This window comes from Micromonospora sp. NPDC004540, assembly GCF_040610095.1.
GTDB lineage: Bacteria > Actinomycetota > Actinomycetes > Mycobacteriales > Micromonosporaceae > Micromonospora.
This window is the reverse complement of record NZ_JBEXLR010000022.1, coordinates 1-56,481: the sequence shown is the minus strand read 5'-3', so window position 1 is coordinate 56,481 and position 56,481 is coordinate 1. Positions and strand designations below refer to the sequence as shown.

Here is a 56,481-nt window from a genome sequence, read left to right as displayed (position 1 = left end):
ACGCGCTGAACAAGTCGAAGAAGCCGCGGACCGACCTGGTCGCGATCCTGCTCACCGGCGTACCGGCCGGGCTGATCGACGGCTTCGCCAACACCACCGGCGACGTGCAGGCCGACATGCTGCGGCTGAACACGGCGATCCGGCCCAGCCCCAAGCCGGACCGGTTCGGGGTGCTCGGCGGCGACCTGGCGGGCTTCCCGAACGGCCGGCGGGTCGGCGACGACGTGGTGAGCATCGCGCTGCGGGCGATCGCCGGGGTGACCGTGCCGCTGGTCGACAAGACGTTCAAGCCGGACGCGGCGGCGGCCGCGGTCACCCCGGGGCTGAGCGCCGCCGACGTGACGGCGCCCTTCCTCGGGGACTTCCCGTTCCTCGGCACACCGTACGACGGGTTCAACAACCCGCCGGCGGCGAAGTCCTGAGGGCGGCATGGACCACCACACGCTCGGGCCCTCGCAGAGCGGCAGCGTCGTGCTCGATCTGGGCGGCGACTCCGGCGCGCTGATCATCCACACCGGACGTGACCTGCACGGCCGGGAGATCGAGATCAGTCGCGCCGACCGGGACGACACCCGCACCCACTCCGCCGTACGCGAGCGGCACGTCCGCGACGGGGTTTTCCACAGCGCCGTCTACCCGGATCTGCCGGCCGGTCTCTATACCGTCTGGTGGGATGAACGGACGCCGGCCGGAGCGATTTCCGTCACCGGCGGAGCGATCGCCGAATTCGTCTGGCCGGCCAGCTCACCGCCGGGAGCGGGCTGACCGCCCGGCCCGCCGTGCCGTCGCGCCTCGTCCACATGTTGGGCGGGGCGCGGTCGGCGTCTGCGGCCTCGAGGGGCGGTACTGCTGCGGCCGGGTTAACCTTTGCCCCACCAAAATGCTGATCTTGGACGGTGTCACGACGGCCGCCCGGATACGGCCCGCCGGAAGCCTCCACCGGGGGCCGCCGGCAGTGTCCACACCGGTGCGCCACGGCAGAAAAACTTGGGGCAACTCGCCGGGGAGGGCGTTACTCGTCCGGGGTCTGAATCGATAGGGCAGGTTGCGAGGGTCGGGCGGCCGCGACGGTCCGCCCGGAACGTGTCGGGAGGGCGACTCCATTATCAAGTTTGGCTTGACGGCGCACGCATTACACGCGTGTAATTTGAATGGGGTTGTTCGCGCGGAACGCAACAAATTGTGACCGGACGAACAAGCACGCCTTTCGCGTGGGGGGTTGCAGCGGCGATGACGCCGGTGCGCGACAAGGAGGCAACGGATGGACGGCCAGCTCGAGGTGGCCGACCTGCTCGGAAACGCGCCGGAGTGGCAGGAGCGGGCGCTGTGCTCGCAGACCGACCCGGAGGCGTTCTTTCCCGAGAAGGGCGGCTCGACCCGCGAGGCGAAGCGCATCTGCTCGCGGTGTGAAGTGAAGACGGAGTGTCTCGAATACGCGCTCGGCCACGACGAGCGGTTCGGGATCTGGGGCGGGCTCTCCGAGCGGGAGCGGCGCAAGCTCAAGCGGCGGGTCGCCGCCTGACGCGCGTACCGGACCGGGGCGGTGGGGGCCGCCCGGGTCCGGGGCCGACGACCCGGCCGGCGGGGGCCGGCCGGGACGCGGCGGCGGCGCGCGGCGGTGAGCCCGGCGGCGGCTCAGGCCAGTTCGTCGGGGTCGACCCCGAGCAGGTTCGCCACCTGCTCGATGATCACGTCGTGCACGAGGTCCGCGAGGTCCTCGCGGTCCATGGCCCGGAACTCCAGCGGCCGCCGGTAGAGCACGATCCGCGGCGGCACCTCCTGGCGGCCCGGGCGCCCCGGCAGCAGCCGGGCGAGCGGGACCTCGCCGTCCTCCAGCACGTCCGAGTCGTAGACGTTCAGGTCCGGCGGGACGTCCTCGACGGCGAACTCGACCCCGGCCAGTTCCTTGGCGAAGCGGCGCTCGAGCGTCTCCACCGTGTCCAGCACCAGGTCGTCGAAGACCTCGGCCTTGGTACGGGCCAGCGGCACGGTGGCCGGCACCAGCCGCCCCCGCAGCCCCCGCCCGTGGCGGTCGCGGTGGGTGCGCCGGCCGGAGCCGGGGCGGCGGTTTTCCGGGCTCGTCATGACGCACAGGGTAGCCCCCGGACCCGGGCCGCCCGCCGTCGCGCCGCCGGCCCGGCGCGCCGACGCGCCGATCGGACGAATTGTGATCACCATGACGGGCGTGTCGCAACGCGAAGCGGTGCGCCGCACCCGGTAATGGGGATACCCTGCCGCCGTGAGGTCACCACGGCGCTGCTCCCGTAACGGCTGCCCCCGGCAAGCGGTCGCCACATTGACCTATGTCTACAACGAGTCCACCGCCGTGGTGGGCCCCCTCGCCGCGTTCGCCGAACCGCACACGTACGACCTGTGCGAGCCGCACGCCCGCAACCTGACCGCGCCGCGCGGCTGGGACGTGGTGCGCCACGAGGGCGAGTTCGAGCCGCCGCCGCCCACCACCGACGACCTGGTCGCCCTGGCCGAAGCCGTCCGCGAGGCCGCCCGCCCCGCGCCCCCGCGCCCCCCGGCGGACGACGACCACCCGGCCCCCCAGACCCACCAACAGGGCCGCCGCGGCCACCTCCGCGTCATCCCCCCGAACCACTGACCCACCGCGCCCACCGGCGTGATCAAGAGTTTTGCGCGCCCAAGGCCCGGTTGATCATGAGGTTGGCGGCGTTCTTGACCTCTCTGAGTGCCGCTAACTTCATGATCAACGGGGCGGGGGTGGCCGGGCCGGGTGGTCAGTGGCCCAGGAGGTGGGAGAAGGCGGCGGCTCGGCGGGAGGGGCGGTTGGTCCGCAGTTCCGCCTCGTCGGCGGAGAACATGACCTTGAGGCCGGCGTTGACGGCGAGCCAGCGTAGGGGCTCGGGCTCCCATCTGGGGGAGCGGTGGTTGACCCAGGGCAGAGCGGTCAGGTCGGTCCCCTCGCCCCGGATCAGGTCGGCCAGGGTACGGCCGGCCAGGTTGCTGGTGCCGACGCCGTCGCCCACGTAGCCGCCCGCCCAGGCGAGACCGGTCGACCGGTCCAGCCCCACCGAGGCGGCCCAGTCCCGGGCCACGCCGAGCGGCCCGCCCCAGGTGTGCGTCACCGGCACCTCGGGCCCGAGCACCGGGAAGAGTTCGCCGAGCACCCGGCGCAGCGCCGCGAAGACGCGGGGCTCCCGGTCGAAGTCCGGGCGGACCCGGGAGCCGTAGTGGTAGGGGGCGCCCCGCCCGCCGAAGGCGAGCCGGCCGTCGGCGGTGCGCTGGCCGTAGATGATGACGTGCCGGTAGTCGGAGAAGGTCTCCCGCTCGGCCAGCCCGATCTCCGCCCAGGTCGCCTCGGGCAGCGGCGCGGTGGCCACCATCAGCGAGTAGACCGGTGCCACGGCCCGCCGCTGGCCGGGCAGCGCGGGGGTGAAGCCCTCGGTCGCCCGGACCACCACCGGCGCGCGGACCACCCCGGCCGGGGTCACCGCCGCCCCGGGCCGCAGCGCGGTGACCGGGGTCCGCTCGAAGACGCGTACGCCCCGGCGCTCCACCGCCGCGGCCAGGCCGCGGACCAACTTCGCCGGGTGCACGGCGGCGCAGTGCGGGGTGTACGTGCCGCCGCGTACCCCGTCGGCGTGGCAGCGCGCGGCGGCCTCGGCCGCGTCGAGCAGCACCAGGTCGGCGTCGGCGAGCCCATGCTCGCGGGCCTCGGCGACGGCGGCCCGGGCCCGGCCGAGCTGCACCTCGGTGCGGGCCAGCACCACCGTGCCGCCGGCCCGCCAGTCGCAGTCGATGCCCTCGGCGGCGACCACCCGGCCGACCTCGCGGACGGTCTCGTGCATGGCCCGCTGCATGGCGAGCGCCCGGTCCCGGCCGTGCCGGCGGGCCAGCGCCGGCAACGAGGTGGGGAAGAGCGCCGAGCACCAGCCGCCGTTGCGCCCGGAGGCGCCGTAGCCGGCGATCTCCTTCTCCAGCACGACGATCCGCAGCGACGGGTCGGCCGCGGCGAGGTAGTAGGCCGTCCACAGCCCGGTGTAGCCGGCGCCCACGATCACCACGTCGGCGTCGGTGTCGCCGGGCAGGCCGGGGCGCGGGGTCAGCGGCTGGTCCAGGCTGGACAGCCAGTACGACAGGTCCTGGTAGCGCATCACCACTCCGGTGGGGGCAGGTCGTGGCGCAGCCGTGGGTCGGGCTGCGGGATCCCGTACGCCTCGACGACCGGCACCACCCCGGCCCAGACCGGCCGGTCGAGGTCGTCCTCGGGATCGTCGGGCGGGCCGGCGCCGACCTTCACCGAGCACTCGTCCAGCGGCAGGGCGAGCACCAGCGTGGCGGCCAGTTCCTTCGCCGAGGGCGGCCGGATCTCCGCCCAGCGGCCGGGGAGCAGGTGCTCGGAGAGGCGGTGCAGGGCGGCCAGCTTCGCCTCGCCGGTGAGCGCGGCGAGGGTGCCGAGCACCATGGCGCAGCGGTAGTTCATCGAGGACTCGAAGGCGCTGCGGGCCAGCACCAGGCCGTCGAGCAGGGTGACGGTGAGGCAGGCCGGCGCGCCGGCGGCCAGGTGCCGGAACAGCCGGCTGCCGGTGGAGCCGTGCACCAGCACCCGCTCCCCGTCCCGGGCGTACGCCACCGGCAGCGCGTACGGCTGGTCGCCGTCGACGACGGCCAGATGGGCGACCCGGCCGGCGTCGAGCACGGCGTGCAGCGTCGCCCGGTCGTGGACGGCCAGGTCGGGCAGCCGGCGTACCCGGGTCCGGTCGGTGCTCCCGACGGCGCGGGGCCGGTCCCCGGTGTCCCGAGAACCGGCCCCGTCCGGGCCGCCGGTCAGAGGCGCGACCATGCCTCGGTCAGCACGGCGCGCAGGATCTGCTCGATCTCGTCGAACTGCTGCTGCTGGGCGATCAGCGGCGGCGCGAGCTGGATCACGGGGTCGCCCCGGTCGTCGGCGCGGCAGTAGAGCCCGGCCTGGAAGAGCGCGGTGGAGAGGAAGCCGCGCAGCAGCCGCTCCGACTCGGCCTCGTCGAAGGTCTCCCGGGTGGTCTTGTCCTTGACCAGTTCGATGCCGTAGAAGTAGCCGTCGCCCCGGACCTCGCCGACGATCGGCAGGTCGTTGAGCTTCTCCAGGGTGGACCGGAAGGCGCCCTCGTTGGCCCGGACGTGCCCGACGAGGTCCTCACGGGCGAAGACCTCCAGGTTGGCCAGGGCGACCGCGCAGGAGACCGGGTGGCCGCCGAAGGTCACGCCGTGGGCGAACATGCCGGTCTCGGTGAGGAACGGCTCCATGAGCCGCTCGCTGGCGATCATCGCGCCGAGCGGGGCGTAGCCGGAGGTGATGCCCTTGGCGGTGGTGATGATGTCGGGCTGGTAGCCGTAGCGGACGGCGCCGAAGTACTCGCCGAGCCGGCCCCACGAGCAGATCACCTCGTCGCTGACGAGCAGCACGTCGTACGCGTCGCAGATCTCCCGGACCCGCTCGAAGTAGCCGGGCGGCGGCGGGAAGCAGCCGCCGGAGTTCTGCACCGGCTCCAGGAAGACCGCGGCGACGGTGTCCGGCCCTTCCCGCTCGATGGCGCGGCCGATCTCCTCGGCAGCCCAGCGGCCGAACGCCTCGGGGTCGTCGCCGTGTTCGGGGGCCCGGTAGAAGTTGGTGTTCGGCACCTTGATGCCGCCGGGCACCAGCGGCTCGAAGTCGCTCTTGATGCCGGGCAGGCCGGTGATCGACAGCGCGCCCATCGAGGTGCCGTGGTACGCGATGTACCGGCTGACCACCTTGTACTTGTTGGGCTGGCCGGTGCGCTTGAAGTAGGCCCGGGCCAACTTCCACGCCGCCTCGACGGCCTCGGAGCCGCCGGTGGTGAAGAAGACCCGGTTCAGGTCGCCGGGGGCCAGCGCCGCGACCTTCTCGGCCAGCTCGACGGCCTTCGGATGGGCGTACGACCAGAGGGGGAAGTAGGCCAGTTCGCCGGCCTGCTTGGCGGCCGCCTCGGCGAGTTCGGTCCGGCCGTGGCCGGCGTTGACGACGAAGAGCCCGGCGAGCCCGTCCAGGTAGCGGCGGCCCTGCGAGTCCCAGACGTACGCGCCCTCGCCGCGCACGATCGTGGGTACCTCGCCGGCGGAGTAGCTGGCCATCCGGGTGAAGTGCATCCAGAGGTGGTCGGTGGCGTTGGCCATGTCAGCCCCATCGGGTCTCGGGCCGGTCAGGGGTGACACCGGCCGCTCTGCCCACGGTTATCGCACAGCCGGTGTTGATAACGCAAGTGTCTGGGGCGAATGACAACGGATTCAGCGAGCGGCGTTTGTCGCCGCAACGGAATCCGTATCAGGCCGTGCCCCAGCTGTAGGTCTGCTTGCGCAGCTTGAGGTAGACGAACGCCTCGGTGGAGACCACGCCCGGCACCCCGCGCAGCCTCTGGAGGATCTCCAGCAGGTGCTCGTCGTTGCGGCAGACCACCTCGGCCAGCAGGTCGAACGACCCGGCGGTGATCACCACGTAGTCGATCTCCTCGAACTCGGCGAGCCGGTCGGCCACGCTCTCCAGGTCGCCGTCGGTCCGCAGGCCGATCATGGCCTGGCGGGGGAAGCCGAGCTGGAGCGGGTCGGTCACCGCCACGATCTGCATGACCCCGGCGTCGAGCAGGCGCTGCACCCGCTGGCGCACCGCCGCTTCGGAGAGGCCGACCGCCTTGCCGATCGTCGCGTACGGGCGACGCCCGTCCTCCTGGAGCTGCTCGATGATCTGCTTGGCAACGTCGTCGAGCAGAGCGTGACTGGCACCTTCGCGTACGGTCACCCGACGGCTGCCGTTGCCGTTCTCCAGTTGCCGGTTGGCCATCGTCCGCTCCCCATGTCCGGATCCTTGTGCTGAGCGTAGTGCCCCGGCGCAGTCTGGCGTATTTCGTGGTCCTTGGCTATTCCCGCAACGGAATCCCTTGTAAGGAAGGTCACCTCATGTCAGGATCAGTCGTCCATCGCCACTGACCCTCCCGCCGGCGCGCCACCCCCGTCCCGCCGCCGACGATGACCCCCCTAGGAGTCGTCACATGCGTAGTCCCCTCCGGCACCTCACCCGGCGTGGTCTGCTCACCGGGACCCTCGGCTCGGCCGCCCTGCTCGCCACGGCGGGCACGCTGGCCGGCTGCGGCACCAAGGGCGCGCAGCAGACCGAGGCCGGTTGCAAGAGCGAAGACCTCTCCGCCACCGAGAAGAAGCTGGCCTTCTCGAACTGGCCGCAATACATGGACGTGGACGAGAAGGACGAGTCCAAGCGCCCCACCCTGGACGCGTTCGTGAAGAAGTCCGGGATCCAGGTGACGTACACCGAGGACGTCAACGACAACAACGAGTTCTTCGGCAAGGTGCAGAACCAGCTCGCCGGCTGCCAGACCACCGGGCGCGACATCATGGTCCTCACCGACTGGATGGCGGCCCGGATGATCCGGCTCGGCTGGATCCAGAAGCTGGACAAGGCGAAGCTGCCCAACGTCGAGGCGAACCTGCTGCCCTCCCTGCGCAACCGCTCCTTCGACGGCGACAACCAGCTCGCCATCCCGTGGCAGTCCGGCCTGGCCGGGCTCGCGTACAACGCCAAGGTGGCCAACGAGATCCGCACCGTCGACGAGCTGCTCACCCGGCCCGACCTGAAGGGCAAGGTGACGGCGCTGTCGGAGATGCGGGACACCATGGGCCTGCTGCTCCAGTCCAACGGGCACGACCCGGCGAACTTCACCACGGCGCAGTTCGACGACGCGCTGAACAAGCTGAAGAAGGCCGTGGACTCCAAGCAGATCCGCAAGTTCACCGGCAACGACTACGCCCCCGACCTGGCCAAGGGTGACATCGCCGCGTGCATCGGCTGGTCCGGCGACGTGATCCAGCTCGGCTTCGAGGACGAGAAGATCAAGTTCGTCGTGCCCGAGTCGGGCGTGATGCTCTGGTCGGACAACATGCTCGTGCCGAACAAGGCCACCCACAAGGCGAACGCCGAAGAGCTGATCAACTACTACTACGACCCGGCGGTCGCCGCGCAGCTCGCCGCGTACGTCAACTACATCTGCCCGGTCAAGGGCGCGCAGGCCGAGATGGAGAAGATCGACCCGGACCTGGCCGCCAACACTCTCATCTTCCCGGACGACGCGATGCTGTCGAAGTCCAAGGTCTTCATGGCCCTGGACGAGAAGCGGGAGAAGGAGTACGAGACCAAGTTCCAGCAGGTCATCGGGGCGTGAGAAACATGGCACACGAGACACCGGCCGGCGATCTTCGCCTGGCCAACCTGACCAAGCGGTTCGGCGTCTTCACCGCGGTGGACGACCTCAGCCTCACCATCCCGCAGGGCTCGTTCTTCGCCCTGCTCGGGGCGTCCGGCTGCGGCAAGACCACCACCCTGCGGATGATCGCCGGGCTGGAGGAACCGACCAGTGGGCAGGTGCTGCTCGGCGACCGGGACATCGCCGGGCTGCGGCCGTACAAGCGGCCGGTGAACACCGTGTTCCAGAGTTACGCGCTCTTCCCGCACCTCGACATCCACGAGAACGTGGCCTTCGGGCTGCGCCGGCGCGGCATCCGCAACGTGACCGACCAGGTCGAGCGGATGCTCGCGCTGGTGCAGCTCGAAGGGTACGGCCGGCGCAAGCCGGCCCAGCTCTCCGGCGGCCAGCAGCAGCGCGTGGCGCTGGCCCGGGCGCTCATCAACCACCCGCAGGTGCTGCTGCTCGACGAGCCGCTCGGCGCGCTCGACCTGAAGCTGCGCCGGCAGATGCAGATCGAGCTGAAGCGGATCCAGACCGAGGTCGGCATCACCTTCGTGCACGTCACCCACGACCAGGAGGAGGCCATGACCATGGCCGACACGGTCGCGGTGATGAACGCCGGCCGGATCGAACAGCTCGGCGCCCCCGCCGACCTCTACGAGTACCCGGCCACCGCGTTCGTGGCGAACTTCCTCGGCCAGTCCAACCTGCTGGCCGGCGAGGCCGCCGGCCGCAGCGGCGGCGAGGTGCTGGTCACGGCGCACGGCGCGCGCTTCTCGGTGCCCGCCGGCCGGGCCCGGGCCGACCACGGGCCGGTCTTCCTCGGGGTACGCCCCGAGAAGCTGCGCCTGGTCGGCGGCCCCGACCAGGTGCCCGCCGGCCACCAGCACCTCGGCGGTGTGGTCAGCGACGCCTCGTACGTCGGGGTGAGCACCCAGTACCTGGTGCGCACGGCGTGGGGCAGCGAGCTGTCCGCGTTCGCCGCGAACAGCGGGGTCGGCGGCCGGCTGCCCGTCGGCACCCCGGTGACCGCGTGCTGGGACCCGCGGCACGCCTTCCTGCTGCCCCGGGCGGCCGGCGAGGACGACCAGACCAGCCCGCTGCTCGACGAGCCGCCGGTGGGTGCGCTGTCATGAGCGCGCTGGCCCACGTACCGACCTCGTCGGGGCAGCCGGCCGCGCCGCCGGGGCCCCGGCGGGGGCGGAGCAGGCTGCTGCCCTACCTGCTGCTGCTGCCCGGCGCCGCCTGGCTGCTGGTCTTCTTCGTCCTGCCGCTGGTCCAGCTCGCCGCGGCCAGCCTCTACGACCCGAGCGGATCCCTCGCCACCGGCTACGTGCTGACCGGCGAGATCGGCAACTACTGGACCGCGTTGCAGGTCTACTGGCCGCAGTTCGCCCGGTCCTTCGTCTACTCGGCGATCGCGCTGGTGCTGGCCCTGCTGATGGGCTACCCCCTGGCGTACGCGATCGCTCAGAAGGCCGGCCGGTGGAAGAACCTGCTGCTGGTGGCCGTGGTGGCGCCGATGTTCACGAGCTTCCTGGTCCGCACCCTGGCCTGGAAGACCATCCTGTCCGACAACGGAGCTCTGGTCGGCCTGCTGCGGGACGTGCACCTGCTCGGGGCGGACGGCCGGCTGCTGGCCACCCCGTTCGCGGTGGTGCTCGGCCTGACGTACAACTTCCTGCCCTTCCTGGTGCTGCCGCTGTACGCGAGCCTGGAGCGGCTGGACCCGCGGCTGCTGGAGGCGGCGAGCGACCTGTACGCGAGCCCGCTGCGCGCCTTCCGGAAGGTCACGCTGCCGCTGTCCATGCCCGGCCTGATCGCCGGCACCCTGCTCTTCTTCATCCCGGCCACCGGCGACTACATCAACGCCGAACTGCTCGGCACCCCGAACGAATACATGATCGGCAACGTCATCGACTCGGCCTTCCTGGTGCGGCTGGACTACCCGCAGGGCGCGGCCCTGTCGTTCCTGCTGATGGCCGCGATCCTCGCGATCGTCTTCGTCTACCTGCGCAAGGCCGGCACGGAGGAGGTGCTCTGATGAGCGCGAGGAGTGCAGCGAAGCGGAGCCCCGCAGTCGCGAATGAAGGTGAGCTCTGATGCGTCGTTGGCTCGCCGACCGTTGGGTGATGGGTGTGGCCCTGCTCGTCCTCGCCTACCTCTCGCTGCCGATCATCGTGGTGGCCGGTCTGTCCTTCAACCGGCCGTCCAGCCGGCTGTCCTACGACTTCAACGAGTTCACGCTGGACAACTGGACCCACCCCTGCGCCACCTCCGACATGTGTGACGCGGTGGTGCGCAGCATGGAGATCGGCCTGATCGCCACGCTGGTCTCCACGGTGCTCGGCACGCTGATGGCGTTCGCCCTGGTCCGGCACAGCTTCCGGGGGCGCTCCGGGATCAACGGGCTGATCTTCCTGCCGATGGCCACGCCGGAGCTGGTGATGGGCACCTCGCTGCTCGCCCTGTTCGTCTGGTCGGACGGCCAGCTCCGGGCCAGCTTCGGCTTCGGCATCCCGCAGGGCTTCTGGACCATCGTCATCGCGCACGTGATGTTCTGCGTGTCGTTCGTGGTGGTCACCGTGAAGGCCCGGCTCGCCGGCATGGACCGGCGGCTGGAAGAGGCCGCCATGGACCTCTACGCGAGCGAGTGGCAGACCTTCCGGCGGATCACCCTGCCCCTGGTGCTGCCCGGCATCGTGGCCGCCGCGCTGCTGGCCTTCTCGCTCAGCTTCGACGACTTCATCATCACGAACTTCAACGCCGGCACCACGGTCACCTTCCCGATGTACGTCTGGGGCGCCGCCCAACGGGGCATCCCGCCGCAGGTCAACGTCATCGGCACGGCGATGTTCGTGATCGCGCTGCTCCTCGTCGGGGCCACCTCGCTGCGTGGCCGCCGGGCCCGGCGCGCCGCTCTCGCGGCTCCCGTCGCCGCCGTCGGGGCCCCCAAGAGCGCGTCATGAAACTCCCGCATACCGGCCGGGCGCTGGCGGACGCCGCGCCCGTCCCGTACTGGCTCGACCGACCGGACCGGCCCGATCCGCTGCCGCCGCTGGCCGGCGACCACGACACCGACCTGCTGGTGGTCGGCGGCGGCTACTCGGGCCTCTGGACCGCGCTGCTGGCCAAGGAGGCCGACCCCGACCGGGACGTGCTCCTGGTCGAGGCCGGCACCTGCGGCTGGGCGGCGTCCGGGCGCAACGGCGGGTTCTGCGCCGCCTCGCTCACCCACGGCCTGGCCAACGGGGCCGAGCGGTGGCCCGACGAGATCGACGAGCTGGAACGGCTCGGCCGGGAGAACCTGGACGCCATCGCCGCCACCGTGGCGAAGCACGGCATCGACTGCGACTTCGAACGCACCGGGGAGCTGGCGGTTGCCGTCGAGCCGTACCAGCTCGCCGGGCTGGCGGAGGACGCCGACCTGGGCCGCCGGTACGGCCACGACGTCCGGCTGCTCGACCGGGACGAGGTGCGCGCCGAGGTGGCCTCGCCGACGTACCTCGGTGGGATGTGGGACCGGGACCGGGTGGCCCTGCTCGATCCGGCGAAGCTGGCCTGGGGGCTGCGCCGAACCGCCCTCGACGCGGGCGTCCGGATCCACGAGCACACCCGGGTGACCGGGCTGACCCGTGACGGCGGCGCGCTGCGCGCGGTCACGGCCGGCGGCCCGGACGCCGCCCCCGGCGCGGTCCGGGCCCGGCAGGTGGTGCTCGCCACCAACGCGTTCCCGCCGCTGCTGCGCCGGCTGCGCGCCTGGCTGGTGCCGGTCTACGACTACGCGCTGATGACCGAGCCGCTGACGCCCGCCCAGCGGGACGCCATCGGCTGGCGCAACCGGCAGGGGCTGGCCGACACCGGCAACCAGTTCCACTACTACCGGATCACCGCCGACGGCCGGATCCTGTTCGGCGGCTACGACGCGATCTACCACTACGGCAACCGGATGGCCCCCGAGCTGGAGCAGCGCGAGGCCACCTTCACCGCGCTGGCGTCCCACTTCTTCACGACCTTTCCCCAGTTGGAGGGGCTGCGCTTCAGCCACCGCTGGGGCGGCGTCATCGACACCTGCACCCGGTTCTGCGCGTTCTTCGGCACCGCCTACGAGGGGCGGCTGGCGTACGCGGCCGGGTACACCGGGCTGGGCGTCGGGGCGACCCGGTTCGGGGCGCGGGTAATGCTCGATCTGCTCGGCGGGGAGGAGACCCCGCTGACCCGGCTCGACCTGGTCCGCCGCAAGCCGCTGCCGTTCCCGCCGGAGCCGATCCGGGCCACCGGCATCAACCTCACCCGCTGGTCGCTCGCCCGCGCCGACGCGCGGGAGGGGCGGCGCAACCTCTGGCTCCGTACTCTCGATCGTCTTGGACTGGGGTTCGACTCCTGATGCGTATCCTCCTCGTCGGCGCCGGTGGCGTCGGCTCCGCCGCCGTATCCATCGCCGCCCGCCGTTCCTTCTTCGAGACCATGGTGGTCGCCGACTACGACCTCGACCGCGCGTCGCGGGCGGTGGCCGGCCACGGCGACCGGTTCGTCGCCGCCCGCGTCGACGCCTCCTCCGCCGAGGCCGTCGCCGCGCTCTGCCGGGAACACCGGATCACCCACGTGCTGAACGCGGTCGACCCGCGCTTCGTCATGCCGATCTTCGACGGCGCGTTCGCCGCCGGGGCCGACTACCTCGACATGGCGATGTCGCTGTCCCACCCGCACCCGGACGCGCCCCATTCGGAGACCGGGGTGAAGCTCGGCGACGAACAGTTCGCGGCGGCCGCCGCCTGGTCGGAGGCCGGCCGACTGGCGCTCTGCGGCATCGGCATCGAACCCGGCCTCTCCGACGTCTTCGCCCGCTACGCCGCCGACGAACTCTTCAGCGAGATCGACGAGATCGGGGTACGCGACGGCGCCAACCTCACCGTCGACGGCTACGACTTCGCCCCCTCGTTCTCCATCTGGACCACCATCGAGGAGTGCCTGAACCCGCCGGTGGTCTGGGAGGAGGGCCGTGGCTGGTACACCACGCCGCCGTTCTCCGAGCCCGAGGTGTTCGAGTTCCCCGAGGGGATCGGCCCGGTCGAGTGCGTCAACGTGGAGCACGAGGAGGTGCTGCTCATCCCGCGCTGGGTCAAGGCGAAGCGGGTCACCTTCAAGTACGGCCTGGGCGACGAGTTCATCGAGGTGCTGAAGACCCTGCACAAGCTGGGCCTCGACGCTGTTTCCCCGGTGCGCGTGCGCGGCGTCGAGGTCTCCCCGCGCGACGTGGTGGCGGCCTGCCTGCCCGACCCGGCCACCCTCGGCGACCGGATGCGCGGCAAGACCTGCGCCGGCACCTACGTGACCGGCACCGGCACCGACGGCCGGCCGCGGCGGGTCTACCTCTACCACGTGGTCGACAACGAGTGGTCGATGGCGGAGTACGGCCACCAGGCGGTGGTCTGGCAGACCGCGATCAACCCGGTCGTCGCCCTGGAGTTGCTGGCCACCGGTGCCTGGTCCGGCACCGGCGTGCTCGGCCCGGAGGCGCTGCCCCCGGTGCCCTTCCTCGACCTGCTCACCGGCTACGGCTCGCCGTGGGGAATGGAGGAGCGGTGACCCGCTACGGCCCGATGTTCGGCCCCGACATCACGTTCCTCGGCGTGCCCCCGTGCACGCTGGAGGAGCCGGTGACCTACGCCGACGCCGACGTGGTGATCGTCGGCGCGCCCTTCGACGGCGGCACCTCGCACCGGCCGGGCACCCGGTTCGGGCCGTCCGCCATCCGCCAGGCCTGCTACCTGCCGCACGACGGCTCCCGCCCGTCCCTCGCGCTGCGCGTGGACGGGTTGCAGGACCTGCGCGTCTACGACGCGGGCGACGTCGAGATGTTCTCCGGCGACATCGAGCGCTCGCTGGCCTCGCTGGAGACCGCCGTGCACGCGGTCGCCGCCGCCGGGGCCATCCCGATCGTGCTCGGCGGCGACCACTCCATCGCCCTGCCGGACGCCACCGGGGTGGCCCGGCACCACGGCCTCGGCCGGGTGTCGCTGGTGCACTTCGACGCGCACGCCGACACCGGGGACATCGAGTTCGGCTCGCTGCACGGGCACGGCCAGCCGATGCGCCGGCTCATCGAGTCCGGCGCGGTACGCGGCGACCGCTTCCTCCAGATCGGCCTGCGCGGCTACTGGCCGGGGCCGGAGACGCTGTCCTGGATGGCCGAGCAGCGGATGCGCTCGTACGAGATGACCGAGGTGGTGGCGCGCGGCCTGGACGAGTGCCTCACCGAGGCGTTCGGGATCGCCACCGACGAGTGCGAGGGCGTCTTCCTCTCCGTCGACGTGGACGTGGTCGACCCCGGCATGGCCCCCGGCACCGGCACCCCCGAGCCCGGCGGGTTCACCTCCCGGCAGCTCCTCGACGCGGTCCGCAGGGTCTGCTACGAGCTGCCGGTGGTCGGGGTGGACGTGGTCGAGGTCGCCCCGCCCTACGACCACGCCGACATCACCGCCTACCTGGGCAACCGGGTGGTGCTGGAGGCGCTGTCGGCGATCGCCCGCCGCCGCCGCGACGCCGCCGGCGGCGACCCCTGGAACCCGAGACAACCCCTCCTCGACGCCCGCTGACCGTCACCGCCGCCCCACCCCTTCCGCCGATCATGGAGTTGTGGCGCCCAGTGTGAGGCATTGGCGGCTTTTGGCTGCCGCCCCAACTCCTTGATCGGCGAGGCTGGTGGGGGGTTGTCCACAGGGGGCGGTGCCGGGGGAGGGGTGGTTGCAGGGTTGGGGTGTGGCGGGGGAGATTGAGGCGTACGGGGAGATGCGCGCCGCGGGGTTCAGCCGCGGGGTGATCAGGCACCGCGTCGAGCAGGGGCGCTTGCGTCGGCTGTCGCGGGGCGTCTATGGGACGCGTGATGACTTCGAGAGTCATCTGCGGGCGATCTTCCGTCGGTTACCGCCGGGTGCTCTGGTCGGTTTCCAGACCGGTGCGCAGCTCCACGGCTTCGGCGCGGTGCTGAGTCCTGAGGTGCATGTCATCGTGCCGGCGGGATGCGTCGTACCGCAGATTCGAGGGGTCGTCGCGCACGAAGCCGCACTTCCCGTGCCCGGGCCGGTGGAGATCGCTGGCGTGCCCTGCGCTCCGGCCGCCCGTTGCGCGGTGGACCTGGCCCGAGTGCTCCGGCGGATGGACGCCATGCCCCTGCTCGACCTGTGCCTGCGCTCTGGCGCCTGCGGCCCGGACGAGTTGCGTGCCGAAGTGGGGCGGCACGGCGGCCTGCGTGGCGTGTGCCAGGCCCGACGGTTGGTTCTTCTGGCCGATCCCCGGGCGGAATGCCGGCAGGAGAGTCAACTGCGGCTGTTGCTGGTGGATGGCGGCCTGCCGGCTCCTGAACCACAGCTCTGGGTGGCGGACGGATACGGTGCCCCACGCTATCGGCTGGACCTCGGCTACCGGCAGCACAAGATCGGCATCGAGTATGACGGCGTCTTCCACCTCGATCGCGACCGACTCCGCCACGACCGCTTCCGCATGAACTGGCTGGCGGCGAATGGCTGGCGCATGCGCCACTTCACCGACGTAGACCTCTACCGCCGCCCCCGATACATCACCGCGACGATCGCCGGCCTTCTCCGCCCCTGACCCGTCGATCAAGGACTTGTGGCTGCCGACGTAAGCCGCATTCGCGGCAACTCGGGAACCACAAGTCCATGATCGCCGGACTCGAGAGGTCAGCGGGCGAGGTGGGAGCGGATGAGGAAGCGGACGCCCTCGGGGGCCTCCAGCGAGAAGCCGCTGCCCCGGCCGGGCACCACGTCGACCGTGAGCCGGGTGTGCTTCCACAGGTTCCACTGGGACGTGGACATCCAGAACTCGACCGGTTCGGGCACGCCCTCCACCTCCAGCGAGGCGAGCAGCACGTCCGAGCCGCCGGTGCGGAACTCACCGGCCGGGTAGCACATCGGGGCGCTGCCGTCGCAGCAGCCGCCGGACTGGTGGAACATGATCGGCCCGTGGGCCGCCCGCAGCGACCGGATCAGTCCGGCCGCCGCGGGCGTCAGGGTGACGGGGTCACCCATCAGAAGAAGCCCAGCTTCTTGGGGGAGTAGCTGACCAGCAGGTTCTTGGTCTGCTGGTAGTGCTCCAGCATCATCTTGTGGTTCTCCCGGCCGATGCCGGACTGCTTGTAGCCGCCGAACGCGGCGTGCGCCGGGTAGGCGTGGTAGCAGTTGGTCCAGACCCGGCCGGCCTGGATCGCCCGCCCGGCCCGGTACGCGGTGTTGATGTCCCGGGTCCAGACGCCGGCACCGAGGCCGTACAGGGTGTCGTTGGCGATCTTCACGGCGTCGTCCAGGTCGGCGAAGGAGGTCACCGAGACCACCGGACCGAAGATCTCCTCCTGGAAGATCCGCATCGAGTTGTCGCCCTCGAAGATCGTGGGCTGCACGTAGTACCCGCCGGACAGCTCGCCGCCCAGGTCGGCCCGCTCGCCGCCGGTGAGCACCTTCGCGCCCTCCTGCCGGCCGATGTCCAGGTAGGACAGGATCTTCTCGAGCTGGTCGTTGGACGCCTGCGCTCCGATCATCGTGTCGGTGTCCAGGGGGTGGCCCTGCTTGACCTGCTGCGTCCGGGAGACGGCGGCGGCCAGGAAGTCGGAGTAGTGGCCCTGCTGGATCAGCGCCCGGGACGGGCAGGTGCAGACCTCGCCCTGGTTGAGCGCGAACATCGTGAAGCCCTCGAGGGCCTTGTCCCGGAAGTCGTCGGAAGCAGCGCTGACGTCGTCGAAGAAGATGTTCGGGCTCTTGCCGCCCAGCTCCAGGGTGACGGGTTTGATGTTCTCGCTGGCGTACTGCATGATCAGCCGCCCGGTGGTGGTCTCGCCGGTGAACGCCACCTTCGCCACCCGGGGCGAGGAGGCCAGCGGCTTGCCCGCCTCGACGCCGAAGCCGTTGACCACGTTGACCACGCCCGGCGGGAGCAGGTCGGCGACCAGCGAGAGCAGGTAGTGGATCGAGGCCGGGGTCTGCTCGGCCGGCTTGAGCACCACGGCGTTGCCGGCGGCGAGCGCCGGGGCGAGCTTCCAGACCGCCATGAGGATCGGGAAGTTCCACGGGATGATCTGCCCGACCACGCCGAGCGGCTCGTGGAAGTGGTACGCCACGGTATCGTCGTCGATCTCGCCGAGCGAGCCCTCCTGGGCCCGGACCGCCCCAGCGAAGTAGCGGAAGTGGTCGATCGCGAGCGGGATGTCGGCGGCCAGCGTCTCGCGTACCGGCTTGCCGTTCTCCCAGGTCTCGGCGATGGCGAGGGACTCCAGGTTCTCCTGCATCCGGTCGGCGATCCGGTTGAGGATGAGCGACCGTTCGGCGACCGAGGTGCGGCCCCAGGCGTCGGCGGCGCCGTGCGCGGCGTCGAGCGCCTTCTCCACGTCCTCGGCGGTGCCCCGGGCCACCTCGCAGAAGGTCTGCCCGGTCACCGGGGTGGGGTTCTCGAAGTACCGGCCGCCCTGCGGCTTCACGTACTCGCCGCCGATGAAGTGGTCGTAGCGGGACTGCCAGTGGGTGGGGGCGTCGTAGCGCGTCATGGGTACCTCCGCCGTCCGTCAGGGTGGATGGCGGAGGACGTTAGTTTCCGCGACGTTGCAGCAACGTTGCGCGCGGCAGGTCGTACTCCTCGGCGAGCTGGCGGGCCCGGGCCAGGGCGAGCGGCCGGCGCGGCGCGCCCGGCGGCAACGCCCGGGCCAGGGCCTGCCAGGCGGTGAGGTCGTCGGCGCCGGCGGGGGTCGAGGTCCAGGCGGCGAGCAGCGCCGGGTCCGCGGCGGCCAGCACGGCCGCGCGGAGCTGGCCGTCGACCAGCCGGCGCAGTCGCGCCACTCCGGGCGCGTCGGACCCGGGCAGCAGGGACCCGGGGTACGCCCGGAGCGCTCCCGCCGGGTCGCCGTGTTCCAGCAGTTCGGTGACGGTACGGAAATCCGCCCGGACGGTCGGCCGCAGCCGGTACGGGCGGGAGTCGAGCAGTTGCTCGCCGAGCGCCCGGCGCAGCCGGGACAGTTCGGCGCGCAGGGTGACCGGGTGCAGCCGGTCGTCGCCGTAGAGGTCGAGGCCGAGCTGTTCCCCGGTGCGCCCCTCGGGGTGGTCGAGGAGCAGCACCAGCAGCTCGCTGTGCCGTCGGCCGAGCCGGATCCGTCGGCCGCCGACGCGCAGCTCCGCCTCGTCCCGGCCGAGGGCGGCGACGTGCAGCACGTCGGGCTCGGCGGGGACGGCGCCGGCCAGGAACGCCTCGGCGGCCCGGGCGGTGGCCCGGACCAGGGCCAGGCTCTGCGGGGTGGCCAGGTGGTCCCCGCCGGTGATGTCGACGGCGCCGAGCAGCCGTCCGGTGACCGGGTCGTGGATCGGTGCGGCGGCGCAGGTCCAGCGCTGCACCGGCCGGACGAAGTGCTCGGTGGCGAAGATCTGCACGCTGTGGTCGACGGCCAGGGCGGTGCCGGGCGCGTTGGTGCCGGCGTGGGCCTCGTCCCAGCGGGCGCCGGGCACGAAGTTCATCCGCTCGGCGTGCCGGAGCACCCCGGGGTGCCCCTCCACCCAGAGCAGCCGCCCGTCCGCGTCGCAGACCGCCATCAGGTGCGCGCCGTCCAGCGCGATGCCGCCGAGCAGGTCGCGGAAGAGGGGCAGCACGCGGGCCAGCGGGTGGGCGGCGCGGTAGCTCGCCAGCGCGTCGTCGGTGAGGTCGACCGGGGCGGTGGCCTCGGGGTCGAGCAGCGCGGACCGCTCCCACGACCGGCGGACCACGTCGCGGACCCGGCCGGTGGTGGTGCCGGCGGTGAGGAACGCTTCGTGGGCGGCGCCGACCTGCGCGATCCGCTCCGCCGGATCGGCGCCGAATTCCAGGGCGAGCCACGGGTCAGCCATCGGCGACCTCCTCGCGCCCATGGTGACCCAGCTCACCGCCGATCGCCAAGCCGCCTCCGAACTTGTCATTGACAAGTTCCGTTCTCCTCCGCAAACTTGACAGCGACAAGATGCGATCGGGGAGGTCGAGATGGAACTGACGACGGTCCGGAAGATGTGGCAGCTCATCGAGCCCGTGCACGCGCTGGTCTACTACGCGCCGGAGCTGACCGAGGAGGCCGCCGCGCTCGGCCTGCCCACCGGGGAGCGCTGGCCCGGCTACTTCGCGCTGCGCAGCGCCCCGCTCGGCGCGGCCGGGCCGAACCTGGTAGCCGCCACCTACTACAGCTTCAGCCCCCGGATGGTCGCCGAGTACGTGCCGGCCGTCTGGGCCACCGCCGACCCGACCAAGGTCCTCGCCGCCCGGCTGTCCGGGGTGGACCGGGCGCTGCGCGCCCTGCTCGGCGAGCGGGTCGAGTCGGCGGAGCTGGCCGAGGCCGCCGCCCTGGCCCGCCGCGCGGTCCGCGCCGCCGACCTGGGTGGCCGCCCGCTCGCCGCCGCCAACGCCGACCTGCCCTGGCCGGACGCGCCGCACCTGGCGCTCTGGCAGGCCACCACGATCCTGCGCGAGCACCGGGGCGACGGCCACATCGCGGCGCTGCGCACCGCCGGGCTGGACCCGGCGGAGTCGCTGGTCTCCTTCGCCGCCGTCGGGGCCGCCCCGGCGGAGGTCTTCGCCAGCCGCCGGTGGACCGCCGAGGAGTGGGCCGCCGCCCGCGAGCGGCTGGCCGCCCGGGGCCTGGTCGACGGCGACGGGGTGGCCACCGAGGCCGGCCGCCGGCTCCGTGACGAGGTCGAGCGGCGGACCGACGAATTGGCCGCCGCGCCGTGGCGGGCGCTCGGGCCGGCCGTCGGCCGGTTCGCCCAGCTGGTCGCCCCGCTCACCCAGGCGATCGTGGCCACCAACCTGCTCCCGGCGCAGAGCACCCTGGGGATCACGCGCCTGCAGTGATCCGGCTCACTCCCCAGCCTCCGGTGGCCCCTCCGGCCCGGACGAACGCCCCAGACGGCGCGACGGGGACCGGTCCGTGCCCGCCGACGTGGAGGATTGCTCCGGCGGCGCTTACGGAACCCTTATCTCCTGCCTGGGACCGTATGCCGGACGGACGAGGAGCACGGGGGAGCGGAAGCGGTGCGGGTGCTGGTGGCGGACGACGAGCGGTTGCTGGCGGACACGGTCGCCGAGGGGCTGCGTCGGTTCTCGATGGCGGTCGACGTCTGCTACGACGGCGACGGCGCGCTGGAGCGGATCGGGGTCAACCGGTACGACGTGGCCGTGCTGGATCGGGACATGCCCGGCGCCACCGGCGACGAGGTGTGCCGCAGCCTCGCCGGATCCGACGCCGGCACCCGGGTGCTGCTGCTCACCGCCGCCGCCGGCATCCGCGACCGGGTGGCCGGCCTCGGGCTGGGCGCCGACGACTACCTGACCAAGCCGTTCGCCTTCGCCGAGCTGGTGGCCCGGGTGCAGGCGCTGGGCCGGCGTTCCGCCCCGGCGGTGCCGCCGGTGCTGGAGCGGCACGGGGTGTTGCTCGACGTGGCCCGGCACGCGGTCACCCGGGACGGGCGGCCGCTCGGCCTCAGCCCCAAGGAGTTCGCCGTCCTGCACGTGCTGATGCGCGCCGGCGGCGGCGTGGTCAGCGCCGAGGAGCTGCTGGAACAGGCCTGGGACGAGTTCGCCGACCCGTTCACCAACGCGGTCCGGGTCACCGTGATGACGCTGCGCAAGAAGCTCGGCCAGCCGTCCGTGATCCACACCGTGCCGAAGGCCGGCTACCGGATCGGTGACCCGGCGTGAGCCCCCGTCGTCGCGTCCTGCTGGTCGGGGCGCTCGCCCTGCTCGGCGGATACTGGCTGCCCGGCCTCGGCAAGCAGCTGCTCGGCGCGGTGTGGTGGCGGGCGCAGGCGTTCTGCGACCTGCAGACGGTCGGCGTGGTGTGCGAGCCCGCCCGCCCGCTCATCCCGGTGCTTCCCGGGCTGATCGAGTTGCTGGTCATGCTGGCCGGTGTGTTCGCGGTCTGGGGCGCGGCCCGCTGGTGCCTGCGCCCGGTGCGCGACCTCGCCGACCCGATCGCCGACCTCGGGCCGCAGAACCTGGGCCACCGGATCCGCCGCGGCGGCCGCGACGAACTGGCCCGGCTCGCCCGCGCCATCGACGACATGATGGACCGGGTCACGGCCGGCTACGAGGGGCAGCGGCGGTTCGCCGCGAACGCCTCGCACGAGCTGCGCACACCGCTGGCGGTGCAGCGCACGCTGATCGAGGTCGGCATGGCCCAGTCGCTCACCGGCGAGCAGCTCGACCTGCTCACCGCCCAGCTGCTGGCCACCAACGAGCGCAACGAGCGCCTCATCGAGGGCCTGCTCGCGCTCAGTGAGAGCGACCAGGGGCTGCGCTCCTCCACCCCGCAGCGCCTCGACGAGATCGTCACCAGCGTGCTGGCCGCGTACGCGGACCGGGCGGCCGAGGCCGGGGTGACCGTGGAGAGCCGGCTGGCGCCCCGGGTCGTGCCGGGCGAGCGGGTGCTGCTGGAGCGCCTGGTCGGCAACCTGGTGGAGAACGGGATCAAGTACAACCGGCCGGGCGGGGGGCTCACCGTCACCGTCGGCGCGGATCCGGCGTTGACCGTCACCAACACCGGCCAGACCGTCCCGGGCGAGGCGGTCGCCGGCCTCTTCGAACCCTTCCGGCGCCTGGCCCGGGACCGAACCAACCAGGGCGGCGGTGCCGGCCTCGGCCTGGCCATCGCCCGCTCGATCACCCAGGCGCACGACGGCATCATCGCCGCCCGCGCGGGCGAGGACGGCGGCCTGCGCGTCGACGTCCAGCTACCCGCCGTGCGCTGACCCACCCTTCGAAGACCCTCGGGAGCCGCCGATGCGGCATCCCGCGATGCCACCTGCCCGAAAACGGCCGACGGCGTGCGACGCCGGGAGAGGAGACCACCGTGCCGACCCGTACCGATCAGGCCGCGACGCCGGCCGGCCGGGTGGTCTGGGCCGACGTGGCCAAGGGCGCCTGCATCATCCTCGTGGTGCTCTGGCACGTCATCGTCAAGCACTACCTGCGGATCGACTGGCGGATCCAGCTGCCGGTGCCGGGGGCTTGGGGACTGCTCGGCGAGCAACTGCTCCCGCTGCGGATGCCGCTCTTCTTCACGATCTCCGGGATCTTCGCGGCGAACGCCGTCGCCCGGCCGTGGCGGGTGGCCGGCCGCCCCCGGATCGCCCGGAACCTCCACCTCTACGCGACCTGGCTGCTCATCCACACCGCCCTGCTGGCCCTCGCGCCGGACTTCCCGACCGACCGGGCCACCAGCCTCGGCGGCCTGCTGGCCCAGCTCACCGTCACGCCCTCCAACCTCTGGTACCTGTACGCGCTGGCGCTCTACTTCGCGCTGGCCAAGGCACTGCGCCGGGTCCACCCGGCGCTGCTGCTCGCCGCCTCGGGCGCGCTCTCCGCCGTGGCGGCGACGGGCCTGCTGGACAGCCCGGGCAACCGCGGGCAGGTCTACCAGAACCTGGTGTTCTTCCTTGCCGGCGTGCATTTGCGGCCGTACCTCCAGCGCTGGGCAGCCGGCGCGACCGCCCGCCGCCTCGCCGGGATCGGAACGGCGTACGCCGTCGCGCTGGCCGCCATGGCGCTGGCCGGGGCCGAGGGCTGGCCCGGCGTACGGCTGCTCGTGTCGGTCGTCGCGGTGGCGTTCGGCGTCACCGCGGCGGCCCGGGTGGCCCGGCTCCGGGTCGTCGGCGGGGCGCTCGCCCGGCTCGGCCGCCGGACCCTGCCGATCTACGTGATCCACATGCCGGTGCTGGCCCTGCTGCACCGGCTCCTCGCCGGCCCGGTCGCCGACCTGAACCGGCCCGGGCGGGCGCTGCTGGCGGCCGGTTACCCGGTCCTGCTCACCGCGGTGGTGCTGGCGCTCAGCCTGGCCGTCCACCGTGGACTCACGGCGGCCGGCGCGCGTTGGCTGTTCGACCTGCCGCGCCGCGCCGGCGCCGACCACAACCGAGAAGGAGAGACCATGTCCCGCAGCCACGCTCCGGCTCTGCCGGACCGGGCCAGCGTCGAGGAGGCCGCCTGGTGGCTGTCCGGCCGGGTGGTGCGTACCCCCGTGCTGAACTGCCCGGCGATCGACCGGCTGGCCGGCGCCCGGATCCTGCTCAAGGCGGAGAACCTCCAGACCGGGGGCTCGTACAAGATGCGCGGCGCCATGCTGGCGGTGGGCCGGCTCGCCGCGGCCGGCCACACCGGGGTGGTCGCGCAGAGCACCGGCAACCACGCCGTGGCGGTGGCCCTCGCCGCCCGCCGGCACGGGCTGGCCGCGACCGTGGTGCTGCCGGTCGACGCCGCGCCCGTGAAGGTGGCCCGGGCCCGGGCGGCCGGCGCACGGGTCGTCCTCGCCGGCACCACCGTCGAGGAGCGGCTGGCCGCCGCCCGGCAGCTCGCCGATGCCGACGGTCACCCGCTGGTCGACGCGTACGACCACCCGGACGTGGTGGCGGGGCAGGGCAGCGCCAGCCTGGAGCTGATCGAGGAGGCGGAACGGGCCGGCACCCCGCTGGACGCGCTGGTGGTGCCGGTGGGTGGGGGCGGCGGAATCGCCGGGGCCTGCCTGGCCGCCGCCGGCACCCCGATCGAGGTGTACGGCGTCGAGCCGGTCGGCTGCGACTCGCTGGCCCGCAGCCTCGCCGCCGGCCGGCCCACCCCGGTCGCCCCGGCGCCCACCATCGCCGACGGGCTCCGCCCGAGCTGCGTCGGCGACCTGCCGTTCGCCGTGGCGCGGGACGCCGTCCGGGGCGTCGTCCGGGTCGACGACGACGCGATCGCCGAGGCGTTCCGGCTGCTCCTGCTGGAGCTGAAGGTGCTGGTCGAGCCGTCCGGGGCGGCCGGGCTGGCCGGCGCGCTGCGGCTGGCGGTCCAGCCGGGCGGCCCCGACGGAGCGCTGTGGCCGGCGGGCGATTCCGACGACGCGCTGCGGCCGGCGGGTGGCGTCGACGGCGGCCGGCCGGGGCGGTACCGGACGATCGGCGTGGTGCTGACCGGCGGCAATGTCGAGGCGGAACTCATTTCCCGGTTGGCGAGCGGACCCGTCGCCGACCTGGCTCGGATGGAAGGGGTGGCGGCGTGAGGGCTGCGGTTCGGATCGGCGTCCTGTTCGGTGGCCCGTCGGCGGAGCACGAGGTCTCGTGTGCCTCGGCGCTCGGCGTGGCCCGCGCCCTGACCGAGCGGGGCCATCAGGTGGTTGCGCTCGGGATCACCCGCACCGGCGGGCTGCGGCTGGTGCCGGAGCCGGTGCTGGCCGAGCGCCGCGCGAGCGTGGGCGGCGGCCTGGCCATCGACGACCGGCTGCCGGTGACCGGCCCGGCCGTGGAGCTGCGGGCCGGGGCGAGCGCCGGCACGGTGGCGGTCACCGCGGCCGACGCGCCCGGGGCGGTGCACGCCGAGCTGGACGTGGTCTTCCCGGTCCTGCACGGCCCGTACGGCGAGGACGGCGTCGTGCAGGGGCTGTTGGAATCGCTCGGGGTGCCGTACGTCGGGTGCGGCATCCTCGCCTCCGCCGTCGGGATGGACAAGGTGGCGATGAAGCGGGCGCTGCGGGCCGAGGGGGTGCCGACCACCCCGCACGTCTGGTTCGACGCGCCGACCTGGCAAGCCGCCGAGGACCCGGAGAAGCTGGTCGTCGGGCTGCGCCGGCCGCTGTTCGTCAAGCCGGCCCGGATGGGCTCCTCGATCGGGATCTCCCGGGTGGCCGAGGGCGACGACCTGGCGGCGGCGGTCGAGGAGGCGTTCCGGCACGACCACGTGGTGCTGGTCGAGCAGGGCGTGACCGGGCGGGAGCTGGAGTGCGGCGTGCTCGGCGGCTGGCGCCCGGAGGCGTCGGCGGTCGGCGAGGTCCGGGTGGCGGGCGGTTGGTTCGACTACCGGCAGAAGTACTTCGGCGACGCGGACCCGATGATCGTCCCGGCGCCGCTGCCCGACGAGGTCACCGAGCGGATCCGGGAGCTGTCCGTCCGGGCGTTCACGGCGATCGGCGGCTGGGGCCTGGCCCGGGTCGACTTCCTCTACGACGAGACGACCGGCGACCTGTTCGTCAACGAGCTGAACACCCTGCCCGGCTTCACGGCGCACTCGATGTATCCGAAGGTGTGGGCCGAGTCCGGCGTCGACTATCCCGAGGTGGTGGACCGGCTGGTCGCGCTCGCCTTCACCCGGCACGCGGCCCGGCCGGCGGCCGTACGGCCCGGTGGTGCGGCATGATCCTGCTCTCCGATCCCCGGGTCGCGGCGGTGTCCAGCCGGGACGACGGCGATCCGCTGGTCGACCTGCGGGAACTGCCGGAGCTGCGGCTGGACACCCGGGCCGCCGACCCCGCCGGGGCGTACGCCCGGGTGCGGCGCGGGGTCGCGGACCGGTTGCTGGCCGCGCAGCGCGCGCTGCCGGCCGGCCTGCGCCTCCTGGTCGTCGAGGGGTACCGGCCGTACCGGGCGCAGCTCGACATCTTCACCGGCTACCGGGACGAGCTGCGCCGGCGCTACCCGGACTGGCCGGCGGAGCGGCTGCACCGGGAGACCACGAAGTTCGTCTCGCCGGTCGAGGTGGCGCCGCACAGCACCGGCGGCGCGGTGGACCTCACCCTGTGTGACGCCGACGGGATCGAGTTGGAGATGGGCACCGCCATCGACGCCACCCCCGAGGACAGCGCCGAGGCCTGCTTCACCGCGGCCCGGCACATCCCGGTGAGCGCGTGGCGGAACCGGCAGGTCCTGGTGGCGGCGCTGAGCGGGGCGGGGCTGGTGAACTACCCGACCGAGTGGTGGCACTGGTCCTACGGCGACCGGTACTGGGCGCTGCTCACCGGAGCGCCACACACTCGTTACGGTCCGTTGTGATCTGCCGCCCCGGCTGAACGGTCCGGCCCTCCCGTCCGTACCAGGCGTCGTACGAGACCACCGGACGACGGGAGAGACAACGTGAAGGTGCAGCGCAAGCACGTGCTGGCGGCGACCGTGGCACTGGCCGCCTCGGCGGTCGTCGCGGTGGGCACGGGGATGGGGTTCGCGGAGACCGCCCCGGCCGGGCAGTCGGCCTGTGCCGGGTCGGTGACCTTCTCGGCCGAGGGCGGGGCGCCGGCGGCGACCAGCGGGCAGTTCCCGGTGGGCACCCGGCTGCGGGTGACCAACCTGGACAACGGCAAGGTGGCCACGGTGACGGTGACCGGCCCGTCGGGCAGTTGCGTGCTGCTCAACGCGGCGGCCATGGATCTGGTCCGTGAGCCGGGCAAGAACGTGATCCGCCGGAACCTGGTCGAGCGCCTCGACGGCGGTGCCCCGGCGACCGGCGCGGCCCGGCCGGGTGGCGGCGCCCCGGCCGGCGAGGCCCGGCCGGGCAACGCCCAGCCGGGCGGCGTGCCCGCCGCCAGCGTCTGCACCGGGGCGATCACCTTCTCCGCCGAGGGCGGGGCGCCGGCCGCCACCAGCGGGCAGTTCCCGGTGGGCACCCGGCTGCGGGTGACCAACCTGGACAACGGCAAGGTGGCGACCGTGACGGTCACCGGGCCGTCCGGGAGTTGTGTGCTGCTCAACGCGGCGGCCATGGACCTGATCCGCGAGCCGGGCAAGAACCTGGTCCGCCGCAACACGGTGGAACTGCTGCGCTGACCGTGCCCGGTCCGGCGCCGGGTGGAACGCCGGGGCGGCTGCCCCGTGGCGTTCCACCCGGCCGGGCCACTCAGGCGATCCGGCGGAGCCGGCGTACGGAGAGGTAGAGCAGGAGGGCGGCGAGGGCGACGAAGATGCCGGTCTCGATCCACTGGAACGGCCAGAACCGGTCCGCCGGCTGGTAGAGCTCCCAGTTGTAGGCGCCGGGTCCGGCGCCGATGTCGGCCCCGCAGCGGCCGCCGTCCGGTGCCTGGCCGCCCGCCGGACACATGATCCGGGTGTCGGCCGCCAGCATCTTCCCGTCGGCGTTGCGCACGCCGCTGGCGAGGACCCAGTTGCCCCGGCCCTCCTGCAGCGGTTCGGCCCCCTCGATCGGGAAGGTGAGGGTGCGGGCGGGCTGGTAGTGCGGTCTGGCCAGAATCGCCACCGCCGCCCGGACCCCGATGAACGCGGCCAGGGTGACGCCCATGGCGGGCAGCATCCGGCGCCAGAGGGTGCCGGCGAAGATGCCGAGCGCCACCGCGAAGAGGGTGTAGCCGATCGGGGCGATGCCCTGCAGGTCGAAGACGATGAAGCCGAGGCGGCCCTCGTGCGCGGCCTGGGTCAGCGGGCTGACCCACCAGGCCATGCCCAGTCCGTAGACGATTGCCAGGGTGACCGTGACGACGACGACCAGGCCGAACTTCACCAGGGCCCACCGCGTCCGGCCGACGCCCTGCGTCCAGGCGAACCGGTGCGTGCCGTGCTCCACCTCGCGGGCGACCAGCGGGGCGCCCCAGAACAGACCGACGAGCACCGGCAGCACGACGAGCAGGACCGCCACCAGGTTCAGGCTCTGGTACCGGTTGGTGAACTGGCGGAACGCCGACTCACAGCCGTTCGCGGTGACCGGGTCGATCTGCGAACGCGCCAGCTGACTGACGCAGTTCGGCAGCCCGAGCTCGGTGAAGCTGTGCCGCATCGACAGGCCGATCGGGATCATCAGGGCCGCCAGCGCGGCGAAGCCGAGCAGGGTGAAGAGCAGCTGCTTGCGGTGCTGCCGCCAGGCCAGCCAGATCATGCCGGCACCTCCCAGGCCGCGTGGCTCGTGGTGGTCTCGCCCTCTGCGAGGTACGCCAGCACGAGGTCCTCCAGGGTCACGTCGTGCACCGTCCACTCGGGATCGGTGATGTCGCCGTCGGTCCGGACCAGCAGGGTCGACTGGCGAGCGGTGTGGCTGGCGCGGACCACGGCGGCCACGCCCTTGATCGGTTCGCCGCTGTGCCGGGGCCCGACCAGCTGCCGGTGGACGGCGACCAGGTCGTCGACCCCGCCGACCAGGTGCACCTGGGCGGCCTGCAGCACGACCAGGTAGTCGCAGACTCGTTCCAGGTCGGCCAGCAGGTGCGAGGAGAGCAGCACGGTCGTCTCGGACTCGGCGACGCTGCCCATCAGCGACTGCAGGAACTCCCGGCGCGCCAGCGGATCGAGGCTGGCGACCGGTTCGTCGAGGAGCAGCAGCCGGGGCCGCTTCGCGAGTGCGAGCGCCAGTGCGACCTGCGCCCGCTGGCCGCCGGACAGCTTGCCGACGGGCAGCTTCGGCGGGATGCCGAGCTGGGCCAGCCGGTTGCGGGCGAGCGCCCCGTCCCAGCGCTTGTTCATCCGGCGGCCCACCTCCACCAGTTGGGCCGCGGTGAAGTCCCGGTAGAGCGGAGTGTCCTGGGCGACGAAGCCGATCTCGGGCAGCACCGACGGGTTGGCGTACGGCGTTTCGCCGAAGATCTGCACCGCGCCGGCGTCCGGCCGCAGCAGGCCGACCGCGAGGTGCAGCAGGGTGCTCTTGCCGGCACCGTTGGGGCCGACGAGGGCGGCGATCCGCCCGGCGGGCAGGCGCAGCGAGCAATCCCGCAGCGCCCAGGTTCTTCCGTACCGTTTGCCGAGCTGCTCGGCCTCCAGCGCGATCTCCATCAGCTGTCCTCTCATCCTGCTGAGGCGGGTTCGGCGCGCGTCGTGCCGGCGACGAGCGCGGCCCGCATGGTGGTCTCGACCAGGGCGGTGACGTCTTCCGGGGTGAGCCCGACGGCGCGGGCGCGGTGCAGCCAGGCCACCAGCTCCTCGCGAAGCTCGGCCTGATCGGCCAACGACGAGCCGGCGACGGTCCGGCGGACAAAGGTGCCGACGCCGGGGCGTCCCTCGACCAGACCTTCGATCTCCAGCTCGCGGTACGCCTTCAGCACCGTGTTCGGGTTGATGGCCAGCGACTGCGCGACGTCGCGGACCTTCGGCAACTGGTCGCCAGCCGTCAGCAGCCCCACCCGCAGGGCCTGTTTGACCTGCTGGATCAGCTGCACATAGGTGTTCACCTTGGACCGGCCGTCCAGTACGAACTCGATCACGCGACGCCCTTCTATTGTCCTACGACAGTAGGACTATAGGACAGGATCGCCCTCCGTGGGGGTCCTTCGGCCGGAGTGTCGGAGGTGGGTCCTAGCGTGCCGGGTGTGGGCATCCTGACCGAATACTTCGCGGCCACCCCGGAGCGGGCGCGCGCCGCCGCCGAGACCGGGCCGAGCGATGAGCTGGAGCCGCTGCGCTGCAAGTTCGTCGACCCGGCCGTGCTCGGCGGTGCACTGTGGGAGGTGGTGCGGCACGGCCGCCTCGGTTCACCGCGGAACGCGCTGTACGCCAGCGCCGAGCGGGTCGACACCAACGACGAGTTCGGGCCCTACCTGGTGCGGCTGAAGCCGGACTTTGTGCGCGAACTGGCGGCGCTGCCGGACGAGCGCCTGCTGCCGGTCGCCACCGAATGGCGCACCGCCGAGGAGTGGATGGGGGAGCCGGAGGTGGAACTGATCGCCGAGCTCGTCGTCGAGCTGCGCCGGGTGGCGCGTGCGGCCAGCGGGGACGGGCTCGACGCCTACTGCTGGATGTGTCTCTGACCCGGGAGAGGGTGGAACACCACGGGCGGCACCTGGGGGGGTCGACGCCCGTGGTGTTCCACGATCGGGGCTGACCTCGGTCAGCCGAAGGCGGCCTCCAGGATGTCCAGGCCACGGGCCAGCTCGTCGTCGGAGATGACGAGCGGCGGCAGGAAGCGCAGCACGTTGCCGTAGGTGCCGCAGGTCAGGGTGAGCAGCCCGGCCGCGTGGCAGGCCGCCGAGATCGCCGCCGCGGCGGCCGGGTCCGGGGTCAGCGTGCCCGGCTGGACGAGCTCCACGGCGAGCATCGCGCCGCGGCCGCGCACCTCGGCGACGCGCGGGTCGCGGTCGGCGATCCCGCGCAGCCGGTCGACCATGACCGTGCCGATCCGCCGGGCGGCGGCGGCCAGGTCCAGCTCGTGCATGGTCTCGATGGCCGCGAGCGCGGCCGCGCAGGCGATCGGATTGCCGCCGTACGTCCCGCCCAGGCCGCCCACGTGCACCGCGTCCATCAGCTCGGCCCGGCCGGTGACCGCGGCCAGGGGCAGCCCGCCGGCGATCCCCTTGGCCAGGGTGACCAGGTCCGGCTCGACACCCTCGTGCTGGCAGGCGAACCAGTCGCCGGTCCGGCAGAACCCGGTCTGGATCTCGTCGGCGACGAACACCACCCCGGCGGCGGTCGCCCACTCGCGCAGCGCCGGGAGGAACCCCTCGGCCGGCACCACGAAACCACCCTCGCCCTGGATCGGCTCGATGAGCAGCGCCGCCACGTTCTCCGCGCCGACCTGCTTCTCCACCATCTCGACGGCCCGCGCCGCGGCCGTCGCGCCGTCCAGCCCGCCGTCGCGCAGCGGGTACGACATCGGCACCCGGTAGACCTCACCGGCGAACGGCCCGAACCGGTGCTTGTACGGCATGTTCTTCGCGGTCAGCGCCATGGTCAGGTTGGTCCGGCCGTGGTAGGCGTGGTCGAAGACCACCACCGCCGGCCGCCCGGTGGCGTGCCGCGCGATCTTCACGGCGTTCTCCACCGCCTCCGCGCCGGAGTTGAACAGCGCCGAGCGCTTCTCGAAGTCGCCCGGGGTCAGCGCGTTGAGCTGCTCGCAGACCGCCACGTACGACTCGTAGGGCGCGACCATGAAGCAGGTGTGGGTGAAGCGCTCGACCTGGGCGCGTACCGCCTCGACCACCTTCGGCGCGGAGTTGCCCACGTTGGCGACCGCGATGCCGGCCGCGAAGTCGATCCACTCCCGCCCGTCGACGTCGGTGATCGTCCCGCCGCCCGCGTGGTCGACGTAGGCGGCGATCGTGCTGCCGACGCCCCGGGCCACGGCCGCCCCTCGGCGCTTGTGCAGTTCCTCGCTGGACATGGGTCAGCCCTCGATGTTGTGCATGACGTGCTTGATCCGGGTGTAGTCCTCCAGGCTGTAGACCGAGAGGTCCTTGCCGTGCCCGGAGTGCTTGAAGCCGCCGTGCGGCATCTCGGAGACGAACGGGATGTGCGTGTTCACCCAGACGCAGCCGAAGTCCAGCCGGCGGGTCATCCGCATGGCCCGGCCGTGGTCCTTCGTCCACACCGAGGCCGAGAGGCCGTAGTCCACGCCGTTGGCCCAGCGCACCGCCTCGTCCTCGTCGGAGAAGCGCTGCACGGTGATGACCGGGCCGAACACCTCGTCCTGGATGATCTCGTCGGCCTGGCGGACCCCGGAGACCACGGTCGGTGCGTAGAAGTAGCCGCGCTCGCCGACCTGGGAGCCGCCGGTGTCGACCTTCGCGTGGTCCGGCAGCCGGTCGACGAAGCCGCGTACCCGGGCGAGCTGGTTGGCGTTGTTCAGCGGGCCGTAGAGCACGTCCTCGTCGTCCGGCGCGCCGGTCTTCGTGTTGCGGGCCTGCTCGGCGAGGGCGGCCACGAAGTCGTCGTGGATGCCGGGGCCGGCGAGCACTCGGGTGGCGGCGGTGCAGTCCTGGCCGGCGTTGAAGTAGCCGCCCACCGCGATCGCCTCGGCCGCCGCCTCGATGTCGGCGTCGTCGAAGATCACGACGGGGGCCTTGCCGCCCAGCTCCAGGTGGGTCCGCTTGAGGTCCGGCGCGGCCGCGGAGGCCACCTCCATGCCCGCGCGGGTCGAGCCCGTGATGGACACCAGCTGCGGGGTCGGGTGGGAGACGAGGGCGCGACCGGTGTCCCGGTTGCCGCAGACCACGTTGAACACGCCCGGCGGGAAGAACTCGGACGCGATCTCGGCCAGCAGCAGCGTCGACACCGGGGTGGTGTCGGAGGGCTTCAGCACCACCGTGTTGCCGGCCGCCAGGGCCGGGGCGATCTTCCAGACCGCCATCATGAGCGGGTAGTTCCAGGGCGTGACCTGGGCGCAGACGCCGATCGGCTCGCGCCGCACGTAGGAGGTGTGCCCGGCCATGTACTCCCCGGCCGAGCGCCCCTCCAGCAGGCGGGCGGCGCCCGCGAAGAACCGGAACTGGTCCACCGCCGGCGGCAGCTCCTCGTCGGCGGTGAGCTGGCGGGGCTTGCCGGTGTTGCGCACCTCGGCGTCGACCAGCTCGGCCGCCCGGGACTCCACCGCGTCGGCGAGCTTGAGCAGGGCCTTCTGCCGCTCGCCCGGGGTGGCGTCCCGCCAGGTCTCGAACGCGGCGGCGGCCGCCTTCATCGCCGCGTCCACGTCCGCCGCCCCGGAGACCGGCGCCTGGGCGAAGACCTCGCCGGTGCACGGGTCGATCAGGTCGGCGTAGCCGCCGTCCACCGGGTCGACGTACTCGCCGTTGACGAAGTTGCGCAGCTGCTGCTGATCGCTCATCAGAAGTCTCCGAGGGGTGGCCGGGGGGAAGGTCTGCGGAGGTTATCGCAATCTGACTGCCATCTTGGCTACTGAATCCGAGGCAGACAAGGGTTTGAGCAACTGTTTCCGCGCGGCCTTGTGTGGTCTACGCTGCCGAGCGTGGAGCCGAGAGCCTTCTATGTCGCCGGCCGCCCCGCCCACGGCGAGGGTGAGCTGACCGTCACCCACCCGTACGACGGCCGGACGGTGGGGCGTACCACCCTCGCCACGCCCGACCAGGTCGAAGCCGCCGTCGCGGCAGCCGCCGAGGTGGCCGCGGCGGCCGCGGCCCTGCCCGCGCACGCCCGCGCGGCCGCCCTCGACCACGTCTCCCGGCGGCTGGCCGAGCGGGCCGACGAGGTCGCCGCGCTGATCACCGCCGAGAACGGCAAGCCGGTGAAGTGGGCGAAGGCCGAGGTGGGTCGGGCGGTCTCCACCTTCCGCTGGGCCGCCGAGGAGGCCCGGCGCTTCTCCGGTGAGCTGCAACGCCTCGACACCGACCCGGCGGCCACCGGCCGGATCGCGCTGGTCCGGCGGGTGCCCCGCGGCCCCGTCCTGGGGATCGCGCCGTTCAACTTCCCGCTGAACCTGGTCGCGCACAAGGTCGCCCCGGCCATCGCCGTCGGCGCACCCATCGTGGTCAAGCCGGCCCCGGCCACCCCGCTCTCCGCGCTGCTGCTCGGCGAGATCCTGGCCGAGACCGACCTGCCCGCGGGGATGTTCTCGGTGCTGCCGCTGCCCAACGAGCGCGCCGCCGAACTCGTCGCCGATCCCCGGCTGCCGGTGGTGTCGTTCACCGGCTCCGGACCGGTCGGCGCGGCCATCCGCCGGGCCGCCCCGGACAAGCACGTCACCCTGGAACTCGGCGGCAACGCGGCGGCGGTGATCTGCGAGGACTGGTCGTCGGACGGGGACCTCACCTTCGCCGCGCACCGGATCGCCACCTTCTCCAACTACCAGGCCGGGCAGTCGTGCATCGCGGTGCAACGGGTGTACGTGCACGAATGGCTCTACGACGGCTTCCTGCCCCGGCTCGTCGCGGCCGTCGAGGAGCTGCGCACCGGCGACCCAACCTCCGAACTGACCGACGTGGGGCCGCTGGTCTCCGTCGAGGCGGCGGAACGCGTCGAGGCCTGGGTCGACGAGGCGGTCGCCGCCGGCGCCACCATCGAGGTCGGCGGGCGGCGGGACGGCGCCACCTACCCGCCGACCGTGCTCAGCGGCGTGCCGGCGTCGGCCAAGGTCTGCACCGAGGAGGTGTTCGGGCCGGTGCTCGTGGTCGCCCCGGTCCCCGACGCCGAGGCCGCGTTCGCCGCGGTCAACGACTCGGCGTACGGGTTGCAGGCCGGGGTGTTCACCCACAACCTGCAGACCGCGTTCCTCGCGTCCCGGACGCTGGAGGTGGGCGGGGTGATCGTCGGGGACGTGCCGTCGTACCGCGCCGACCAGATGCCGTACGGCGGCGTGAAGGGCTCCGGCGTGGGGCGGGAAGGGCTGCGCAGCGCCATGGACGACTACACCGAGCCGCGCGTCATGGTGCTGACCGGGGTGAAGCTGTAGCGCTCGGGTCTCTCTGCCAGGCTGAGCCGGTGGAGCAGTCAGCGTGGCCCGAGGTGGCGGAGGCCGTGGCGGCCGCGCCGTACCCCGTCGAGGTGCTGCCGGCCGACCCGGCGCGGGCGTCCGCGTGCCTGGCGGCCCTGGAGATCACCACCCGGTCCTGGCTCGGTGCGGTGGTCGCCCACACCGGGGGCCTGCTGGTCGACCACGGCTGGCTGCGGGTGCTCGGCAGCGGCCACGGCGGCCTGCCGGACGTGCCCGGTGAGTCCGACGCCGCGTCCGGCATGGTTGTCGTCGGCTACGACGTCATGGGCGGCCAGTTCGCCTGGTTGCAGCCGCAACCCGGGGCGCGGCCGACCATCCACTACTTCGGGCCCGACGACCTGGGTTGGCTCGACCTGGAGCAGGGGTACGCCGACTGGCTGTACGCGGTCCTCGCCGGCTCGCTGACCCGCTTCTACGAGAACCTGCGCTGGCCCGGCTGGGAAGCAGAGGTCGCCGGCCTCGCGCTACACCAGGGGCTCAGTGTCTGGCCGCCGCCCTTCACCAGGGAGGGCAAGGACCTCTCGGTGGTCTCCCGGAAGGCGGTGTCGCTCGCCGAGGCGGTGTCGTTCTACCAGGACGCCGCACGACAGCTCGGCTCCTGACCGCGCCCCGGACGGAACCTCACCAGGTGCCGTCGTCGTGGACCCGGGCGGGGGCGCGGCCGAGCAGCAGGGTGGTGAGTGCGGCGTCGATGTCGGGGCCGAGGAACCACTCGCCGGCCTGGTCGAGCGCGAAGATCCGGCCGTGCTCGTCGACGGCGATGATGCTCTCCTGGCGCTCGGTGCCGAGCGGGAACAGCCGGACGCCCAGCACGGCACCGAAATCTGCGAGCGTGTCGGCGGTGTGGGCCATCTTGCGCGGACGGATGTCGAAGCGGGAGACCCAGACCTCTTCCCCCGGCCCTTGCCGTGCACTGACCAGTCCGGGGAACGCGGTGATGGCCGCCATCGCCGCCGGAAAGGCGCGGTGTGCGTGCCGCCTGCCGCTGACCTCGGTGACCTTCCGGATCGAGGCGGCGGCTGACACCTCGTCGCCGAAGTGCGGCCGCCAGCCGGCGACCACGAGAGCGTTCGCGACGTCAGCGGGAAAGCGGCCGGGTTGGGGATCGGCCTGCGGCTCCGCATGCCACTCCTCGGCGTAGGCCAGTTCTGGCCAGGGGAGGAGGTTGAAGTGCACCAGGAACCTGATGCAGGAGTCGCAGCGCAGTTCGCCCGGGCCGCCTGCCGGGTCGCCCGGTTCCCGGACACGGAAGAACTCCATCCGGGCCTTCCCGAGAAGCGATCTGGCCTCCTCGAAGTCGAGTGAGGCGCGACCGGAGGCGACTCGTCCCTGGTCGTACTCGTGCAGGACGTCGGAGACGACGATCATCTCGGCGTGCCGCTCGCCGCCCCGGACCAGGTGGCCGGGGGCCAGCTCGTCCAGGTAGGACCGGACCAGCGGATGGTGGTGCAGCTCGACGTCGCCCTTGGCCCCGTGGGCGACGTGCAGGCGACCGTCGAGGGTGAGGTGCGCCGCGGCACCGGGTGTGGGCAGCCGGGTGATCTCCCGCAGCAGTTGGCCGGTCGGGTCGACAGTGCGTGGCGCGCGCGGCTCGGCCGGCCGACGCTGGCGGAACGCCTGCTCCACGGCGGCGATCGGCACGCGGGGCCAGGTCGACACCTCGCCGGTCGCCTTGTCGATGACCGTGGTCGGCAGGTCGCCCGGGAGGGCCCGGGCGCCGGCAGCCACAGTGGACGTGATCAGGTAGCCCAGCTCGAACTCCTCGACCACCGGAGTGCACGGAAATCCCAGTCGCTCGGAATCCCGCCGAGCCCATACGGCGGCGAGTTGCTCGGCCTGCTGTCGTTCGATCACAGCCTGAAGTTACCGGACCCCACGGATTCCGTGGCGCCCGGTATGGTCGGCCCTACTGACGGTGACGGAAGGGGAGCGGTGGTGGTCGAAAGTGCGGACCGGGAGGCGAACCGCGCGCTGCGTGAGCGGTTCGACGAGGTGTACGGCCAGTACCAGCGACTCCGGTCCGGTTTGGACGAACTCCAGACCAGACTCGCCGAGCTGCGGGTGACCGAGCGCTCCGACGACGGCCAGGTGACCGCGGTCGTCGGGGCCCGCGGTGAGCTGATCAGCGTCGAGGTCGCTCCCTCGGTCTTCCACGACCGGGACGCCAGAGCGCTGGGCCGGAAGATCACCGACACCGTGCTGCGGGCGTCCCGCTCCGCGGTCGACGCGACCCGCGAGCTGGTCGCCGGCTACCTGCCGCCGGGCTCGCCGTCGGTGGAGTTCCTGCGTACCAACGATTTCGGGGCCCTGCTGGGCCGGGCGGACGCCGTCCTTTCGCGTGGCGAGTGACGGCCGTGGCCGACGGACAGCTCTGGCTGGACCCTGACCGGGCCCGGCGTGGCGGTGCCGACCTGGCCCTGGCCGGGGAGGCCGTCGCCACCTCCCGGCGGGAGGCGGGCGACCCGATCGCGGCGGCGAGCGCGCAGCGGCCGTGGGGTCGGGACGACATCGGCGCCGCCTTCGACAAGCACTACCAGGGCTACGCGGAGACCCTGCTGCGGGCCTGGGAGATCCTCGGCCGTTCGCTCGAAGGGCTGGGCACCGACGTGGTGCGTTCCGTCGCCGCCACCGTGGAGACCGACCTGACCAACGCCCGCCAGCTCGGCGAGATCCCGCACCAGCAGCACAACCCGCACCGGCCCTGGCGCTGACCACCGGAGGATCCGCGCGTGAGCATGCTGCCCAGCCCGATCCCGCACCCGCTCGACTACTGCCCCTGGGACGTGCCCGCCTGGATCTACGAGGCGCTGGACTGGGTCGTGGGCGTCGAGTGGCCGGAGGGCAACGAACGCGCCGTCTGGGACCTGGCCGACCAGTGGTACGGCGTGGCCGACGTCCTGGCCGGCCCGCGGAACGACGCCATCACCGCCGCCGGCGAGGTCCGCAGCGGATACGGCGGCGTCGGCCTGGTGGCGCAGGCGTTCGACGTCGCCTGGGGCAAGGTCGGCGAGGGCGAGGACGCGCCCCTGCACGTCCTGCTGGCTGCCACCGGTGAGCTGGGCAAGCTGGTCGACTCGTGCGGATGCGACATCGAGGGCGCCAAGCTGGAGGCCTGGATCGAGCTGGGCATCCTGGTAGTCGAGCTGCTCTCGCTCGCGGTGGCCACCGTGTTGACCATGGGCGCCGCCTCGCCTGCGGCCGGCGCCGCGATCACGGCCAGCCGGGTCGCCGTGCAGCAGATCTTCAAGCGGCTGGTGGCCCAGTTGGCCCGCAAGGCCGTCAAGGAGGGGCTGAAGGAGGCCGGCGAACGGGCCGCCAAGGAGGTGGTGAAGAGCGGTGCCCGGGGGCTCGCCCGCCGGGCCGTGCTCGGCGGACTGGTCGAGGCGGGGCAGGAGGCCGGCACCAGCCTGGCGACCCAGGCGTACCAGAACTCGACCGGCCGCCGGGACGGCCTGGACCTGACCGACGTGGGCACGTCGGGGCTCGGTGGCTTCGCCGGCGGCGCAGCGGCGCCGCTGGCCGGCCTCGGGCGGCACGCGCACGGGCGGTTCGCCCAGGTCGGTGAGCGCTTCGGGCGGGAGATGGCCGGCGAGACCCTGGCCGAGAGCGCGGCGGGGCTCGCCACCGGTCAGGACCTGTCGCTGGAGGACCTGGCCCGGGCCGCGGCCTCTGGCGCCGGCGGCTCCGCCACCGGGCAGGCCGACAGCGCCCTGCGCCACCGGCTCGACGAGAAGCTGAGCGGCCTTCCCACGCAGCCGATGGACCTGGGGCTCCCGCCGTCCGGCGACGTCGCCGGCCTCATCCCGGCCCAGCGGACAGCAGCCGAGCCGGACCCGCTCACCGCGGCCTCCAGCCCGGGACCGGCGGTGCGCCCCGAGGGCATGGACCCGCGTGTGGCATCAGCTGCCGCCTCGTCGCCCGTTGCGGCGGGACCCGCGCCGGTGCCGCTCCCGACGTCCATCGACCCCGAACGTCCGGCGGCAGGTGCCGCCGCCTCACCGCTTCATTCGGGGCAGCCGGAACTGACGAGCCCGGCGCGGATGGAAGCGACGGCAAGCGCGGCGCAGGTGGAGGTGACAGCGAGCCCGACGCTCTCGTCCGTGGCCGTCGACGCGCCCACCGCAGGCTGGCCGTTCTCCGGCACCGAGGTGAAGGGCGGCGGTCCGATCAACGGACCATCGGTGACCGATCCGGGCATGCCGACCCAGGCGACATCGGTGCAGGCGGCATCGGCGCCGAGCGCGGCAGACTCGTCCGCTACAACGCTGCCACCATCGACCAGATACTCCCCGACGCCGCAGGACTCGGCTTCGTCCGGCACCGGCCGGAGTCCCTTGATCGCCACCCCACCGGCCCATCCCCAGGCCGCACCGACCACCGACCCGGGGCCGTCGCCAACCGGGCCCGACGCCCGGCGCACGCCGAACCCCCGCTTTCCTCTGCTGGAGGCGCTGGCCCCACAGCGCCCCGCGTCCGACCCGCCGCCGGCACTAGAAGGCCCCTTGGACCCGCTGCCGCCCCGACGGCCGCCATCCCAGGAACGGGCCGCGCGACTCGCCGCCGACCGGGAGGCCCTTGACCGACGCCGCTACCAGGGCTACCTACGGTCCCAGCGGGAGTGGTACGAGGAGAGCCGACGTCAGCAGAGGGCGGACTGGCTTCACGAGCGCGCTGACTACCACGAGGAGCGCGCCAGCGACTGGGCGGCGCAAGCCACCGAACTGCGTCGGGCCGGCCGGAGCCTGGCTGCCGCGCGGTGGCACCGAGAGGCGCACGAGGCCAGCATCGAGGCCCTCGAACTGCGTGAGGAGGCGCAGCGGGTCCTCGCCGGATCGGTGGTGCCCGCCGAGGTGATGGTCGAGGACGATCTCGACTTCTACCGGATCAACGACGACGTCGCCGACCTCGCGCCGGGCGCCGTGGAGACGGCGGACCACTCGGCGCTCACCGGCCACGGCCATCCACCGCCGATCGACCGCTCCCGCCGGTACGGCATGCGGGGCGGTCTCCGGCCACCGCTCGCGCTGCACCAGACCGACCTGGAGCGACAGATGCCGCGCAACCCCGACGGCAGTGTGGTGCGCACCGCCGATCCCCGCCAGGGCAACTGGTTCCAGCTGGCGAACGACGGTGGACCGGCCGCGGACGCCACCCGGGGCATCAACTGCCTCGACTGCACCTTGTCACTCTTCGAGACCTGGATGCACGGCCGGCCGCGGGTATCCGCGCCGCGCACCTTCGACGGTTACCTGCTCGGAGACGTCCATCAGCCGGTCGGCGGCGAGGCGGACGGACCTCGCCGGGTCGAGGAGACCACCGGCGGCCGGTTCCAGAACCTCTGTCCCGCTGCCCTGCCGGGCGTCCCCGATTACGAAACACGTGAGGTGATCGAGGACGGTTATCGCGACCTGCACGCGCAGTTGCTGGCGGGTGGCCACGGCAGCTACGCCTTCCTCATCACCGGCCTGGAGGGCGGCGGCTCACACGCCTGGGTGGCGGTGAACCAGAACGGCACCGTCCTCTACCTCGACCCGCAGATGGGCAGGGTGAGCAGACATCCGCTCTACACCCACAGCGGTGTGCGGAGCCCTTACAACGTCGTGGGCCTCGACGCGCTGGTGCTCGGCCCCGACGGCCGGCCGATGCCCCTGGCCGGCCGCCCGCCGGGTGACTACAACGTTCTGCCCGACCCGGTGGAACCACCCGCGCCACCCCGACCGCTCGATCCGCCCCTACCCGAAGACGGGGACGCCCCGGACTTCAACAACGTCCACCTGCTCGGCGAATCCACCACCTTCCACCGGCCGGACGACACCTCGTTCCCCGGGCGCGCTCCCGACGCGGAGTCGGAGGCGGTCCAGCTGCGGAACGCGCACCGCGACGCGCACGCCGACCGGATCGCCGCCGGGCTATACGTCCGGGACGCGCTGACCGCGAGCGGAAGCCTGGACGAGGTCTTCGCCGCCGGGGTGACGCCGGTCGAGCTGGCGCAACATGTCGACGGGCCGACGCTGCAACGGCTGGTGCCGGAGTTGGACGCGGCGGCGGCCGGCGACCTGACGCGGCTGCTCGCCGACCCACGCGTCCAGCAGATGCTCGACCAGACGTGGGAGGCGCCGCCCCGAGGCGAGGAGTTGCTGGCCGAGACCCTGGTACGGCAGCTCGTGCAGCGACCGGACCTGGTCCGGATAATCCTGTCGACCCCGGAACTCGCGAACTCGCTGACCGCCCGCCCGGTCACCCTCCACCACCTGGCCAGCCACCAGAAGGCGATCGACGTGCTGGGCGACGTCCTGCACGACATCGCGGCGCACGGTCCGAGGGCTGTGATCACACCCGAGACGACGGAGCCAACACCCACGCCCGTCACCGAGCAGCAACGCCGGATCACCGCGGGGATCGCGAACCGCGGACAATCGAACGTGCAGCTGGGTTTCGACAACTCCCGGCGTGATGACGAGACCTACCGGCTCACCTACGTCGATCAGATGTATGCCGACGCGGCTGTGGCGCAGCGGGAACTTAATGAACTCGCTATCGCCGTTGCCGGGGACCATGGGCAGCCCGGCTGGAGGACGGAGCCGAAGAGCAGGGAACGGGTGCTGGACAAGCTCGTGGAATACGAGAACGACGCGTCCCAGCTGAAAGACTTGGCTGGCGCCAAGGTGCAGTTCCGCAGACTCGATGACGTCTACCGAGCCTTGGCGCGACTGGCCGACGACCCGCAGGTGGTGATTCTCCACATCAAGGACCGATTCCTCGATCCGCAGCAGAGTGGCTATCGCGACGTGCTGTTGAACCTCCGCATGTCCAACGGCCATGTTGCGGAGCTTCGGCTGCACCTGGCTTCGCTCGACGACGTCGCGGAATGGGAGCATGCCCTGTACGAGGTTCGGCGTGATCTTGAGGTGATGCCCGAAACCGGCGGACGGCCGTTGACCGAAGGTGAGAGAGCTATCCGGGACGGATTGTTGCGACGGGCACAGGACATCTACTGGCAAGCACTGAACGAGACGCTGGGGGAGGCGCCACCGCGATGAGCCAGGTGAGGGGCTTGGTCCTGCCCAGATTTTTCAGCTACTACGACTCTCCGCTGAAGCTGGTCGAGACTACCGACGGTGGCGTTGCTGGATGGCGGCTGTCCAAGGACACCGGTGGCTGGAACGCTGCGAACAACCTGATCAACAAGGTGCTCTTCGTTGGCGGCGACGAGGTCAGCCAGATATCGCGCGAGGAGTTCATTCAGCTCACGGAGCACGACCGTGGCCGCTACCTCCGCGGCGAAGGGGCCATCTTTGCTCTTTACGAGACGGTGAGGGCAATCGAAGAGACCCTGGGTCGTGAGCGACGCTATCCGACGCTTGAGGAGCAGGCGCTGATCAGGGGGATTCGGCGGCGGACGTTCGTGATGTTCGAGGAGCAGCTTCAGCAGGCCGGTGACCCGGGCGCCGACCCCACCATCGGCACCGCCGCCTCCTGACCCCGCCTGGAAATGTCTTGCCGACCGCCGATCCAAGCGCGAGGGTCCGGGCATGTCTGATGCGCGTAGCAGCACCGGGAACGATCGGCCCACGCCCGGGTTCGCCTGGTCGAACATGTTCGTCAAGCCGGAGGACGACCCGCGCTCGGAGGGCGGGTTCGACGACGAGTTGAGCGTCCTGGTCAACTACCTGCGGGACCAACGGCTCACCCTCGAACTCAAGTGCGCCAGCCTCGACGCGGAGCAGTTGGCCCGGCGGTCCGTACCGCCGTCGACCATGTCGCTGCTGGGCCTGGTCCGGCACCTCGCGGAGGTGGAGCGGGGCTGGTTCCGCCGGACCATGGCGGGCGAGGACGCGCCGCGGATCTGGCGGAACGCGGCCGACCCGGACGCCGACTTCAACGGTGCGGTGGGCGACCCGGCGGTGGTCGAGGAGGCGTGGGCCGCCTGGCGGGAGGAGGTCGCATACGCGGAGCGGTTCGTCGCCGAGGCCCCGAACCTGGACGTGAAGGGGCGGCACGGCGACGAGGAGATCTCGCTGCGGGAGTTGCTGGTGCACATGATCGAGGAGTACGCCCGGCACAACGGCCACGCCGACCTGTTGCGCGAGCTGATCGACGGCCGCATCGGCCAGTGACCGGCGCCGGGGCGGCTACGGTGACGCGATGAGGGGTTCGCCGCGACGTAAGGCCGCATCCTGGGTCGCGGGCCTGCTGATCGGGCTGGTGATCGGCATGCTCGCCATCGGCGGCCTCGGCGGGGTGGCCTTCGGGATCGGCATCGGCCTGGCCTTCGGGATCGCCCTCGCCAATGCCCCCGCCCGCAACCCCGACGCGAACGCCGGGCCTGGCGCGGATCGGCGCCCCGACTGGGAGGACGGCCGGCCGTGACGGGCGGGGGAGTGCCGTACCGGCCGCCGGCCGACGTGGCGGAGGCGCTGCGCGTACAGGAGGAATTGCGGTCCCGGGTCGACCTGGTCGGCCCGGGGCCGACCGCGCCCGCGACGGTGGCCGGGCTGGACGTCGCCTACGCGGAGAGCGGTGACCGGCTCGCGGCGGCCGTCACGGTGCTGGACGCGGCGACCCTCGCCGTGGTGGACCAGGCGGTGAGCGTGGGACGGCCGGCGTTCGACTACGTGCCGGGGCTGTTCGCCTTCCGTGAGCTGCCGGCCCTGCTGGCGGCCTTGGAGCGGTTGACCGTCCGGCCCGACCTGCTCGTCTGCGATGGGCACGGGCTGGCGCATCCGCGCCGGTTCGGGCTGGCCTGTCATCTCGGGCTGGTGACCGGGCTGCCGGCGATCGGGGTGGGGAAGACGCCGCTGGTCGGGGTCTGGGACGAGCCGGCCCCGGAGCGGGGCGCCTGGACGCCGCTGCGCGACGGCGGCGAGGTGGTGGGCCGTGTGCTACGCACCCGGGACGGGGTGAAGCCGGTCTTCGTCAGCGTCGGGCACCGGATGAGCCTGGACAACGCGGTGGACCGGGTGCTGGCGTTGACGCCCCGGTACCGGCTGCCGGAGACCACCCGGACCGCGGACCGGCTCTGCCGCCGGGCCCTCGCCGCCGACCGCCCAGCCGCCGCACCGGCCGACAACGGCGACCCGGCCGCGAGTACCTGACCGGCCAGCCGGCACGCCCGACGGGCGGCGGCGACCCCGGCCACGACGGCCGGAAGTGATCATGCGGGCGGGCGGGGTCGCGTCGAGGATGGAGCGGGTGCGGCGGGGTGTCGCGGCACACATGCGGAGTGCTCAATGACCGGGTACCCCTCCGGCCCGGTAGTAACCTGACCGGCGGATCCCGTCCGGGGCGGAAACGGTGAGGTGGAGATGTCGGTGAGGCGGCACGCGGCGCGGTGGGCCACGGTCGGCGCGATGCTGGGCGGCCTGGTTGCCGGCGCGGCGTCCCCGGCGCTGGCCGCCGACGACCGGGTGGAGGTGCGCTCGGCGAGCAGCTTCAAGGCCGGTGGCTCGGCGGGCACGGTGGCGGTCGAGGTGCGCAAGCGCACCGACGGCTGCGTGCTGCTCCGCACCGCGCTGGGGCTGCGGCTCGACGGCCTGCGGGCGGACCAGGTCCAGGTGCAGGTGGCCACCGGCGGCCGGTGGGTGCCGGTGCCGGTGTCCGGCGGTGGCGGTGCGGTCGCCACGGCGCAGACCTCGCCCGCGAACCCCGCCCTGTGCAAGGGCAAGGGGATCACGGTCCGCTACCGGGTGGCCTTCCTGGCCGGCACGACCGGCGGGCGGCTGGCCGTGGTGGGCGAGGCCAGCGCCGCGAACGGCCGGGTGCTCGGCCGGTCCGCCACCGCGGCCCGGGTGGTGGGCGCGGAGCCCACCGCCAGCCCGACGCCGTCCCGCAAGCCGTCGCCGACCCCCACCCCGAGCGCGGACGTCACCACAGCGGCCGATACCGACACCACCTCGGCGGTGCCCGCCGCGGTCGACCCGGCCGCCGGCGCCGCGGCCGCCGACTCGTCCTCCGGAGGTTCCCCGATCATGTGGTTCGGCATCGCACTGGTGCTCGTCGGCGTCGCGCTGATCGTGCTGCTGGTCCGCAACAACCGCGCGGAGAAGACGGACGGGCAGCCGGGCGAGGGTCACGGCACGGTCCCGCTGCCGCGCAGCACCACGACCTACCGCTCGGGCGCGCCCGCCGGTCAGGTGTACGGGCTGCAGCCGCCCGCCCCGGCGCCCCGCCCGACCGGGAGCGTCTACGGCGCCCCCGCGGCCACGGCCGACCGGCCGGACGGCGAGCCGCCGGCCGCTGCGGGCGGCGACGCCACCACCGTGCTGCCCCGCGTGCCCCGCTGAGCCCGGCCCCGGCCCGTCGCCAGGGTTACGGTGACGGTGGGTGACGTCGACCTGACCGGGTCGCCGCGCACCGGCTGCCGGGTGCCGAGATGTGGCGCGGTGCCCGCGCCGGTTCGCCGATAAGATCGCGTGCGCCGGACGGCACCGCCGACCGGTGAGACCGCATACGTGGAAGGAGCCGCGCCGTGGCCCTGGACCCGCAGTTGCTCGAGATCCTCGCCTGCCCGGACACGCACCACGCACCGCTCGACTACGACGCGCAGGCCCAGACGCTGACCTGCACCGAGTGCGGTCGGATCTTCGAGGTCCGGGACGACGTCCCGGTGCTGCTCCTCGACGAGGCGCGCGGCGGGCCCGCGGCGGACGACGCGCGCGGCTCGGTGTCGCCGCGATGATGGAGGGCACGGCCGGGGTCAGCGGGCACCGGCACGCGGACGAGTCACTGCTGGACGATCCGGACCGGCTGAACGAGCAGGACCCGGGCGGGATGCTCCGGTTCACCGCCTCCGCCGGCGCCCAGGTCCGTGAGTCGGCGGCGCTGGCCGCCGAGGCGAACCTGACCGTGCTCGCCGACGAGGGCCGCCCGCGGGCGGTGGTCATCGCGGGCATCGGCACCGCCGGGCGGACCGGGGACGTGCTGGCCACGGTGGCCGGGCCGCGCTGCCCGGTGCCGGTGATCCCGCACCGCAGCGCCGGCGTGCCGGGCTGGGTGGGCGCGGCGGACGTGGTCATCGCGGTGAGCGCCTCCGGTCGCAGCCCCGAGGCGCTGGGCGCCGCCGAGGCCGCGCACCGGCGGGGTGCCCGGCTGGTCGCCGTCGGCGCGCCGGACTCGCAGCTCCAGTCGGTGGCCGAGCGGGCCCGGGCGCCGTTCATCCCGGTGCCCCGGCGCGCGCCGGCCCGGGCCAGTCTCTGGGCGCTCACCGTGCCGGTCCTGCTCGCCGCCCGTACGCTCGGGCTGGTGAAGGTGAACGAGGCGGACCTGGCCGAGACCGCGGCCCGGCTGGACGCCGACGCGGACCGCTGCCGGCCCACCGCCGAGTCGTTCGTCAACCCGGCGAAGTCGCTGGCCCTGGGCCTGTCCGGGTCGATCCCGATCGTCTGGGGCTCGTCGCCGCTGGCCACCGTGGCGGCCCGCCGGTTCGGTGACACGCTCTCCGCCAACGCCCGTTACCCGGTGGTGACCGGGGCGCTGGGCGAGGCCGGCCGGGGCCGGGTGGGTCTGCTCGACGGCGTCTTCGGCGGCCTGGTCGAGGGGGAGCGGGACATCTTCGCCGACCCCGACGAGACCGACGGCGACGCCACCCGGCTGCGGCTGGTGCTGCTGCGCGACGGCGGCCTCAACGCCGAGGACGACACCGACGAGCCGCTGGCGGTGGAGGAGCGCCGCGCGGACGCGGTGCAGACCCTCGCCGAGCGGCGCGGGGTGCGCTGCGACGTGGTCACCGCGGAGGGCGGGTCCGCGCTGGAGCGGCTCGCCTCACTGATGGCCGTCCCGGACTTCGCCTCGGTCTACCTCGCCCTGGCACACGGACTGGACCCGATGGCCGTGCCGGCCATCACCGAGATGAAGGAGCTGGCAAACCAGTGAGCACGTGCATCGGGCGGGGGAGAGCGTGAGCGCAAACGGCGGTACGAAGGCGATCATCGCCGCCCTGGCGGCCAACATCGGCATCGCCGTCACCAAGTTCATCGCGTTCCTGCTGACCGGCTCCTCGTCGATGCTGGCCGAGTCGATCCACTCGGTCGCCGACTCGGGCAACCAGGGCCTGCTGCTGCTCGGCGGTCGGCGGGCCAAGCGGGCCGCCACCCCGCAGCACCCCTTCGGCTACGGCCGGGAGCGCTACATCTACGCGTTCATCGTCGCCATCGTGCTGTTCAGCGTCGGTGGTCTCTTCGCGCTGTACGAGGCGTACCACAAGTGGTCGCACCCGGAGCCGATCAAGAACTGGCAGTGGGTGCCGGTGACTGTGCTGGTGGTCGCGATCGCCATGGAGTCCTTCTCGTTCCGGACCGCCATCAAGGAGTCCAACCACGTCCGGGGCAGCCAGTCCTGGGTGCGCTTCATCCGCCGGGCCAAGGCCCCGGAGCTGCCGGTCGTGCTCCTGGAGGACCTCGGCGCCCTGATCGGTCTGATCTTCGCGCTCTTCGGCGTGGGCATGACGCTGATCACCCACAACGGCCGGTGGGACGCGCTCGGCACCGCGATGATCGGCGTACTGCTGGTCGTCATCGCGATCATCCTCGCCATCGAGACCAAGAGCCTGCTGCTCGGTGAGGGCGCGGAGCGGCACGACGTCGAGGCGATCGAGAGGGCGATCACCGAGGGCGACGAGGTCGAGCGGATCATCCACATGAAGACGCTCTACCTGGGCCCCGAGGAGCTGATGGTGGCGGCGAAGATCGGCGTGCCGCCGTGCGACTCCGCGGAGGAACTGGCTCGGGGCATCAACGCCGTCGAGGTCCGGATCCGGGCCGCCGTGCCGACCGCCCGGGTCATCTACCTGGAGCCGGACATCTACAGCGCCGCGGCCGACCAGGCGGGCACCGGGAGCGCGTCCCACACCGCCGTGCCCGATTCGGCGGCCGAGCCGGGTCAGTTCCCCGGGCGCCCCGGGAGCTGACCGTGGAGCTGTTGCAGGGCCGGATCCGGGACTACGCCTGGGGCTCCCGCACCGGGATCGCCGAGCTGCAGGGGCGTCCGGTGCCGAGCGCCGGGCCGGAGGCCGAGCTGTGGCTGGGCGCACACCCGGGCGCCCCGGCCACGGTGGACCGGGACGGCAACCCGGTCAGCCTCACCGATCTGCTGGTCGCCGAGCCGGCGCGCTGGCTGGGCGAGCGCCTGGTCGGGCGGTTCGGCACCCGGCTGCCGTTCCTGTTGAAGGTGCTGGCCGCGGACGCCCCGCTGAGCCTCCAGGCTCATCCGGACGCCGAGCAGGCCCGGGCCGGCTACGCCGCCGACACCGGCCGGGTCAACTACGTCGACCCGTACCACAAGCCGGAGCTGCTGGTCGCGCTGTCGGAGTTCGAGGCGCTCTGCGGGTTCCGCGACCCGGCCGAGTCGGCGGCGGCCATCGAGGCGTTCGGCGTACCCGCGCTGGAGCCCGTGATGGCGGCGCTGCGCACCGGGCCGGAGGGGCTGCGGGAGGCCGTACGCCTGCTGTTGAGCTGGCCGGCGGCGGAGCGCGCCGGGCTGGTGGCGGACGTGCTGGCGGCGAAGGTCGCGGGGCCCGACGCCGAGCTGGCCCGGGCCCTGGCGGTGGACTACCCGGCCGACCCGGGCGTGGTGGTGGCGCTGCTGCTGCACCACGTCCGGCTGGCGCCGGGCGAGGCGATCTGGATGCCGGCCGGCAACCTGCACGCCTACCTGCGGGGCACCGGCGTGGAGATCATGGCGGCCAGCGACAACGTGCTGCGCGGCGGCCTCACCCCCAAGCGGGTGGACGTGGACGAGCTGCTGCGGGTGCTGCGCTTCGAGGTGCTCGACGAGCCGGTGGTCCGGCCGGATCCGGTGGCGCCCGGGGTGGTGACCTGGCCGGTGCCGGTGGAGGACTTCGCGCTGCACCGGGTCGAGGTGACGGCCGACGGTCCGCCGGCGCGGCTGGCGCTGCCCGGCCCGCGGGTGGTGCTCTGCCGCGCCGGCGAGCTCACCGTGGACGACGGGGTGGGGACCGTCACCCTGGCGGCCGGCCAGGCGGCGATCGGGACCGCGGCCGGCGGTGAGCTGGTGCTCGGCGGCGACGGCGAGGGCTTCGTCGCCACCTCCGGCCTGCGCTGACGACAGCGCTGCGGGGCGGCTCAAGTCCGACTTTCCCGAAATGGCTTGACGTGCTGTAGGCGCGGTGTGACTCTATGGGTACGCAGCGTTGTCGCGACGAAAGGTCCGGTAACGCGCGGGGAACCAAACCGGGGGGATGCACGGGGCGGCCGCGCCGTGAACGGAAAGTCCGTTCACGACCGACCGCCCCGTGCGCTGTCCGCCGACCGGGCAGTCCGCCCGTCGGCCAACCGGGCACGGGAGAAGAAGTCCACGCGCGTAAGGTGGAAGGCTGCGCAGCACTTCGTTCGACAGGAGCTTCCATGACCAGCACCCTCCCGGCGGCCCCCAGCGGCGCGTCGTCCGGCGCCCGGCCGAGCACCCTCGCCGAGGGCGACTACAAGGTGGCGGATCTGTCGCTCGCCGCGTTCGGGCGTAAGGAGATCCGGCTCGCCGAGCACGAGATGCCCGGCCTGATGGCGATCCGGCGCGAGTTCGCCGAGGCCCAGCCGCTCGCCGGCGCCCGCATCACCGGCTCGCTGCACATGACCATCCAGACCGCCGTCCTGATCGAGACCCTGGTCGCGCTCGGCGCGCAGGTCCGCTGGGCGTCCTGCAACATCTTCTCCACCCAGGACCACGCCGCCGCCGCGATCGTCGTCGGCCCGGAGGGCACCCCCGAGGCACCGGCCGGCGTCCCGGTCTACGCCTGGAAGGGCGAGTCCCTGGAGGAGTACTGGTGGTGCACCGAGCAGGTGCTCACCTGGCCCGACGGGCAGGGCCCGAACATGATCCTCGACGACGGCGGCGACGCCACCCTGCTCGTGCACAAGGGCGCCGAGTTCGAGAAGGCCGGTGTCGTGCCGCCGGTCGAGTCCGCCGACTCCGAGGAGTACGCGGTCATCCTCCAGCTGCTGCACCGCTCGCTCGCCGAGGACGGCCAGCGCTGGACCCGGATCGCCGCCGGCATCAAGGGCGTGACCGAGGAGACCACCACCGGCGTGCACCGGCTCTACGAGATGCACCGCGCCGGCACCCTGCTCTTCCCGGCCATCAACGTCAACGACTCGGTGACCAAGAGCAAGTTCGACAACAAGTACGGCTGCCGCCACTCGCTCATCGACGGCATCAACCGCGCCACCGACGTGCTGATCGGCGGCAAGATGGCCGTCGTCATGGGCTACGGCGACGTGGGCAAGGGCTGCGCCGAGTCGCTGCGCGGCCAGGGCGCCCGGGTCGTGGTGACCGAGGTGGACCCGATCTGCGCCCTCCAGGCGGCCATGGACGGCTACCAGGTGGCCACCCTGGACGACGTGGTCGAGCAGGCCGACATCTTCATCACCGCGACCGGCTGCTTCAACGTCATCACCCACGAGCAGATGGCCCGGATGAAGCACCAGGCCATCGTGGGCAACATCGGCCACTTCGACAACGAGATCGACATGGCCGGCCTGGCGAAGCGTTCGGACGTGACCCGGGAGAACATCAAGCCGCAGGTCGACGTGTGGCGGTTCGAGGACGGCCACGCCATCATCGTGCTCTCCGAGGGCCGCCTGCTGAACCTGGGCAACGCCACCGGTCACCCGAGCTTCGTGATGTCGAACTCGTTCGCCAACCAGACCATCGCCCAGATCGAGCTCTACACCAAGACCGACGAATACCCGGTCGGCGTCTACGTGCTCCCCAAGCACCTGGACGAGAAGGTCGCCCGGCTGCACCTGGACGCGCTCGGCGCCAAGCTGAGCACCCTCACCAAGGAGCAGGCCGCCTACCTGGGCGTGTCGCAGGAGGGCCCGTTCAAGCCGGAGCACTACCGCTACTGAGTTCCACCCGGAGGGGACCGGGGTCGGCCGCCGCGCGGCCGTCCCGGTCCCCTTCGCGTACGCGGGCCGTCGACGGCCCCGACGCTGCGCGCCGGCTCCCGGTGCCAGGTGGGGCCGAACGACCCTGGCGGGCCTCGGCGCCGTCGGGCGAAGGTGAGGTGACCAGGGCATGTCAGCCTGCCGACGGTCCGGGTGACGTTCGGCCGATCGACTTGACTCGGGTGCCGGATCAGGAGCAAGGTATGGCTGCCCTAACTGAGGCGTGCCTAACCAAACACGGAGTACCGATGTTCGCCACGTACCTGATCGGCCTGCGGGAAGGCCTGGAAGCGACCCTGGTGGTCAGCATCCTGGTCGCCTTCCTCGTGAAGTCGGAGCGGCGTGACCGGCTGCCGCAGGTCTGGGGCGGGGTCGGTCTGGCCGTGGTGCTCTCCGTCGTCTTCGGCTGGCTGATCGAGTACACCTCGACCTCACTGCTGGCCCGCTCCGAGGACCGCGAACTGTTCGAGGCCGTCACCTCGGTGGCCGCCGTGGTCTTCGTGACCTGGATGATCTTCTGGATGCGCCGGGCCGCCCGGACGATCGCCGGCGAGCTGCGCGGCAAGCTCACCGAGGCGCTCGCCGTCGGTTCCCTCGCGGTCGCCGGCATGGCCTTCCTCGCGGTGATCCGGGAGGGCCTGGAGACCGCGCTGATCTTCTACTCTGCCGCGCAGAGCGCGGCCGGCGGCACCGGCGCCGGCGCGCTGCTCTCGCTGGCCGGCGGCGTCGCCACCGCCGTGGTGATCGGCTTCCTGCTCTACCGCAGCGCCCTGAAGATCAACCTGAGCAAGTTCTTCACCTGGACCGGCGCCCTGCTGATCCTGGTCGCCGCCGGCATCCTCAAGTACGGCGTGCACGACTTCCAGGAGGCCGGCGTGCTGCCCGGCCTCAACAACCAGGCCTTCGACATCTCCTCGACGCTCGACCCGAACGCCTGGTACGGCGCGCTGCTCGCCGGCATGTTCAACATCACCGCCGCCCCGACGGTGCTGGAGATGATCGCCTGGGTGGCCTACGCGGTCCCGGTGCTCGTCCTTTTCCTGCGCAAGCCGGCCGCCCCGGCCCGGCCCGCCGCACCCGCCGCTCCGCCGGCCCCGGCCACCGACGCCGCGACCACCCCGGCCGAGCCCACCGAGCCGGCCGCCACCGAGGCTTCCACCGACACCGCGCCCCAGCGCGCCTGACCCGCCCGTTTCCGAGGAGACACCACCGATGCGTACCACTCGATTCGTCGTGCCCGCCGCCGCCGGGGTGCTCGCCGTCGCCGGACTGGCCGGCTGCGGGGGCGGTGACGACTCCGACGCCACCGCCGGCGGGCCGATCGCCGTCAAGGCCACCGACAGCGCCTGCGAGGTCGGCACCACGGCGATCGACGCCGGGCAGGTGACCTTCAAGGTGACCAACTCCGGGTCCAAGGTCAACGAGTTCTACGTCTACGCCGCCGGCGACCGGGTGATGGGCGAGGTGGAGAACATCGCCCCCGGGCTGAGCCGCGAGCTCCGCGTCGAACTGCCCGCCGGCACCTACGAGACCGCCTGCAAGCCGGGCATGAGCGGCCGTGGCATCCGGGGCGCGCTGAAGGTCAGCGGCACCGTCGCGACCGTCGCGCCGGACGCCGCCCTCAGCCAGGCCACCGCCAGCTACCAGCGCTACGTGCAGAGCCAGACCGGCGCGCTGCTCACCAGGACCGAGGAGTTCGTGGCCGCGGTCAAGGCCAACGACGTGACCAAGGCCAAGGAGCTCTACCCGGTGGCCCGCACCTACTGGGAGCGGATCGAGCCGGTCGCGGAGAGCTTCGGCGACCTCGACCCGAAGATCGACGGCCGCGAGGAGGTCGTCGAGGAGGGCATGCAGTTCACCGGCTTCCACCGGATCGAGAAGGACCTGTGGACCACCGGCGACATCAGCAAGGACGGCGCCATCGCCGACCAGCTCCTCGTCGACGTGAAGGCGATCGTGGCCAAGGCCAACGCCGAGAAGCTCACCCCGCTCCAGCTCGCCAACGGCGCCAAGGCGCTCCTCGACGAGGTCGCCAGCGGCAAGATCACCGGCGAGGAGGAGCGGTACTCGCACACCGACCTCTGGGACTTCAACGCCAACCTGGAGGGCTCGAAGGCGGCCATCGCCGCGCTGCGCCCCGCCCTGGAGCAGCGCTCGCCCGACCTCGTCAAGCAGCTCGACACCGAGTTCGCCACCGTCGAGGCCGCCCTCGGCAAGCACCGGGCCGGCGACGGCTGGAAGCTGCACACCCAGCTCAGCAAGGCCGAGCTCAAGGAGCTCTCGGACAGCATCAACGCCCTGGCCGAGCCGATCAGCAAGGTTGCCGCGGTCGTCGCCCGATGACGACCGGGTCCGGAGGTGACGTGATGAGCGAACCGAGCACCGACGAGGCGACCCGCGGGACCGGGGTGTCCCGCCGCCGGGCCATCACCCTGGCCGGGGCCGGCGTGGCCGGTGTCGCCGGGGTGGCGGTCGGCGCGGGCGCGCTGTTCGGCGGCGGCGACCAGGCCTCGGCCACCGAGACGGCGGCCGGCGCGGTCCCGTTCCACGGCGAGCACCAGGCCGGCATCACCACCCCGGCCCAGGACCGGCTGCACTTCGTCGCGTTCGACGTGATCACCAAGGACCGGGCCCGGCTGGTCGCGCTGCTCCAGGAGTGGACCGCCGCCGCGGCCCGGATGACCGCCGGCAAGGACGCCGGGCTGATCGGCGCGGTCGACGGCGTGCCGGAGGCCCCACCGGACGACACCGGCGAGGCGCTCGGGCTGCCCCCGTCGCAGCTCACCATCACCGTCGGCTTCGGACCGACGCTGTTCCGCGACGCCCAGGGTCGGGACCGGTTCGGCATCGCCGCCAAGCGGCCCGCCGCCCTGGCCGACCTGCCCCACTTCGCCGGGGACGCGCTCAAGGCGGAGCTCTCCGGCGGTGACATCTGCGTCCAGGCGTGCGCCAACGACCCGCAGGTGGCGGTGCACGCCATCCGCAACCTCGCCCGGATCGGCATGGGCGTGGTCAGCGTCCGCTGGTCCCAGCTCGGCTTCGGGCGTACCTCGTCGACGTCGCGGGGGCAGGCCACCCCGCGCAACCTGTTCGGCTTCAAGGACGGCACCGCCAACCTCAAGGCCGAGGAAACCGACCTGCTCCGCGAGCAGCTCTGGGCCCAGCCCGGTGACGGCGCGGACTGGATGACCGGCGGCTCCTACCTGGTCACCCGCAAGATCCGGATGCTGGTCGAGACCTGGGACCGCAGCCCGCTGGCCGAGCAGGAGATGATCGTCGGGCGGACCAAGGGCAGCGGCGCGCCGCTCGGCAAGCGCGCCGAGTTCGACGAGCCGGACTTCGCCGCCAAGGGCGACGACGGCGAGCCGGTGATCGCCGAGACCGCGCACGTCCGGCTCGCCCACCCCGACCAGAACGACGGCGCCCGACTGCTGCGCCGCGGCTACAACTTCGTGGACGGCTCCGACGGGCTGGGCCGGCTCGACGCCGGGCTCTTCTTCATCGCCTACCAGCGGGACCCGCGCAAGCAGTTCGTGCCGATCCAGAACCGGCTGGCCCGCAACGACGCCATGAACGAATACCTGCGGCACGTCTCCAGCGGCCTGTTCGCCTGCCCGCCCGGCGTCCGCGACGCCGCCGACTGGTGGGGCCGGGCGCTCTTCTCCTGAGCCCGGCGCCCGGACGGGTCAGCGCTCGGCGCGGACCGAGGTGGGCTGTCCGCGTACCGGATCGGGCTGGGTGGGGACGGTGCGGGCCGGCGCGGCGGGCCGCAGCGTGGTCGGGGCCGGCGCCGGGACCGGGACGGCCGGAGCGGGCGCCAGCTCCGGCCAGAGCGAGGCGGTGACGGCCCGGGCCCGCCCCAGCCGGTACGCGGCCCGCCGCCCCCGCTCGGCCAGCACGGCGGCCAGCCACGCCGACTCCGGCGCGGCCCACGGCGGGGGCGGCGACGTGACCGCCGCGACCTCGGCCCACAGCTCCCGGCCCAGCCGGGTCCGGTCCGGCGCGGCCAGCTGGTGCAACCGGCCCAGGTACTGCCGGACGGCCAGGGCCAGCCCGTCGTCCACCCGGCTCAGGTCGAGGGTGACCGCCCAGCCGAGCAGCGGCGGCACGGGCGGCGGGGCCGGCCGCCACACCCCGGCGCCCCGGGTGTGCACCACCAGCGTGCCGGCGACCAGGTCGCCCAGCCGCCGCCCGCGGGCGTCGGTCAGCATCACGGTCACGCTCGCCGCCCAGCTCAGCAGGGGCAGCACCAGCCCCGGCCACTCCACCGCCACGCCCACCAGCGCCCGGGTCAGCGACTGGCCGACGCCGACCGGGCCGCCGTCGGCGCGGACCACCCGCAGCCCCACGGCCAGCTTGCCCAGCGTCCGGCCGCCGGCGAAGCGCTCCATCAGCACCGGGTAGCCGACCAGCACCAGCACCAGCAGCACGACCTGCATGCCGCCGGCCAGCGCGGCGTCCATGACGTCCCGGGGCAGGCTCATCACCAGCACCGACAGCGCCACGCCGAGCAGCAGCGCCACCACGAGCTGGGCCACGAGGTCGATCAGCAGAGCGAGCACCCGGGAGCCGAGCCGGGCCGCCCGGACGTCCAGCTCCACGGCCTCGCCGCTGACCAGACCGGCGTCGGCCCACCGGGCCGGTGGGGGAGGTTGCGCGCGCACCCCGACAGTGAACACTATGTGCGCCGGACGGGGGAGCAGCTACCAGTGGTTGCTTTCCTTTCTAGAGCTGTCCATAATCGACCGTTGTGGGCAGTGTCTATCGGATCGGCGAGTTCGCCAAGCGGGTGGGCCGTTCGGTGAGCACGGTGCGCCGGTGGGAGGCGGAGGGCCGGATCACGGCCCGTCGTCTGCCGTCAGGTCAGCGGTATTTCGACGATTCGGATGTGCGCCGGGTGCTGCAGCCGGGCTTCGACGTCGACCGGCGGAAGGTTGTGGTGTACTGCCGGGTGTCGTTGCCGGGTCAGAAGGCCGACTTGGCCTCGCAGGTGGCGGCGATGCAACAGTTCTGCCTCGCTCGCGGTCTGGCCGTGGACGAGTGGATCAGCGAGGTCGACGGCGGGATGAACCTTCGCCGCAAGAAATTCCTGGCGTTGATGGACGCCGTCGACCGGGGTGAGGTCGCCACGCTGGTGGTGGCGCACAAGGACCGGTTGGCCCGGTTCGGGTTCGACTTGCTGGAGCATCTGGCGGCGCGCGGCGGCTGCGAGATCGTCGTGGCCAACCAGGAGTCCCTGTCCCCCCAGCGGGAGATGGTCGAGGACCTCCTGGCCGTCGTGCACACCTTCTCGTGCCGACTGCATGGTTTGCGCCGCTACGAGAAGGAGTTGAAGAGGGCGGACTTGGCCATGGAGGGCGACCGGTGAAGGTCACCCGGATCGCGTATCCGGCCCGACTGAATCCGGGCAAATACGCTGCCCTGGTGGAGCAGGCCCGCCGGTTGGGCCGGGTGCGCAGTGAGGTGTGGCAGCGCTACGGCTCGGTGGCCGGGGTCGGGTCTGGGTTGACAGACCGGCAGGTGCGGGACCGGTGGCTGGCCGACGGCACACACGCGGTGTTTGGTGTGCTGGCGAACGCGTGGAAGGAAACCGTCCGCGACGCCATGGCCGACATCGCCGCGAACCTGGCGGCGGCCAAGGTCGACGTCCGGCGGGCGATCAACCGACGCGCAAGCGATCCGGCCGAGCGCAGGCGGATGTTCACCGCGCTGAAGGCCGACCAATGGGTGAACGATCCGTTCCTGTCTCGGCAGATGCGCAAGCATTGGAAGCGTGGCCATAACCGCACGCACGATCAGATCGTGGTGCGCGCCGACAAGTACCACATCGCCGTCGATGGGCGTGGGCGGTTGTGGCTGGCAGTTCCCGGCCTTGAGCCCCGCAAGTTGGTCAGGATCCCGCTGTCCACGACCGTCGCCCCGACGGGGACGCTGCGGCTGATCCTGCGCGGCGGCCGGGTCGAGGTTCACCACCAGATCGACGCGGCGCAGATGCGGTCGTCACAGCGCCCGTGCGGCGAGGCGACGATGGGCGTGGACAAGGGCTACACCGAAGCCCTGACCGACTCCGACGGCCAGCACCACGGTGAACAGCTCGGCGACCTGCTCACCCGCGAGTCGGACCGGTTGAAGGAACGAAACCGCCGTCGGGCGAAGCTACGCTCAATCGCCAACAACGCCGCGCTCCGTGGCGACTATGCGAAAGCGCACCGGATCAAGGCCAACAACCTCGGCACGGTGAAGCCGGATCGGCAGGCCGTCCGACATCGGGCGCGGGTGCGCACGGAGATCTTCACCGCGGTGCACGAGGTCGTGGACAAGGCCGGCACCGTGATCGCCGAGGATCTCACCAAGCGCTTCACCGGCCGCAAAAACCTTCTCAAGAACGTCAACCGGCGTCTCGCCGCGTGGACCAAAGGAGTCACCGCCGAGGCCCTCAAGAACGTGTC

Annotated in this window: 55 protein-coding genes (1 of these 55 only partly in view); 40 read left to right on the top strand and 15 right to left on the bottom strand. The window is 72.7% G+C overall.

The genetic code is table 11. The features are described from left to right. The 3 genes from ABZV78_RS10795 to ABZV78_RS10785 all read left to right on the top strand — a co-directional run. Positions 1-422, top strand: partial view of a DUF4331 domain-containing protein gene (locus tag ABZV78_RS10795; RefSeq protein WP_355637433.1) — the final stretch only. The gene continues 976 nt to the left of window position 1, outside the view; only the last 422 of its 1,398 coding nucleotides appear in the window; its start codon lies beyond the left edge, outside the window; it ends in the stop codon at positions 420-422. A 7-nt stretch (positions 423-429) separates the two neighbouring features. Further along, positions 430-765, top strand: coding sequence for a phospholipase (locus ABZV78_RS10790; protein WP_355637431.1), 336 nt, complete (start codon positions 430-432; stop codon positions 763-765). 496 nt (positions 766-1,261) lie between these two features. Beyond that, on the top strand, positions 1,262-1,522 hold the full coding sequence (locus ABZV78_RS10785; protein ID WP_013284161.1) for a WhiB family transcriptional regulator: 261 nt from the start codon (positions 1,262-1,264) through the stop codon (positions 1,520-1,522). A 113-nt stretch (positions 1,523-1,635) separates the two neighbouring features. Here ABZV78_RS10785 and ABZV78_RS10780 read toward each other — a convergent pair whose 3' ends face one another. Next, positions 1,636-2,085 (bottom strand): metallopeptidase family protein, encoded by a 450-nt coding sequence (locus ABZV78_RS10780; protein WP_091260118.1) that lies wholly within the window; start codon positions 2,083-2,085, stop codon positions 1,636-1,638. Between the two features lie 154 nt (positions 2,086-2,239). Here ABZV78_RS10780 and ABZV78_RS10775 point away from each other — a divergent pair, with 154 nt between their 5' ends. Beyond that, entirely contained in the window at positions 2,240-2,611 is a 372-nt protein-coding gene (locus ABZV78_RS10775; protein WP_355637429.1) for a DUF3499 domain-containing protein, read from the top strand. Between the two features lie 136 nt (positions 2,612-2,747). Here the strand turns inward: ABZV78_RS10775 and ABZV78_RS10770 are convergent, their stop codons facing one another. From ABZV78_RS10770 to ABZV78_RS10755, 4 genes are all read right to left on the bottom strand, one after another. Next, the gene (locus tag ABZV78_RS10770; RefSeq protein ID WP_355637427.1) at positions 2,748-4,124 is read right to left on the bottom strand and encodes an FAD-dependent oxidoreductase; all 1,377 of its coding nucleotides are present in this window, start codon (positions 4,122-4,124) and stop codon (positions 2,748-2,750) included. After that, a complete protein-coding gene (locus tag ABZV78_RS10765; protein WP_355637425.1) occupies positions 4,124-4,813 on the bottom strand; it encodes a pyridoxamine 5'-phosphate oxidase family protein in 690 nt (229 codons plus the stop codon). The genes ABZV78_RS10770 and ABZV78_RS10765 overlap by 1 nt, the downstream gene beginning before the upstream one ends. Continuing rightward, on the bottom strand, positions 4,798-6,144 hold the full coding sequence (locus ABZV78_RS10760; protein ID WP_355637423.1) for an aspartate aminotransferase family protein: 1,347 nt from the start codon (positions 6,142-6,144) through the stop codon (positions 4,798-4,800). Before ABZV78_RS10760 ends, ABZV78_RS10765 begins: the two co-directional genes overlap by 16 nt. Positions 6,145-6,292: 148 nt before the next feature. Further along, complete coding sequence (locus ABZV78_RS10755) at positions 6,293-6,805, bottom strand: Lrp/AsnC family transcriptional regulator (protein ID WP_355053906.1); 513 nt, start codon at positions 6,803-6,805, stop codon at positions 6,293-6,295. A gap of 208 nt (positions 6,806-7,013) precedes the next feature. Here ABZV78_RS10755 and ABZV78_RS10750 point away from each other — a divergent pair, with 208 nt between their 5' ends. The 8 genes from ABZV78_RS10750 to ABZV78_RS10715 all read left to right on the top strand — a co-directional run bounded on the left by ABZV78_RS10750 (position 7,014) and on the right by ABZV78_RS10715 (position 15,836). Next, on the top strand, positions 7,014-8,198 hold the full coding sequence (locus ABZV78_RS10750) for a spermidine/putrescine ABC transporter substrate-binding protein (RefSeq protein WP_355637421.1): 1,185 nt from the start codon (positions 7,014-7,016) through the stop codon (positions 8,196-8,198). 5 nt (positions 8,199-8,203) lie between these two features. After that, complete coding sequence (locus tag ABZV78_RS10745; protein WP_355637419.1) at positions 8,204-9,358, top strand: ABC transporter ATP-binding protein; 1,155 nt, start codon at positions 8,204-8,206, stop codon at positions 9,356-9,358. Beyond that, entirely contained in the window at positions 9,355-10,266 is a 912-nt protein-coding gene (locus ABZV78_RS10740; protein WP_355637417.1) for an ABC transporter permease, read from the top strand. Before ABZV78_RS10745 ends, ABZV78_RS10740 begins: the two co-directional genes overlap by 4 nt. Positions 10,267-10,324: 58 nt before the next feature. Next, positions 10,325-11,191: an ABC transporter permease gene (locus ABZV78_RS10735; protein WP_355637415.1), complete on the top strand. Its 867-nt coding sequence runs from the start codon at positions 10,325-10,327 to the stop codon at positions 11,189-11,191. Continuing rightward, positions 11,188-12,609, top strand: a complete 1,422-nt coding sequence (locus ABZV78_RS10730; protein WP_355637413.1) for an FAD-dependent oxidoreductase — start codon at positions 11,188-11,190, stop codon at positions 12,607-12,609. Before ABZV78_RS10735 ends, ABZV78_RS10730 begins: the two co-directional genes overlap by 4 nt. Continuing rightward, on the top strand, positions 12,609-13,811 hold the full coding sequence (locus tag ABZV78_RS10725) for a saccharopine dehydrogenase C-terminal domain-containing protein (protein ID WP_355637411.1): 1,203 nt from the start codon (positions 12,609-12,611) through the stop codon (positions 13,809-13,811). Before ABZV78_RS10730 ends, ABZV78_RS10725 begins: the two co-directional genes overlap by 1 nt. Further along, positions 13,808-14,821: an agmatinase gene (speB, locus tag ABZV78_RS10720; RefSeq protein ID WP_355637410.1), complete on the top strand. Its 1,014-nt coding sequence runs from the start codon at positions 13,808-13,810 to the stop codon at positions 14,819-14,821. Before ABZV78_RS10725 ends, speB begins: the two co-directional genes overlap by 4 nt. A 163-nt stretch (positions 14,822-14,984) precedes the next feature. Further along, positions 14,985-15,836: a hypothetical protein gene (locus ABZV78_RS10715; RefSeq protein ID WP_355637408.1), complete on the top strand. Its 852-nt coding sequence runs from the start codon at positions 14,985-14,987 to the stop codon at positions 15,834-15,836. Positions 15,837-15,925: 89 nt separating this feature from the next. Here the strand turns inward: ABZV78_RS10715 and ABZV78_RS10710 are convergent, their stop codons facing one another. The 3 genes from ABZV78_RS10710 to ABZV78_RS10700 are packed head-to-tail and all read right to left on the bottom strand — an operon-like array spanning position 15,926 to position 19,102. Next, complete coding sequence (locus tag ABZV78_RS10710) at positions 15,926-16,273, bottom strand: DUF779 domain-containing protein (RefSeq protein WP_355637406.1); 348 nt, start codon at positions 16,271-16,273, stop codon at positions 15,926-15,928. Continuing rightward, positions 16,273-17,778: an aldehyde dehydrogenase gene (adh, locus tag ABZV78_RS10705; RefSeq protein ID WP_355637404.1), complete on the bottom strand. Its 1,506-nt coding sequence runs from the start codon at positions 17,776-17,778 to the stop codon at positions 16,273-16,275. The genes ABZV78_RS10710 and adh overlap by 1 nt, the downstream gene beginning before the upstream one ends. A 40-nt stretch (positions 17,779-17,818) precedes the next feature. Further along, complete coding sequence (locus ABZV78_RS10700) at positions 17,819-19,102, bottom strand: GAF domain-containing protein (protein ID WP_355637402.1); 1,284 nt, start codon at positions 19,100-19,102, stop codon at positions 17,819-17,821. Between the two features lie 130 nt (positions 19,103-19,232). Between ABZV78_RS10700 and ABZV78_RS10695 the strand changes: the two genes are divergently transcribed. From ABZV78_RS10695 to ABZV78_RS10665, 7 genes are all read left to right on the top strand, one after another. Then, complete coding sequence (locus ABZV78_RS10695; protein ID WP_355637400.1) at positions 19,233-20,093, top strand: hypothetical protein; 861 nt, start codon at positions 19,233-19,235, stop codon at positions 20,091-20,093. Positions 20,094-20,273: 180 nt separating this feature from the next. After that, positions 20,274-20,939, top strand: a complete 666-nt coding sequence (locus ABZV78_RS10690; RefSeq protein ID WP_355637398.1) for a response regulator transcription factor — start codon at positions 20,274-20,276, stop codon at positions 20,937-20,939. Then, positions 20,936-21,988 (top strand): HAMP domain-containing sensor histidine kinase, encoded by a 1,053-nt coding sequence (locus ABZV78_RS10685; protein ID WP_355637396.1) that lies wholly within the window; start codon positions 20,936-20,938, stop codon positions 21,986-21,988. The genes ABZV78_RS10690 and ABZV78_RS10685 overlap by 4 nt, the downstream gene beginning before the upstream one ends. Before the next feature lie 101 nt (positions 21,989-22,089). Continuing rightward, complete coding sequence (locus ABZV78_RS10680) at positions 22,090-24,273, top strand: pyridoxal-phosphate dependent enzyme (RefSeq protein ID WP_355637394.1); 2,184 nt, start codon at positions 22,090-22,092, stop codon at positions 24,271-24,273. Beyond that, positions 24,270-25,403, top strand: a complete 1,134-nt coding sequence (locus tag ABZV78_RS10675) for a D-alanine--D-alanine ligase family protein (protein WP_355637392.1) — start codon at positions 24,270-24,272, stop codon at positions 25,401-25,403. Before ABZV78_RS10680 ends, ABZV78_RS10675 begins: the two co-directional genes overlap by 4 nt. Continuing rightward, positions 25,400-26,035 carry a M15 family metallopeptidase gene (locus tag ABZV78_RS10670; protein ID WP_355637390.1) on the top strand — a complete coding sequence of 212 codons (636 nt, stop codon included), beginning with the start codon at positions 25,400-25,402 and terminating at the stop codon, positions 26,033-26,035. Before ABZV78_RS10675 ends, ABZV78_RS10670 begins: the two co-directional genes overlap by 4 nt. 81 nt (positions 26,036-26,116) lie before the next feature. After that, positions 26,117-26,803: a hypothetical protein gene (locus ABZV78_RS10665; protein ID WP_355637388.1), complete on the top strand. Its 687-nt coding sequence runs from the start codon at positions 26,117-26,119 to the stop codon at positions 26,801-26,803. A gap of 70 nt (positions 26,804-26,873) precedes the next feature. Here the strand turns inward: ABZV78_RS10665 and ABZV78_RS10660 are convergent, their stop codons facing one another. Genes ABZV78_RS10660 through ABZV78_RS10650 form a run of 3 tightly spaced genes read right to left on the bottom strand, consistent with a single transcriptional unit; the run spans position 26,874 to position 29,178 of the window. Continuing rightward, complete coding sequence (locus ABZV78_RS10660) at positions 26,874-27,863, bottom strand: transporter (RefSeq protein WP_355637386.1); 990 nt, start codon at positions 27,861-27,863, stop codon at positions 26,874-26,876. Then, a complete protein-coding gene (locus ABZV78_RS10655; protein ID WP_355637384.1) occupies positions 27,860-28,750 on the bottom strand; it encodes an ABC transporter ATP-binding protein in 891 nt (296 codons plus the stop codon). Before ABZV78_RS10655 ends, ABZV78_RS10660 begins: the two co-directional genes overlap by 4 nt. An 11-nt stretch (positions 28,751-28,761) precedes the next feature. Beyond that, positions 28,762-29,178, bottom strand: coding sequence for a GntR family transcriptional regulator (locus tag ABZV78_RS10650; RefSeq protein ID WP_355637382.1), 417 nt, complete (start codon positions 29,176-29,178; stop codon positions 28,762-28,764). A 105-nt stretch (positions 29,179-29,283) separates the two neighbouring features. Here ABZV78_RS10650 and ABZV78_RS10645 point away from each other — a divergent pair, with 105 nt between their 5' ends. Beyond that, positions 29,284-29,721 (top strand): hypothetical protein, encoded by a 438-nt coding sequence (locus tag ABZV78_RS10645; protein WP_355637380.1) that lies wholly within the window; start codon positions 29,284-29,286, stop codon positions 29,719-29,721. A gap of 80 nt (positions 29,722-29,801) precedes the next feature. On the opposite strand, the gene gabT is transcribed toward ABZV78_RS10645, so the two are convergent. Both gabT and ABZV78_RS10635 read right to left on the bottom strand, forming a co-directional pair. Then, entirely contained in the window at positions 29,802-31,070 is a 1,269-nt protein-coding gene (gene gabT / locus ABZV78_RS10640; protein WP_355637378.1) for a 4-aminobutyrate--2-oxoglutarate transaminase, read from the bottom strand. Between the two features lie 3 nt (positions 31,071-31,073). Continuing rightward, positions 31,074-32,510, bottom strand: coding sequence for a gamma-aminobutyraldehyde dehydrogenase (locus tag ABZV78_RS10635; protein ID WP_355637376.1), 1,437 nt, complete (start codon positions 32,508-32,510; stop codon positions 31,074-31,076). A 141-nt stretch (positions 32,511-32,651) separates the two neighbouring features. Here ABZV78_RS10635 and ABZV78_RS10630 point away from each other — a divergent pair, with 141 nt between their 5' ends. Together ABZV78_RS10630 and ABZV78_RS10625 are read left to right on the top strand one after the other, a co-directional pair. Continuing rightward, positions 32,652-34,091 (top strand): aldehyde dehydrogenase family protein, encoded by a 1,440-nt coding sequence (locus ABZV78_RS10630; protein ID WP_355637374.1) that lies wholly within the window; start codon positions 32,652-32,654, stop codon positions 34,089-34,091. A gap of 29 nt (positions 34,092-34,120) precedes the next feature. Continuing rightward, a complete protein-coding gene (locus ABZV78_RS10625) occupies positions 34,121-34,735 on the top strand; it encodes a DUF2625 family protein (RefSeq protein WP_355637372.1) in 615 nt (204 codons plus the stop codon). Between the two features lie 19 nt (positions 34,736-34,754). On the opposite strand, the gene ABZV78_RS10620 is transcribed toward ABZV78_RS10625, so the two are convergent. Beyond that, the gene (locus ABZV78_RS10620) at positions 34,755-35,987 is read right to left on the bottom strand and encodes an SUKH-3 domain-containing protein (RefSeq protein ID WP_355637370.1); all 1,233 of its coding nucleotides are present in this window, start codon (positions 35,985-35,987) and stop codon (positions 34,755-34,757) included. A gap of 81 nt (positions 35,988-36,068) precedes the next feature. Here ABZV78_RS10620 and ABZV78_RS10615 point away from each other — a divergent pair, with 81 nt between their 5' ends. The 16 genes from ABZV78_RS10615 (at position 36,069) to efeB (ending at position 53,700) form a co-directional block, all read left to right on the top strand. After that, complete coding sequence (locus ABZV78_RS10615) at positions 36,069-36,482, top strand: YbaB/EbfC family nucleoid-associated protein (RefSeq protein ID WP_355637368.1); 414 nt, start codon at positions 36,069-36,071, stop codon at positions 36,480-36,482. Between the two features lie 5 nt (positions 36,483-36,487). Then, the gene (locus tag ABZV78_RS10610; RefSeq protein ID WP_355637366.1) at positions 36,488-36,844 is read left to right on the top strand and encodes a hypothetical protein; all 357 of its coding nucleotides are present in this window, start codon (positions 36,488-36,490) and stop codon (positions 36,842-36,844) included. A 24-nt stretch (positions 36,845-36,868) separates the two neighbouring features. Beyond that, positions 36,869-41,173, top strand: a complete 4,305-nt coding sequence (locus tag ABZV78_RS10605) for a toxin glutamine deamidase domain-containing protein (protein WP_355637459.1) — start codon at positions 36,869-36,871, stop codon at positions 41,171-41,173. Further along, positions 41,170-41,613: a hypothetical protein gene (locus tag ABZV78_RS10600; protein WP_355637364.1), complete on the top strand. Its 444-nt coding sequence runs from the start codon at positions 41,170-41,172 to the stop codon at positions 41,611-41,613. Before ABZV78_RS10605 ends, ABZV78_RS10600 begins: the two co-directional genes overlap by 4 nt. Positions 41,614-41,665: 52 nt before the next feature. After that, positions 41,666-42,250, top strand: coding sequence for a DinB family protein (locus ABZV78_RS10595; protein ID WP_355637362.1), 585 nt, complete (start codon positions 41,666-41,668; stop codon positions 42,248-42,250). Positions 42,251-42,278: 28 nt separating this feature from the next. Beyond that, a complete protein-coding gene (locus tag ABZV78_RS10590) occupies positions 42,279-42,503 on the top strand; it encodes a hypothetical protein (RefSeq protein WP_355637360.1) in 225 nt (74 codons plus the stop codon). Beyond that, positions 42,500-43,228 carry a deoxyribonuclease V gene (gene nfi / locus ABZV78_RS10585; RefSeq protein ID WP_355637358.1) on the top strand — a complete coding sequence of 243 codons (729 nt, stop codon included), beginning with the start codon at positions 42,500-42,502 and terminating at the stop codon, positions 43,226-43,228. Before ABZV78_RS10590 ends, nfi begins: the two co-directional genes overlap by 4 nt. 210 nt (positions 43,229-43,438) lie before the next feature. After that, positions 43,439-44,416 (top strand): hypothetical protein, encoded by a 978-nt coding sequence (locus ABZV78_RS10580; RefSeq protein ID WP_355637356.1) that lies wholly within the window; start codon positions 43,439-43,441, stop codon positions 44,414-44,416. A gap of 185 nt (positions 44,417-44,601) precedes the next feature. After that, on the top strand, positions 44,602-44,811 hold the full coding sequence (locus ABZV78_RS10575; protein WP_355637354.1) for a Trm112 family protein: 210 nt from the start codon (positions 44,602-44,604) through the stop codon (positions 44,809-44,811). Further along, positions 44,808-46,004 carry an SIS domain-containing protein gene (locus ABZV78_RS10570; protein WP_355637352.1) on the top strand — a complete coding sequence of 399 codons (1,197 nt, stop codon included), beginning with the start codon at positions 44,808-44,810 and terminating at the stop codon, positions 46,002-46,004. Before ABZV78_RS10575 ends, ABZV78_RS10570 begins: the two co-directional genes overlap by 4 nt. A 25-nt stretch (positions 46,005-46,029) precedes the next feature. After that, positions 46,030-47,037: a cation diffusion facilitator family transporter gene (locus ABZV78_RS10565; RefSeq protein ID WP_355637351.1), complete on the top strand. Its 1,008-nt coding sequence runs from the start codon at positions 46,030-46,032 to the stop codon at positions 47,035-47,037. Between the two features lie 2 nt (positions 47,038-47,039). After that, the gene (gene manA / locus ABZV78_RS10560; RefSeq protein ID WP_355637349.1) at positions 47,040-48,191 is read left to right on the top strand and encodes a mannose-6-phosphate isomerase, class I; all 1,152 of its coding nucleotides are present in this window, start codon (positions 47,040-47,042) and stop codon (positions 48,189-48,191) included. 302 nt (positions 48,192-48,493) lie between these two features. Next, positions 48,494-49,993 (top strand): adenosylhomocysteinase, encoded by a 1,500-nt coding sequence (ahcY, locus tag ABZV78_RS10555; RefSeq protein ID WP_355637347.1) that lies wholly within the window; start codon positions 48,494-48,496, stop codon positions 49,991-49,993. Between the two features lie 287 nt (positions 49,994-50,280). After that, entirely contained in the window at positions 50,281-51,216 is a 936-nt protein-coding gene (efeU, locus tag ABZV78_RS10550) for an iron uptake transporter permease EfeU (protein ID WP_355637345.1), read from the top strand. A gap of 28 nt (positions 51,217-51,244) precedes the next feature. Next, the gene (efeO, locus tag ABZV78_RS10545) at positions 51,245-52,375 is read left to right on the top strand and encodes an iron uptake system protein EfeO (RefSeq protein ID WP_355637344.1); all 1,131 of its coding nucleotides are present in this window, start codon (positions 51,245-51,247) and stop codon (positions 52,373-52,375) included. 23 nt (positions 52,376-52,398) lie between these two features. Then, complete coding sequence (efeB, locus tag ABZV78_RS10540; protein ID WP_355637343.1) at positions 52,399-53,700, top strand: iron uptake transporter deferrochelatase/peroxidase subunit; 1,302 nt, start codon at positions 52,399-52,401, stop codon at positions 53,698-53,700. A gap of 18 nt (positions 53,701-53,718) precedes the next feature. Here efeB and ABZV78_RS10535 read toward each other — a convergent pair whose 3' ends face one another. Beyond that, positions 53,719-54,696, bottom strand: a complete 978-nt coding sequence (locus tag ABZV78_RS10535; protein ID WP_355637341.1) for an RDD family protein — start codon at positions 54,694-54,696, stop codon at positions 53,719-53,721. A gap of 86 nt (positions 54,697-54,782) precedes the next feature. On the opposite strand from ABZV78_RS10535, the gene ABZV78_RS10530 reads away from it, so the two are divergent. Further along, the gene (locus ABZV78_RS10530; RefSeq protein WP_355637339.1) at positions 54,783-55,400 is read left to right on the top strand and encodes an IS607 family transposase; all 618 of its coding nucleotides are present in this window, start codon (positions 54,783-54,785) and stop codon (positions 55,398-55,400) included. Beyond that, positions 55,397-56,481: hypothetical protein (locus tag ABZV78_RS10525; protein WP_355637337.1), on the top strand; the 1,085-nt coding region annotated here is incomplete at its 3' end. The genes ABZV78_RS10530 and ABZV78_RS10525, both read left to right, overlap by 4 nt.

Coding starts and splice junctions, on each gene's coding strand:
- ABZV78_RS10765 (WP_355637425.1), bottom strand. CDS start 4,813: ATGGTCGCGCCTCTGACCGGCGGCCCGGACGGGGCCGGTTCTCGGGAC.
- ahcY (WP_355637347.1), top strand. CDS start 48,494: ATGACCAGCACCCTCCCGGCGGCCCCCAGCGGCGCGTCGTCCGGCGCC.
- efeB (WP_355637343.1), top strand. CDS start 52,399: ATGAGCGAACCGAGCACCGACGAGGCGACCCGCGGGACCGGGGTGTCC.
- ABZV78_RS10580 (WP_355637356.1), top strand. CDS start 43,439: ATGTCGGTGAGGCGGCACGCGGCGCGGTGGGCCACGGTCGGCGCGATG.
- gabT (WP_355637378.1), bottom strand. CDS start 31,070: ATGTCCAGCGAGGAACTGCACAAGCGCCGAGGGGCGGCCGTGGCCCGG.
- ABZV78_RS10655 (WP_355637384.1), bottom strand. CDS start 28,750: ATGGAGATCGCGCTGGAGGCCGAGCAGCTCGGCAAACGGTACGGAAGA.
- efeO (WP_355637344.1), top strand. CDS start 51,245: ATGCGTACCACTCGATTCGTCGTGCCCGCCGCCGCCGGGGTGCTCGCC.
- ABZV78_RS10670 (WP_355637390.1), top strand. CDS start 25,400: ATGATCCTGCTCTCCGATCCCCGGGTCGCGGCGGTGTCCAGCCGGGAC.
- ABZV78_RS10730 (WP_355637413.1), top strand. CDS start 11,188: ATGAAACTCCCGCATACCGGCCGGGCGCTGGCGGACGCCGCGCCCGTC.
- ABZV78_RS10710 (WP_355637406.1), bottom strand. CDS start 16,273: ATGGGTGACCCCGTCACCCTGACGCCCGCGGCGGCCGGACTGATCCGG.
- ABZV78_RS10740 (WP_355637417.1), top strand. CDS start 9,355: ATGAGCGCGCTGGCCCACGTACCGACCTCGTCGGGGCAGCCGGCCGCG.
- ABZV78_RS10755 (WP_355053906.1), bottom strand. CDS start 6,805: ATGGCCAACCGGCAACTGGAGAACGGCAACGGCAGCCGTCGGGTGACC.
- ABZV78_RS10570 (WP_355637352.1), top strand. CDS start 44,808: ATGATGGAGGGCACGGCCGGGGTCAGCGGGCACCGGCACGCGGACGAG.
- ABZV78_RS10725 (WP_355637411.1), top strand. CDS start 12,609: ATGCGTATCCTCCTCGTCGGCGCCGGTGGCGTCGGCTCCGCCGCCGTA.
- ABZV78_RS10595 (WP_355637362.1), top strand. CDS start 41,666: ATGTCTGATGCGCGTAGCAGCACCGGGAACGATCGGCCCACGCCCGGG.
- ABZV78_RS10590 (WP_355637360.1), top strand. CDS start 42,279: ATGAGGGGTTCGCCGCGACGTAAGGCCGCATCCTGGGTCGCGGGCCTG.
- ABZV78_RS10635 (WP_355637376.1), bottom strand. CDS start 32,510: ATGAGCGATCAGCAGCAGCTGCGCAACTTCGTCAACGGCGAGTACGTC.
- ABZV78_RS10785 (WP_013284161.1), top strand. CDS start 1,262: ATGGACGGCCAGCTCGAGGTGGCCGACCTGCTCGGAAACGCGCCGGAG.
- ABZV78_RS10700 (WP_355637402.1), bottom strand. CDS start 19,102: ATGGCTGACCCGTGGCTCGCCCTGGAATTCGGCGCCGATCCGGCGGAG.
- ABZV78_RS10790 (WP_355637431.1), top strand. CDS start 430: ATGGACCACCACACGCTCGGGCCCTCGCAGAGCGGCAGCGTCGTGCTC.
- ABZV78_RS10660 (WP_355637386.1), bottom strand. CDS start 27,863: ATGATCTGGCTGGCCTGGCGGCAGCACCGCAAGCAGCTGCTCTTCACC.
- ABZV78_RS10750 (WP_355637421.1), top strand. CDS start 7,014: ATGCGTAGTCCCCTCCGGCACCTCACCCGGCGTGGTCTGCTCACCGGG.
- ABZV78_RS10600 (WP_355637364.1), top strand. CDS start 41,170: ATGAGCCAGGTGAGGGGCTTGGTCCTGCCCAGATTTTTCAGCTACTAC.
- ABZV78_RS10760 (WP_355637423.1), bottom strand. CDS start 6,144: ATGGCCAACGCCACCGACCACCTCTGGATGCACTTCACCCGGATGGCC.
- efeU (WP_355637345.1), top strand. CDS start 50,281: ATGTTCGCCACGTACCTGATCGGCCTGCGGGAAGGCCTGGAAGCGACC.
- ABZV78_RS10735 (WP_355637415.1), top strand. CDS start 10,325: ATGCGTCGTTGGCTCGCCGACCGTTGGGTGATGGGTGTGGCCCTGCTC.
- ABZV78_RS10695 (WP_355637400.1), top strand. CDS start 19,233: ATGGAACTGACGACGGTCCGGAAGATGTGGCAGCTCATCGAGCCCGTG.
- ABZV78_RS10780 (WP_091260118.1), bottom strand. CDS start 2,085: ATGACGAGCCCGGAAAACCGCCGCCCCGGCTCCGGCCGGCGCACCCAC.
- ABZV78_RS10605 (WP_355637459.1), top strand. CDS start 36,869: ATGCTGCCCAGCCCGATCCCGCACCCGCTCGACTACTGCCCCTGGGAC.
- ABZV78_RS10770 (WP_355637427.1), bottom strand. CDS start 4,124: ATGCGCTACCAGGACCTGTCGTACTGGCTGTCCAGCCTGGACCAGCCG.
- ABZV78_RS10745 (WP_355637419.1), top strand. CDS start 8,204: ATGGCACACGAGACACCGGCCGGCGATCTTCGCCTGGCCAACCTGACC.
- adh (WP_355637404.1), bottom strand. CDS start 17,778: ATGACGCGCTACGACGCCCCCACCCACTGGCAGTCCCGCTACGACCAC.